This window comes from uncultured Microbacterium sp. (assembly GCF_963524805.1).
GTDB lineage: Bacteria > Actinomycetota > Actinomycetes > Actinomycetales > Microbacteriaceae > Microbacterium.
In genome coordinates this window covers 1-54,394 of sequence record NZ_CAURGG010000007.1, presented here as the reverse complement: position 1 = coordinate 54,394, position 54,394 = coordinate 1, and the positions used below count along the sequence as shown (strand labels likewise).

At 69.5% G+C, this 54,394-nt stretch carries 56 protein-coding genes (1 of these 56 cut by a window edge); 21 read left to right on the top strand and 35 right to left on the bottom strand.

Annotation, left to right across the window (positions count from 1 at the left end; translation table 11 throughout):
- On the bottom strand, positions 1 to 1,124 hold the 5' portion of the coding sequence (locus RWQ91_RS13090) for a glycosyltransferase (RefSeq protein ID WP_314506757.1). It extends 4 nt beyond the left edge of the window; 1,124 of the gene's 1,128 nt are visible here — the first part of the coding sequence; the start codon lies at positions 1,122 to 1,124; its stop codon lies beyond the left edge, outside the window.
- A gap of 277 nt (positions 1,125 to 1,401) precedes the next feature.
- Between RWQ91_RS13090 and RWQ91_RS13085 the strand changes: the two genes are divergently transcribed.
- Positions 1,402 to 2,367: an LLM class F420-dependent oxidoreductase gene (locus RWQ91_RS13085; protein ID WP_314506755.1), complete on the top strand. Its 966-nt coding sequence runs from the start codon at positions 1,402 to 1,404 to the stop codon at positions 2,365 to 2,367.
- On the opposite strand, the gene RWQ91_RS13080 is transcribed toward RWQ91_RS13085, so the two are convergent.
- Positions 2,364 to 2,699: a hypothetical protein gene (locus RWQ91_RS13080; RefSeq protein WP_314506753.1), complete on the bottom strand. Its 336-nt coding sequence runs from the start codon at positions 2,697 to 2,699 to the stop codon at positions 2,364 to 2,366. The two genes, RWQ91_RS13085 and RWQ91_RS13080, sit on opposite strands and share 4 nt — an antisense overlap.
- Positions 2,700 to 2,856: 157 nt before the next feature.
- Between RWQ91_RS13080 and RWQ91_RS13075 the strand changes: the two genes are divergently transcribed.
- Positions 2,857 to 3,303 (top strand): helix-turn-helix domain-containing protein, encoded by a 447-nt coding sequence (locus tag RWQ91_RS13075; RefSeq protein WP_314506751.1) that lies wholly within the window; start codon positions 2,857 to 2,859, stop codon positions 3,301 to 3,303.
- 22 nt (positions 3,304 to 3,325) lie between these two features.
- Here RWQ91_RS13075 and RWQ91_RS13070 read toward each other — a convergent pair whose 3' ends face one another.
- Positions 3,326 to 3,655, bottom strand: coding sequence for a hypothetical protein (locus tag RWQ91_RS13070; RefSeq protein WP_314506749.1), 330 nt, complete (start codon positions 3,653 to 3,655; stop codon positions 3,326 to 3,328).
- Positions 3,656 to 3,850: 195 nt separating this feature from the next.
- On the opposite strand from RWQ91_RS13070, the gene RWQ91_RS13065 reads away from it, so the two are divergent.
- Genes RWQ91_RS13065 through RWQ91_RS13055 form a run of 3 tightly spaced genes read left to right on the top strand, consistent with a single transcriptional unit; the run spans position 3,851 to position 5,875 of the window.
- Complete coding sequence (locus RWQ91_RS13065) at positions 3,851 to 4,306, top strand: SRPBCC family protein (RefSeq protein ID WP_314506747.1); 456 nt, start codon at positions 3,851 to 3,853, stop codon at positions 4,304 to 4,306.
- A gap of 17 nt (positions 4,307 to 4,323) precedes the next feature.
- On the top strand, positions 4,324 to 5,049 hold the full coding sequence (locus RWQ91_RS13060; RefSeq protein WP_314506745.1) for a histidine phosphatase family protein: 726 nt from the start codon (positions 4,324 to 4,326) through the stop codon (positions 5,047 to 5,049).
- Positions 5,033 to 5,875, top strand: coding sequence for an ADP/ATP-dependent (S)-NAD(P)H-hydrate dehydratase (locus RWQ91_RS13055; RefSeq protein ID WP_314506743.1), 843 nt, complete (start codon positions 5,033 to 5,035; stop codon positions 5,873 to 5,875). The genes RWQ91_RS13060 and RWQ91_RS13055 overlap by 17 nt, the downstream gene beginning before the upstream one ends.
- A gap of 3 nt (positions 5,876 to 5,878) precedes the next feature.
- Here the strand turns inward: RWQ91_RS13055 and RWQ91_RS13050 are convergent, their stop codons facing one another.
- Positions 5,879 to 7,540: an alpha-amylase family protein gene (locus tag RWQ91_RS13050; protein ID WP_314506740.1), complete on the bottom strand. Its 1,662-nt coding sequence runs from the start codon at positions 7,538 to 7,540 to the stop codon at positions 5,879 to 5,881.
- A gap of 13 nt (positions 7,541 to 7,553) precedes the next feature.
- Positions 7,554 to 8,519 carry a TIGR03885 family FMN-dependent LLM class oxidoreductase gene (locus tag RWQ91_RS13045; RefSeq protein ID WP_314506736.1) on the bottom strand — a complete coding sequence of 322 codons (966 nt, stop codon included), beginning with the start codon at positions 8,517 to 8,519 and terminating at the stop codon, positions 7,554 to 7,556.
- 140 nt (positions 8,520 to 8,659) lie between these two features.
- Here RWQ91_RS13045 and RWQ91_RS13040 point away from each other — a divergent pair, with 140 nt between their 5' ends.
- Entirely contained in the window at positions 8,660 to 9,184 is a 525-nt protein-coding gene (locus RWQ91_RS13040) for a GNAT family N-acetyltransferase (protein ID WP_314506734.1), read from the top strand.
- 22 nt (positions 9,185 to 9,206) lie between these two features.
- Here RWQ91_RS13040 and RWQ91_RS13035 read toward each other — a convergent pair whose 3' ends face one another.
- Entirely contained in the window at positions 9,207 to 9,542 is a 336-nt protein-coding gene (locus RWQ91_RS13035; RefSeq protein ID WP_314506731.1) for a hypothetical protein, read from the bottom strand.
- Positions 9,543 to 9,733: 191 nt separating this feature from the next.
- Between RWQ91_RS13035 and RWQ91_RS13030 the strand changes: the two genes are divergently transcribed.
- Both RWQ91_RS13030 and RWQ91_RS13025 read left to right on the top strand, forming a co-directional pair.
- Entirely contained in the window at positions 9,734 to 10,675 is a 942-nt protein-coding gene (locus tag RWQ91_RS13030; protein ID WP_314506727.1) for a diacylglycerol kinase family protein, read from the top strand.
- 136 nt (positions 10,676 to 10,811) lie between these two features.
- Complete coding sequence (locus tag RWQ91_RS13025; RefSeq protein WP_314506725.1) at positions 10,812 to 11,798, top strand: NADP-dependent oxidoreductase; 987 nt, start codon at positions 10,812 to 10,814, stop codon at positions 11,796 to 11,798.
- 94 nt (positions 11,799 to 11,892) lie between these two features.
- Here RWQ91_RS13025 and RWQ91_RS13020 read toward each other — a convergent pair whose 3' ends face one another.
- Positions 11,893 to 12,777: an SDR family oxidoreductase gene (locus RWQ91_RS13020; RefSeq protein WP_314506722.1), complete on the bottom strand. Its 885-nt coding sequence runs from the start codon at positions 12,775 to 12,777 to the stop codon at positions 11,893 to 11,895.
- 108 nt (positions 12,778 to 12,885) lie between these two features.
- Entirely contained in the window at positions 12,886 to 13,308 is a 423-nt protein-coding gene (locus tag RWQ91_RS13015) for a nitroreductase family deazaflavin-dependent oxidoreductase (RefSeq protein ID WP_314506721.1), read from the bottom strand.
- A 123-nt stretch (positions 13,309 to 13,431) separates the two neighbouring features.
- Between RWQ91_RS13015 and RWQ91_RS13010 the strand changes: the two genes are divergently transcribed.
- A complete protein-coding gene (locus RWQ91_RS13010; protein ID WP_314506720.1) occupies positions 13,432 to 14,124 on the top strand; it encodes a phosphatase PAP2 family protein in 693 nt (230 codons plus the stop codon).
- Here the strand turns inward: RWQ91_RS13010 and RWQ91_RS13005 are convergent.
- The 7 genes from RWQ91_RS13005 to paaA are packed head-to-tail and all read right to left on the bottom strand — an operon-like array spanning position 14,121 to position 19,418.
- Positions 14,121 to 14,903, bottom strand: a complete 783-nt coding sequence (locus tag RWQ91_RS13005; RefSeq protein WP_314506719.1) for an LLM class flavin-dependent oxidoreductase — start codon at positions 14,901 to 14,903, stop codon at positions 14,121 to 14,123. The genes RWQ91_RS13010 and RWQ91_RS13005 overlap by 4 nt on opposite strands.
- Before the next feature lie 28 nt (positions 14,904 to 14,931).
- Complete coding sequence (locus RWQ91_RS13000; protein WP_314506718.1) at positions 14,932 to 15,705, bottom strand: enoyl-CoA hydratase/isomerase family protein; 774 nt, start codon at positions 15,703 to 15,705, stop codon at positions 14,932 to 14,934.
- Positions 15,706 to 15,717: 12 nt separating this feature from the next.
- Complete coding sequence (paaE, locus tag RWQ91_RS12995) at positions 15,718 to 16,818, bottom strand: 1,2-phenylacetyl-CoA epoxidase subunit PaaE (protein ID WP_314506716.1); 1,101 nt, start codon at positions 16,816 to 16,818, stop codon at positions 15,718 to 15,720.
- The gene (gene paaD / locus RWQ91_RS12990; protein ID WP_314506714.1) at positions 16,818 to 17,324 is read right to left on the bottom strand and encodes a 1,2-phenylacetyl-CoA epoxidase subunit PaaD; all 507 of its coding nucleotides are present in this window, start codon (positions 17,322 to 17,324) and stop codon (positions 16,818 to 16,820) included. Before paaD ends, paaE begins: the two co-directional genes overlap by 1 nt.
- Entirely contained in the window at positions 17,318 to 18,139 is an 822-nt protein-coding gene (gene paaC / locus RWQ91_RS12985) for a 1,2-phenylacetyl-CoA epoxidase subunit PaaC (RefSeq protein ID WP_314506711.1), read from the bottom strand. Before paaC ends, paaD begins: the two co-directional genes overlap by 7 nt.
- Positions 18,136 to 18,459: a 1,2-phenylacetyl-CoA epoxidase subunit PaaB gene (paaB, locus tag RWQ91_RS12980; protein ID WP_314507029.1), complete on the bottom strand. Its 324-nt coding sequence runs from the start codon at positions 18,457 to 18,459 to the stop codon at positions 18,136 to 18,138. Before paaB ends, paaC begins: the two co-directional genes overlap by 4 nt.
- The gene (paaA, locus tag RWQ91_RS12975; protein WP_314506709.1) at positions 18,459 to 19,418 is read right to left on the bottom strand and encodes a 1,2-phenylacetyl-CoA epoxidase subunit PaaA; all 960 of its coding nucleotides are present in this window, start codon (positions 19,416 to 19,418) and stop codon (positions 18,459 to 18,461) included. Before paaA ends, paaB begins: the two co-directional genes overlap by 1 nt.
- 50 nt (positions 19,419 to 19,468) lie before the next feature.
- Between paaA and paaI the strand changes: the two genes are divergently transcribed.
- Positions 19,469 to 19,876: a hydroxyphenylacetyl-CoA thioesterase PaaI gene (gene paaI / locus RWQ91_RS12970; protein ID WP_314506707.1), complete on the top strand. Its 408-nt coding sequence runs from the start codon at positions 19,469 to 19,471 to the stop codon at positions 19,874 to 19,876.
- Positions 19,877 to 20,128: 252 nt separating this feature from the next.
- Here the strand turns inward: paaI and paaZ are convergent, their stop codons facing one another.
- Genes paaZ through RWQ91_RS12955 form a run of 3 tightly spaced genes read right to left on the bottom strand, consistent with a single transcriptional unit; the run spans position 20,129 to position 23,789 of the window.
- Positions 20,129 to 22,195 (bottom strand): phenylacetic acid degradation bifunctional protein PaaZ, encoded by a 2,067-nt coding sequence (gene paaZ, locus RWQ91_RS12965; RefSeq protein WP_314506705.1) that lies wholly within the window; start codon positions 22,193 to 22,195, stop codon positions 20,129 to 20,131.
- Complete coding sequence (locus RWQ91_RS12960) at positions 22,192 to 23,049, bottom strand: 3-hydroxyacyl-CoA dehydrogenase family protein (protein ID WP_314506701.1); 858 nt, start codon at positions 23,047 to 23,049, stop codon at positions 22,192 to 22,194. Before RWQ91_RS12960 ends, paaZ begins: the two co-directional genes overlap by 4 nt.
- Positions 23,046 to 23,789, bottom strand: coding sequence for an enoyl-CoA hydratase/isomerase family protein (locus RWQ91_RS12955; RefSeq protein ID WP_314506698.1), 744 nt, complete (start codon positions 23,787 to 23,789; stop codon positions 23,046 to 23,048). Before RWQ91_RS12955 ends, RWQ91_RS12960 begins: the two co-directional genes overlap by 4 nt.
- A 124-nt stretch (positions 23,790 to 23,913) precedes the next feature.
- Here RWQ91_RS12955 and RWQ91_RS12950 point away from each other — a divergent pair, with 124 nt between their 5' ends.
- The 5 genes from RWQ91_RS12950 to RWQ91_RS12930 all read left to right on the top strand — a co-directional run bounded on the left by RWQ91_RS12950 (position 23,914) and on the right by RWQ91_RS12930 (position 30,024).
- A complete protein-coding gene (locus tag RWQ91_RS12950) occupies positions 23,914 to 24,531 on the top strand; it encodes a TetR/AcrR family transcriptional regulator (protein WP_314506695.1) in 618 nt (205 codons plus the stop codon).
- 235 nt (positions 24,532 to 24,766) lie between these two features.
- Positions 24,767 to 26,938 carry a GAF domain-containing protein gene (locus RWQ91_RS12945; protein WP_314506692.1) on the top strand — a complete coding sequence of 724 codons (2,172 nt, stop codon included), beginning with the start codon at positions 24,767 to 24,769 and terminating at the stop codon, positions 26,936 to 26,938.
- On the top strand, positions 26,938 to 27,327 hold the full coding sequence (locus RWQ91_RS12940) for a response regulator (protein ID WP_314506689.1): 390 nt from the start codon (positions 26,938 to 26,940) through the stop codon (positions 27,325 to 27,327). Before RWQ91_RS12945 ends, RWQ91_RS12940 begins: the two co-directional genes overlap by 1 nt.
- Complete coding sequence (locus tag RWQ91_RS12935) at positions 27,317 to 28,453, top strand: response regulator (protein ID WP_314506687.1); 1,137 nt, start codon at positions 27,317 to 27,319, stop codon at positions 28,451 to 28,453. Before RWQ91_RS12940 ends, RWQ91_RS12935 begins: the two co-directional genes overlap by 11 nt.
- Positions 28,450 to 30,024 carry a peptide ligase PGM1-related protein gene (locus RWQ91_RS12930; protein WP_314506685.1) on the top strand — a complete coding sequence of 525 codons (1,575 nt, stop codon included), beginning with the start codon at positions 28,450 to 28,452 and terminating at the stop codon, positions 30,022 to 30,024. The genes RWQ91_RS12935 and RWQ91_RS12930 overlap by 4 nt, the downstream gene beginning before the upstream one ends.
- A gap of 76 nt (positions 30,025 to 30,100) precedes the next feature.
- Here the strand turns inward: RWQ91_RS12930 and RWQ91_RS12925 are convergent, their stop codons facing one another.
- From RWQ91_RS12925 to coaBC, 3 genes are all read right to left on the bottom strand, one after another.
- Positions 30,101 to 31,261 (bottom strand): cystathionine gamma-synthase, encoded by a 1,161-nt coding sequence (locus RWQ91_RS12925; protein WP_314506683.1) that lies wholly within the window; start codon positions 31,259 to 31,261, stop codon positions 30,101 to 30,103.
- Positions 31,258 to 32,265 (bottom strand): pyridoxal-phosphate dependent enzyme, encoded by a 1,008-nt coding sequence (locus RWQ91_RS12920; RefSeq protein ID WP_314506680.1) that lies wholly within the window; start codon positions 32,263 to 32,265, stop codon positions 31,258 to 31,260. Before RWQ91_RS12920 ends, RWQ91_RS12925 begins: the two co-directional genes overlap by 4 nt.
- Before the next feature lie 147 nt (positions 32,266 to 32,412).
- Positions 32,413 to 33,621, bottom strand: coding sequence for a bifunctional phosphopantothenoylcysteine decarboxylase/phosphopantothenate--cysteine ligase CoaBC (gene coaBC / locus RWQ91_RS12915; RefSeq protein WP_314506677.1), 1,209 nt, complete (start codon positions 33,619 to 33,621; stop codon positions 32,413 to 32,415).
- A gap of 65 nt (positions 33,622 to 33,686) precedes the next feature.
- On the opposite strand from coaBC, the gene RWQ91_RS12910 reads away from it, so the two are divergent.
- Both RWQ91_RS12910 and RWQ91_RS12905 read left to right on the top strand, forming a co-directional pair.
- The gene (locus RWQ91_RS12910) at positions 33,687 to 34,412 is read left to right on the top strand and encodes an NRDE family protein (RefSeq protein ID WP_314506674.1); all 726 of its coding nucleotides are present in this window, start codon (positions 33,687 to 33,689) and stop codon (positions 34,410 to 34,412) included.
- 76 nt (positions 34,413 to 34,488) lie between these two features.
- Positions 34,489 to 34,656, top strand: coding sequence for a hypothetical protein (locus RWQ91_RS12905; RefSeq protein ID WP_314506671.1), 168 nt, complete (start codon positions 34,489 to 34,491; stop codon positions 34,654 to 34,656).
- Positions 34,657 to 34,729: 73 nt separating this feature from the next.
- Here the strand turns inward: RWQ91_RS12905 and RWQ91_RS12900 are convergent, their stop codons facing one another.
- From RWQ91_RS12900 to RWQ91_RS12885, 4 genes are all read right to left on the bottom strand, one after another.
- On the bottom strand, positions 34,730 to 35,209 hold the full coding sequence (locus RWQ91_RS12900; protein ID WP_314506669.1) for a DUF4383 domain-containing protein: 480 nt from the start codon (positions 35,207 to 35,209) through the stop codon (positions 34,730 to 34,732).
- Positions 35,210 to 35,282: 73 nt separating this feature from the next.
- Positions 35,283 to 36,158 carry a manganese catalase family protein gene (locus tag RWQ91_RS12895; protein ID WP_314506666.1) on the bottom strand — a complete coding sequence of 292 codons (876 nt, stop codon included), beginning with the start codon at positions 36,156 to 36,158 and terminating at the stop codon, positions 35,283 to 35,285.
- Positions 36,159 to 37,949, bottom strand: a complete 1,791-nt coding sequence (gene ctaD, locus RWQ91_RS12890) for a cytochrome c oxidase subunit I (protein WP_314506663.1) — start codon at positions 37,947 to 37,949, stop codon at positions 36,159 to 36,161.
- 129 nt (positions 37,950 to 38,078) lie between these two features.
- Positions 38,079 to 39,224, bottom strand: coding sequence for a zinc-dependent alcohol dehydrogenase (locus RWQ91_RS12885; RefSeq protein WP_314506660.1), 1,146 nt, complete (start codon positions 39,222 to 39,224; stop codon positions 38,079 to 38,081).
- A 206-nt stretch (positions 39,225 to 39,430) separates the two neighbouring features.
- Between RWQ91_RS12885 and RWQ91_RS12880 the strand changes: the two genes are divergently transcribed.
- A complete protein-coding gene (locus RWQ91_RS12880) occupies positions 39,431 to 40,189 on the top strand; it encodes an MBL fold metallo-hydrolase (RefSeq protein ID WP_314506658.1) in 759 nt (252 codons plus the stop codon).
- Positions 40,190 to 40,195: 6 nt separating this feature from the next.
- Here the strand turns inward: RWQ91_RS12880 and RWQ91_RS12875 are convergent, their stop codons facing one another.
- From RWQ91_RS12875 to RWQ91_RS12860, 4 genes are all read right to left on the bottom strand, one after another.
- On the bottom strand, positions 40,196 to 40,435 hold the full coding sequence (locus RWQ91_RS12875) for a hypothetical protein (protein WP_314506655.1): 240 nt from the start codon (positions 40,433 to 40,435) through the stop codon (positions 40,196 to 40,198).
- Positions 40,436 to 40,595: 160 nt separating this feature from the next.
- Positions 40,596 to 41,954 carry a class I SAM-dependent methyltransferase gene (locus tag RWQ91_RS12870; protein ID WP_314506653.1) on the bottom strand — a complete coding sequence of 453 codons (1,359 nt, stop codon included), beginning with the start codon at positions 41,952 to 41,954 and terminating at the stop codon, positions 40,596 to 40,598.
- Positions 41,951 to 43,330, bottom strand: a complete 1,380-nt coding sequence (locus RWQ91_RS12865) for an FAD-binding oxidoreductase (protein WP_314506650.1) — start codon at positions 43,328 to 43,330, stop codon at positions 41,951 to 41,953. The genes RWQ91_RS12870 and RWQ91_RS12865 overlap by 4 nt, the downstream gene beginning before the upstream one ends.
- A 64-nt stretch (positions 43,331 to 43,394) precedes the next feature.
- Complete coding sequence (locus RWQ91_RS12860; RefSeq protein WP_314506648.1) at positions 43,395 to 44,096, bottom strand: DUF899 family protein; 702 nt, start codon at positions 44,094 to 44,096, stop codon at positions 43,395 to 43,397.
- Positions 44,097 to 44,203: 107 nt separating this feature from the next.
- On the opposite strand from RWQ91_RS12860, the gene RWQ91_RS12855 reads away from it, so the two are divergent.
- Entirely contained in the window at positions 44,204 to 44,605 is a 402-nt protein-coding gene (locus tag RWQ91_RS12855) for a VOC family protein (RefSeq protein ID WP_314506646.1), read from the top strand.
- Positions 44,606 to 44,628: 23 nt separating this feature from the next.
- Here the strand turns inward: RWQ91_RS12855 and RWQ91_RS12850 are convergent, their stop codons facing one another.
- From RWQ91_RS12850 to nhaA, 6 genes are all read right to left on the bottom strand, one after another.
- Positions 44,629 to 45,012, bottom strand: coding sequence for a Rid family detoxifying hydrolase (locus RWQ91_RS12850; protein WP_314506644.1), 384 nt, complete (start codon positions 45,010 to 45,012; stop codon positions 44,629 to 44,631).
- Between the two features lie 46 nt (positions 45,013 to 45,058).
- On the bottom strand, positions 45,059 to 45,340 hold the full coding sequence (locus RWQ91_RS12845; protein WP_314506642.1) for a GlsB/YeaQ/YmgE family stress response membrane protein: 282 nt from the start codon (positions 45,338 to 45,340) through the stop codon (positions 45,059 to 45,061).
- Between the two features lie 139 nt (positions 45,341 to 45,479).
- On the bottom strand, positions 45,480 to 46,802 hold the full coding sequence (locus tag RWQ91_RS12840; RefSeq protein ID WP_314506639.1) for an LLM class flavin-dependent oxidoreductase: 1,323 nt from the start codon (positions 46,800 to 46,802) through the stop codon (positions 45,480 to 45,482).
- Positions 46,799 to 48,124 (bottom strand): aminotransferase class I/II-fold pyridoxal phosphate-dependent enzyme, encoded by a 1,326-nt coding sequence (locus RWQ91_RS12835; protein ID WP_314506638.1) that lies wholly within the window; start codon positions 48,122 to 48,124, stop codon positions 46,799 to 46,801. Before RWQ91_RS12835 ends, RWQ91_RS12840 begins: the two co-directional genes overlap by 4 nt.
- Before the next feature lie 169 nt (positions 48,125 to 48,293).
- Complete coding sequence (locus RWQ91_RS12830; protein WP_314506635.1) at positions 48,294 to 49,922, bottom strand: FAD-dependent oxidoreductase; 1,629 nt, start codon at positions 49,920 to 49,922, stop codon at positions 48,294 to 48,296.
- Between the two features lie 30 nt (positions 49,923 to 49,952).
- Positions 49,953 to 51,845 (bottom strand): Na+/H+ antiporter NhaA, encoded by a 1,893-nt coding sequence (nhaA, locus tag RWQ91_RS12825; RefSeq protein ID WP_314506632.1) that lies wholly within the window; start codon positions 51,843 to 51,845, stop codon positions 49,953 to 49,955.
- Between the two features lie 128 nt (positions 51,846 to 51,973).
- Here nhaA and RWQ91_RS12820 point away from each other — a divergent pair, with 128 nt between their 5' ends.
- Positions 51,974 to 53,347, top strand: a complete 1,374-nt coding sequence (locus RWQ91_RS12820) for a threonine/serine exporter family protein (RefSeq protein ID WP_314506629.1) — start codon at positions 51,974 to 51,976, stop codon at positions 53,345 to 53,347.
- A 95-nt stretch (positions 53,348 to 53,442) separates the two neighbouring features.
- Positions 53,443 to 54,394, top strand: a 952-nt coding sequence (locus RWQ91_RS12815) for a serine/threonine-protein kinase (RefSeq protein WP_314506626.1), incomplete at its 3' end; no start/stop codon positions are given.

The window sequence follows — 54,394 nt, the reverse complement described above, 5'->3', positions numbered from 1 at the left end:
GCGGCGCGTTCCGCGAGAAGGCTGCCCAGAAGCCGGACGTAGGAACGCCCCACCGTCGACCACGAGGTCAGTTCGGCGGCGGCCGTTCCGCCCGCCGTCCCGCGCGTCTCACCCCGGAGCAGCGCCGAGACGGCAGCGGCCATCGCGACCGGATCGCGGTGCGGGACCACGAGGCCGGCCCCATCGGAGAGCAGCTCGATCGCGTGCGGGAAGCCTGTCGAGACGACGGGGATGCGCGCGGCGACCGCTTCGGCCAGAACGCCCGATGTCGCCTGATCCGATGACTCGTACGGAAGCACGACGACATCGGCGTCGCCGATCAGCTCGTCGAGCGCCGCGGGGGAGAGGTAGTGATCGACGAAGTGCACCTGGTCGCTCAGGCCCAGGTCGCCGACCAGTGCGATCAGCGAATCACGGTATGCCTCGCCCTGCTCGGCGACGAGCTTGGGATGGGTCTGTCCGGCGATCACGTAATCGACGAGCGTTCCGGATGCCGCGAGTTCGGCCACCGACCGGATGGACCACTCGAGTCCCTTGCCCGGGGAGATCAGCCCCCAAGTCAGCAGGCGGGGTCGAGCGCCCTCCGGCGCGGTCCGCACGCTGGGGATCGGCGTGCGTGCGCCGTGGGGGATCACGCGTATCCGCCGCGCGTCCAGGGTGACGGTGCTCAGCAGCGTCTCGCGTGCGTGCTGCGTCATGACGATCACGAAGCTGGCATGGCTGCACACCGACTGAAGGACCGCGCGCTGATGGGGGCTGGGGTTCGGCAGAACGGTGTGGAGCACGATGATCGCCGGCACGGTCAACTGCTCGAGCAGCGAGATGACCTCGGCGCCGTCCTGCCCGCCGAAGATGCCGTACTCGTGCTGGATCACCGCCGCGCCCGACCGGTTCAGCATCGCCGCCGCCTCGCGGATGGACTGCGGGTCGCCGTTGACCAGGTGCCCGGCCACCCGGTCGTCCCGCTCTGCCGCTGCAGCTGCCGACTCGTCCGGAGTGAGGATCCGCACCACCGACGGCGTCACATCGGCGGCGTCCGCGACGGCGTCGCTCAGTGACGCCGTGAAGGTGGCGAGTCCGCAGCGCGTCGGCGGGAAGGTGGAGAGGAATCCGATGGATGTCACGGTGTGCTCCGAGTCTTCGTCTCGGCACTTTTGGTGTCGAAGGGGGATGGTGACCTGGGTGATCCCGGGCGCTCTTCGGCCCACGGGATCGGGCTCACCGTAGGCCCAAGATCTCCGTGAAAACGGGGGGCTTGACATCACCTGCGGGCTATGGCACTTCTCGGCTGCGGCCGCCAAGGGTCGGTCGGGGCCTCGCCGCTGTCAACCCCCTCGGACCGAACCGCCGCCCCTCGTAGCCTGACCGCCAGGACGACAACGCACGGGCGAGGAGCAGAGCATGGCGCGATTCGGGTACACGCTGATGACCGAGCAGAGCGGACCCAAAGAGCTCGTTCGCTACGCACAACGGGCGGAGGAGGTCGGCTTCGACTTCGAGGTCTCGAGCGATCACTTCACGCCCTGGCTCACCACTCAGGGGCATGCACCGCACGCGTGGACCATGCTGGGCGCCGTGGCCCAGGCCACCTCGTCGGTCGAGATCATGACGTACGTGACGTGCCCCACCATGCGCTATCACCCGGCCGTTGTCGCGCAGATGTCGGCGACACTCCAGATCCTCTCGGAGGGGCGGTTCATCCTGGGGCTCGGCTCGGGTGAGAACCTCAACGAGCACGTCATCGGCGAAGGCTGGCCGGCGGTGCAGGTGCGGCAGGCGATGCTGCAGGAGGCGATCCACATCATCCGCGAGCTGCACACCGGCGAGTTGATCACCTGGGAAGGTCAGTACTTCCGCGTGGATTCGGCGCGGATCTGGGATGTCCCCGATGACGGCGTGCCGCTGGCCGTCGCGGTGTCGGGCGACAGCTCGATCGAGCGGTTCGGCGACCTCGCCGATCACCTGATCGCGGTCGAGCCGCAGCCCGACCTCATCAGCAGCTGGGACGAGACGCACGGCGCCGGTTCCCGCAAGATCGGTCAGATCCCCATCAGCTGGGATCCCGATGAGCAGGCCGCGATCGATCGTGCCCACGACCAGTTCCGCTGGTTCGGCGGCGGATGGGCCGTCAACTCCGACCTTCCGACACCGGCGGGTTTCGCGGCGGCGAGCCAGTTCGTGCGCCCCGACGATGTGGCAGGTTCGATCCCCTGCGGACCGGACCTCGACAAGATCGCGGCCGGGGTCAAGGAGTACCTCGACGCCGGGTTCACCGACATCGCGCTCGTGCAGGTCGGCGACGAGGGTCAGTCGCGCTTCCTGGACGAGGCGGCCGCGCCGCTGCTGGCAACGCTGCGCGCTCTTTAGGCAGCAGCAACCAGGTCGGAGACCGCGAGTGCCGGCTCGGCCAGCATGTCGAGCTCGATCGTCAGACCCTGCGACGAGTTGGATGCTTGAGCGAAGCTCACCAGCAGGGCGGGGTCGAGCGAATCGGACTCCGAGTGGAACACGAAGCGCAGCGGGATCGAGGGCTGCAGCCAGATCGTCGAGCGGCCGCCCGGAATGTCTTCGGTGTGCCGCCACGAGAGCGTGAAGCTCTCACTTCGTCGCAGTTTGGTCGCCACGACGACCTTGAGGTGGGCGAGCAGGCGATCCGGGATCTCGATCGGATCGGCACTTCCATAGAACAGGTAACCCATCAGAACAACTTCTCTCGATCGAAATGGATGCCGACCCCCATCGACGTCCTCACTCTAGCAGTTAGTACGGAAATTTAGATAAATTCCCGAACATTAAGAATCTCTAACAGTCTGCTACGGTGTCAGCAGAGACACGCGAGCGGGGAGGATGAGGACGATGGCATCACTTTCCCCGTCGAGCCGTTCACCTCTCAGCGGCGCACTGCACCGGTACGTCGAAGCGCGCGGCGCCGCCCTGACCTCCGCCAGACATCAGCTCGGCGTGAATGAGCTCGACGCCCGCGCACTTCTGCACATCGATGCGCACGCCGGTACGCGTCCCGGAGACCTTCGCGAGTACCTCGGCATCACCTCCGCCGGCGTCACGACGCTCATCGACCGACTGGTCGAACGCGGTGCGGTGCGTCGCGACATCGATGCGGATGATCGGCGCGTCAGCCGACTGACGACCACCGCAGACCTGCACACCGAGCCGTGGTCGGTGCTGACGCGATTCGACGATGCGTTCGCGGCGGCGGTCGCCGCCGCGAAGATTCCGGACGCGGAGCGACTGGCCGACGTCCTCGACGGCTTCACGTCGACGGCCGCGCTCGCGGTCTCCTGACGACTCCGGGCCGGCCGCGCGGTCAGTCGGGCCGCTGCTGGAGCATGTAGTCGCGCGACTTGGTCTGCAGGAAGGACCCGAGCGCGGACACGATGGTCAACTCGTACGCGAGGCTCAGCACCGTGGCGGGATTCATGGTGGCGGGTGCCTCCCGAGCCTCCATCGTCACGTGCCACTCCAGGGCCGACATCTCCGGCTGCAGATAGGCCAGCGTGGGCGCGTTGGTCAGCTGGAAGACGACCAGGCCGGTGTCGGCTCCGTCGTCACCGTCCTGCGGAATGACCTTCGCTGCACCTGCGGTCGGGTAGCCGAGCTCTTCGAACTCGTCCAGCCATGACTGCAGCGTACTCATGCTTCGAAACGGCATCACGGCCTCCCACCGGCATCGGAGCGGACCATCCCGCTGATGTAGCAATTATGGGGTAAGCCGGGTGCTTTGCGGCGGGTTCGGAATCAGGCCCGGATCGTGAGGCTGTCAAGCCCCCCCTCTTGCCGGGTTGCTTCGGGCTGAATGGAGAGACATCCGATCCAGAGCAAGGAGCATCCCATGGTGCAGATCATCGAGACCATCGACGTCGACGTGCCCGTGCGCACGGCCTACGACCAGTGGACCCAGTTCGAGAGCTTCCCGAAATTCCTCGACGAGGTCGAGTCGATCACCCAGCTGGATGACACCCACACGCACTGGAAGGTGAAGGTCGGGCCGGCCGAGCGCGAATTCGATGCCACGATCACCGAGCAGCACCCTGACGAGCGGGTGGCCTGGAACAGCACCGGGGGCGAGACCGAGCACGCTGGAGTGGTGACCTTCCACAAGCTCTCCGACACGAACACGCGAGTGACGGTGCAGATCGACTGGGAGCCCGAAGGTCTCGTCGAGAAGGTCGGCAGCCTGGTGGGCGCCGGCTCGCACGCGGTGAAGAAGGACCTGAAGAACTTCAAGGAGTTCATCGAGTCCCGGGGTGCCGAAACCGGCGCCTGGCGCGGCGACGTCCCGGCCTGATCCGAGGCGGCACCGTCATGACGGTGAGGGAGCTGTGGCTTTCGCGGCACGGAGAGAGTGTCGCGAACGCCGCAGCCACCCGTGCCGATCTCGAGGGGCTCGATCGCATCGAGATCGACATCCGGGACGCCGACGTCCCCCTGTCGGCGACGGGGCGGGATCAGGCCGCCGCGCTCGGCACGTGGATGACGGCGAATCGCGGCGCGGTGGATGTCTTCTGGGTCTCACCGTATCGGCGCGCCCGCGAAACCCTGGGGGTGGCGCTCGGCGAGGGCGGGCCGGCCGCTCGCATCGCCGTCGATGAGCGCCTGCGAGACCGCGAGCTCGGCATCCTCGATCTGCTCACCATCAGAGGCGTCGAGCGATTCCACCCCGAGGAAGCCGACCGGCGGAGGCATCTGGGAAAGTTCTACCACCGCCCACCCGGCGGTGAATCATGGGCGGACGTCGCACTGCGACTGCGCTCGTTCCTCTCCGACGCACTGGAAGGACCGGGCACGAGCGCGATGGTCGTCGCTCACGACGCGGTCGTGATGCTCTTCCTCTACCTGCTGCTCCCCCTCGAAGAGGCCGAGCTGCTGGACTTCGCCGCGTCGCACACGGTGCTCAACGCATCGGTCACCCATCTCGTCCGCGGCCCGGCCGGCTGGGAGCTGAGGGCGTTCTCCTCCGTCGACCATCTGGAGTCCCAGGGCGCCCCCGTGACCGTGCACCCCGGGAGTCGTGATGTCGAACCAGAGTGAGAAGATCACCCCCGAGCTCCTGCGCGGCTGGGGCCTGCCCGAGCCGGGGGATTCGAAGAAGTCGCGCGGACGCGTGATGGTCGTCGGCGGGTCGACCCGCTCCCCGGGTGGCGTGCTGCTGGCCGGCGAAGCGGCGCTGCGGGTCGGTGCCGGACGACTGGGCCTGGTCGTTCCGTTGCCCACTCAATTGCCCATGGGCGTGGCGATCCCGGAGGCGGCGGTCTTCGCCCTGCCCGAGCGCGCGACCGATCCTTTCACCGACCCGGTGCGGCATGAGCTCGAATCCGCGGATGCCGTCCTCGTCGGGCCCGGATTCGACGACGCCGACGAAACGCGCGCGACGGTGCTCGCGGTCGCCGAGGTCGGCATCCGCTGCCTCGTCCTGGATGCCTACGCGCTCGGGATCCTGCCGGACATCGACCGCGGTCTGCTCCCGGAGGCGCTGATCCTGAACCCGAACGAAGAGGAGGCCGCGATCCTGCTCGAGCGCGACCCGTCCGACGATCGCGCCGCCGACGTCGCGGAGATCGCGGCTCGCTTCGACGCGGTCGTCAACTGCTACGGGACGGTCGCGGCGCCAGACGGCGTGCTGGGCGAGGTGCCGGGCGGCGGAGCGGGGCTGGCGACCTCCGGCAGCGGCGATGTGCTGGCCGGAGCGATCGCCGGCTTCGCCGCGCGCGGCGTCGAACCGCCTCGGGCGGCGGCCTGGGGAAGCTGGTCGCACGCGCGCGCGGGCGACCGCCTCACCGAGCGCTCGGGGCTGGGGTTCCTCGCCCGCGAGCTCGTGGTCGAACTCGCCGCAGCGCTCGACGAAGTCGCGGGCTGACCGTCACCCGATGCGCGTGTCACCAGGCGGCGACACCCGCAGCCAGCGGTACCCGTAGGGATCCAGCTCGGTCTCCACACGGCCGTTCGCCCCGACGTCGATCCGCTCCGAACCGTGCAGGTCGAGCAGGGCGGTGCCGTCCTCGACAGGTCCGAGCTCGACGCGCAGGCGCACGGGCACGTCGGTGAAATTGTGCAGGGCGATCATCCGCCCGACGTCTGCTCTGACCTCGTGCGCCAGCACCCCCACCCCGTCGTGGTCGAGGATCGAGAGGGTGCCCCAGCCGATCTCGGGCGAGACGCGGTACCGGCTGATCAGGTGTCGGACGAACTGGAGCAGCGAGTCGTCGTCGTTGCGCTGCCGCTGCACGTTCACGTGCACCGGCGCGTAGCCGTCCGTCGGGAGCGGCGCCACCAGCCGGCTCGCGGCCGCGTGCGAGAACCCGCCGTTCTTGCCGTCGGTCCACTGCATGGGCGTCCGCACCGATCCCCGACCCGGCACCTTCGGGTTCTCGCCCATGCCGATCTCCTCGCCGTAGAACAGCACGGGCGTGCCCGGCAGCGAGAAGAGCAGGCTGTAGACCATGCGGATGCGGCGCGGATCCCCCGCGAGCATGGGCGGCAGTCGGCGCGTGATCCCGCGTCCGTACACGCGCTGCGACTCATCGGGGGCGAAGGCCGTGAAGACTTCTTCGCGCTCGGCATCCGTCAGCTTGTCCAGGGTCAGCTCGTCGTGGTTGCGCACGAAATTGGCCCACCCGACCTCGGGCGCAAGCGGCGGCCGCGACCTCAGCGCGGCCGTCAGTGGGGAGGGGTCCTGGCGGGCGAGCGACAGGTAGAGCGCCTGCATCCCGATGAAGTCGAACTGCAGATCCAGCTCCCCGCCGTCGGGACCGCCGAAGAAGGAGAGCTGCTGCGAGTAGGGCAGGTTGACCTCGCCGAGCATCGCGGCGTGGCCCGACCTGCGCTGGAGGAAGCGCTTCAGATCCCGCAGAAGCTCGTGGGGGTCGCCCATGTCGGCACCCTCCGGAATCTCGAGGAAGAAGGGGACGGCGTCGAGCCGGAACCCCGAGACGCCCAGCGCCAGCCAGAAGCCGACAGTCTTGGCGATCTCGTCGCGCACCTGCGGGTTGGCGACGTTCAGATCGGGCTGGTGGCGGTAGAAGACGTGCTGGAAGTACTGCTCGGTGCGCTCGTCGTACTCCCACACGCCGGCCTCCTCGCCCGGGAAGACGGTCGGCTGCTCCTTGGCGGGCGGCTCGTCGCGCCAGACGTAGAAGTCACGGTGCGGCGAGGTGCGGCTGCGCCGGGCGGAGACGAACCACGGATGCTTGTCGGAGGTGTGGTTGACGACCAGGTCGACGATCACGCGCATGCCGCGGTCCTGCGCGGTGCGGATCACCTCCACGAAGTCGCCGTGATTGCCCAGGCGCGGATCGATGCCGTAGAAGTCGCTGATGTCGTAGCCGTCGTCGCGGTCCGGGGTGGGATAGAACGGCATGAGCCACAGGCACGTGATCCCGAGGTCGGCCAGGTAGTCGATACGGCGGGCGAGGCCCGCGAAGTCGCCCACGCCGTCGTCGTTCGCGTCCATGTACGTCTCGACGTCGAGGCAGTAGATCACGGCGCTCTTCCACCACAGATCGCTCGTGTCGGTGATCTTCACCGGGCACCCGCTCTCACAGTGCCCTCCGCAGCGCGGGCAGCAGATCCCGCTCGGCGCGCGCGAGGAAAGCCGACTGGTCGGTGCCGATGCCGTGCAGGTAGACCCGGTCGAAACCCAGCGCGACCAGAGCTGCGATCCGGTCGGCCAGCTCCTGCGCGTCGTGCGAGATGAGCGCGCCGGAGCGCAGCTGCTCGTCGCTCGGGTCGCCCGCCAGGGCGTCGAAGTCCTCGGGCTGCTCGACATCCCACAGTGAGACCCCGCTGATGGCGGAGTGCCGCCACTGGTCGCGAGCGACCGCGACGGCTGCCGCATCCGTGTCCTCCAGCGAGACGTGCACCTGAAGCACCCTCGGACCCGCGCCTCCGGCTGCCGTGTACGCCCTCGCGACGCGCTCGAGCACCTCGACCGGCTGGGCGACGGTCGCGAGGCCCTCGGCCCAGCCTGCTGCCCATGCCGCGGTCTGCGGGGTCACCGCGGCGCCGAGAAGCGGCGGGGACGCGTCCGGGCGGCTCCACAGCCGCGCGCGGTGCACCTCGATCTCCCCGCGGTGCGTGACCTCTTCGCCGGCCAGCAGCGAACGGATCACGGAGACCGACTCGCGCAGCCGTGCGTTGCGGCGGTCCTTGGGGATCCACGGGTCGCCGGTGACGTGCTCATTGACCGCCTCCCCGCTGCCGAGCGCCGCCCAGAACCGCCCCGGGAACATCTCCTCGAGAGTCGCGATCGCCTGGGCGGTGACCACCGGGTGGTAGCGCTGCCCCGGCGCCGTCACCACCCCGAGCGAGAAGGACGTCGAGGCCAGCGCGGCGCCGAGCCAGCTCCAGGCATAGCCGGACTCGCCCTGGCGCATCCCCCACGGCGCCAGATGATCCGAGCACATCGCCGCGTCGAAGCCGGCCGATTCGGCCCGGATCACCGCGGCGAGCAGGCTGCTCGGGGGCAGCTGCTCATGGGAAGCGTGATAGCCGACGAGAACCATCCTTCGAGTCTTTCCGCCGGGGTGCCGGCCCGACAAGGCCTTGCGGCATCGCCGCAATGCCCGTATGGACTGCGCAGCCGGGGCTGACGGACCGTGTCAAGCCTGGTGGGGTCGGGCGATTCCGACCGTACGCTCCTGGCATGGCCACCACACCGCTCCCCGCCACCTCCGATGAGCACGACGATCGACGTGCGGCCGATCGCGCCGTGCTCTCGCCCATCTCGCCGTCGGAAGCGGGCGAGGTGCTCACGATCCAGCGCGCGGCGTTCGTCTCGGAGGCGCTGATCTACGGCTCGGTCGACATGCCGCCCCTGACCCAGACCCTCGCCGAGCTCGAGGCCGAGCTGCGCGCCGCGCAGGGCTGGGTGGCACGGGTCGACGGCCGCCTGGTCGGCGCCATCCGGGTGCGGGAGGAGGATGGTCTGCTGCTCGTCGGCCGGATCGCGATCGCTCCCGACCAGCAGGGTGAGGGCATCGGGCAGATGCTGCTCGACGCCGCCGAACGCGCCTCGTCAGCGGAGGAGGCCGAACTGTTCACCGGAAGCCTGAGCGAGGCGAACATCCGGCTGTACGAACGCTGCGGCTACGTCGAGACCGAGCGGGTCGAGACGGGCGACGGCATCCAGGAGATCTACTTCCGAAAGAAGCTGCGCGCAGCCCGCTGACCGATCGAGATCGGTCGTCCGCTCAGGATTGGTCGTGGTCGAACGAGAACGAGTCGCGCGGAACCTGACGGACGGCGGCGACTGAGGGGCGCAGCATCCTGGTCCGCTTTTCGATGTCGTCGATCACGTCCTGATCCCGCCCGCGCTCTTCGACGCCCTCGAGCGGTACGGCCAGCAACTGACTCGCCGGACCGACGAGGAACTCCGCCGTGGTGAGAACCCCCGTATCGGTGACCACGGGCACGTACAGCACGTCGGATTCCTGTGTGGCGGCGAGTGCGCGCGCGTACTGCAGCACCGACTCGGCCACATCGTTCGCCATCACTACCGTTCCCCCGGTGTAGTGCATCGTCATCATGCTCCCATCCTGCTCCTCGGGCCGCCCGGGCGCAGGGGGTTGTGCGATGCGCCGCACCATGCATGCGCGCGACGGCGCCGTGCACGCCTGAGCACGCGGCGTCAATCCCACCTGCTCCCCGGCTGCACGCCCTATCGTCGTGATCAGCGCCGTTCGCGCTGACGTCACCACCCGAGCGAGAAGAGCCCTCGATGACATCGCACATCGCCGTCGTCTGGAACCCGTCCAAGACCGAGAAGGAGACCCTCGAGGCAGGGCTCACCGATGCGATCGGCGAGGGTGCCACGCCCGAGATCACCTGGTGGGAGACCACAGTCGAGGATCCGGGCGTGGGCGCGACCCGGGATGCGCTGGCGGCGGGAGCCGACCTGGTCATCGTCGCCGGCGGCGACGGCACGGTGCGGGCCGCTGCCGAGCACCTGGCGGACGCGTCCTCCGACGCGCAGCTGGGGATCATCCCGCTGGGCACCGGCAATCTGCTCGCCCGCAACCTCGAGGTGCCGCTCGGCGATGTGCCGGCGGCCTTCGTGCGTGCCCTCGACGGCGACGCACGCGCGATCGACGTCGGGTGGGTGGAGGTGGAACTGCCCGCCGGCACGGAGCGTCACGCGTTCGCGGTGATGGTCGGCTTCGGCATCGACGCGCACATGATCGCCGAGACCAATGACGACCTGAAGGACAAGGCAGGGTGGCTGGCGTACGTCGAATCGCTGGGCCGCGCGCTCGCCGCGAGCGAAGTCGTGCCGTTCCACATCACCAAGGACGACGAGCCCGGACGCGAAGAAGAGGGTCACACCCTGCTGATCGCCAATTGCGGCAGCCTGCAGGGCGGGATCACCCTGCTTCCGGATGCTGTTCCGGACGACGGCGAACTGGACTACCTCGTGCTCAGTGCCGAGGGATTCGCGCAATGGGCCGCAACGCTCAAGACGATGATGTGGGACAACGGCTTGAAGCGCCTCATCACGAAGTCGGACGATGTCACGAGTACGGATGCCGTGAACCACGGCCGGGCGAAGTCGATCGCGGTGACGCTTCCGGAGGTGCGCGCCTTCGAGATCGACGGCGAGGAGATCGGCGAGACCAAGTCGTTCACCGTCTCGATCCAGCCCGCGGCGATCCACGTGCGCTGACGCCTCCGGCGCACCAGGTGCCGCCTGCCTGCATCCAGACGAGGCACTTCTGCGGAATGACCTGGTGAGCGCGTGCGATGAGGCAGTACTCCTCGACCGCAGTGCGCCGACTCATCGAGCGAGAGGCGCCGGGATCATGGTGAAGAAGCTGCAGCAGTCGATGGTCGTCGAATACGACCGCACGGGCGACACCGGGGTGTACGAGCTGAGGCGGCACCCGCTGACCGAGCCTGCTCCGGGCGAGGTCGTGGTCGAGGTGATCTGCGCGGGCATCAGCCACATCGACGGGTTCATCCGCGAAGGGCGCGAGACGGATTGGGTCGAGCCGTGGCCGCGTCGGTCGGGCAGCTGCTTCGCCGGCGTCGTCGTCTCGGGCACCCGGGCCTCGCGGTTCCCACCCGGATCCGAGGTGATCGGCCATGTCCGCTCGGGCGCTCACTCCACCTACGTGACGGTTCCCGAAGCCGCTCTGGTCGCCAAGCCCAAGAGCCTCGCATGGGAGGCGGCCGGTGGACTGTTCCTCGCCGGCGCGACGGCGCTGGACACCCTCGACGAGCTGAAGATCGGGCCGAACGACACCGTCGTGATCTCCGCGGCCGCCGGCGCCGTCGGCAGCGTGGAGGCGCAGCTGGCCAGGCATCGCGGCGCCACGGTGATCGGCACGTGCGGCGACCGCAACTTCGACTACCTGCGCCAGCTCGGGATCAAGCCGGTGCGCTACGGCGAGGGCATCGTGGACCGCATCCGCGCGGCGGCGGGCGGGCCCGTGACCGCGCTGATCGACAACTTCGGACAGGACGGGCACGACATCGCGGCCGAACTGGGCGTACCGCAGAGCCGCTACCGTTCCAGCGCCGATCGCCGCCACACCGAGCTTCGGCTGCTACGCGATGATCCGGAATCCGTCACGCGCGGCACAGCGCTGCTCGAGCGCCTGGCGCAGCTCGCCCAGGCGCGGGCGTTCACGCTGCTGATCTCGGGACTGTATCCGCTCGAGGAGATCTCGGATGCCTATCTCGACCTGCAGAAGCTGCACTCCCGCGGGAAGGTGCTGATCGGCACGCACCTGGTGACGACGTTCCGCACCCTGAAGGCGCGCGACGTGCACGAAGCGGCGCTCTGAGCGCCCCGACCGGTCCGCTGACTTGTCGTATATGCACGTCCCGCCCGGCGTGTCGCGCGCATGTACGACACGTCGACGCGGGGGACCGCCCTCGCTAGAGGCCCTTGCCGCCGGTCACCGGCAGAACCGCGCCGGAGACGTACGACGCGTCCTCTGATGCGAGGTAGACGTAGGCTCCGGCGAGCTCCGCCGGCTGCCCCGCACGCCCGAGAGGCGTGTCCTGACCGAACGAGGCGAGCCGCTCGCTGTCCCAGCCGGTCGCGGGAATCAGGGGAGTCCAGATCGGCCCGGGTGCCACCGCGTTCACGCGGATGCCCTTCTCGCCGAGCTCCTGCGCGAGCGCCTTGACGAAAGCGACCTGCGCGGCCTTGGTCATGGCGTAGTCGATCAGGCCGGGCGACGGATCGAAGGCCTGGATCGATGCGGTCACGATGATCGAGGCTCCCGGCTTCAGATGCGGCACCGCTGCGCGGGCCGTCCACACGAGACCGTAGAGGTTGGTCTTGAATACCCGGTCGAACTCGCCGGTCTCCAGCGACTCCAGCCCCTCGCGGTCCTTCTGGTAGGCGGCGTTGAGCACGAGGATGTCGATGCCGCCCAGCTCGGACACGGTGTCGGTGACGATCGAGCCGGCGAACTGCTCGTCGCGCAGGTCGCCGGCGAAAGAGACGCCGCGGCGGCCCGCCGATTCCACCAGTCCGACGGTGGTCTCGGCATCCGGTGCCTCTTCCGGCAGATGAACGATCGCGACATCGGCGCCCTCGCGGGCGAACGCGATCGCGACCGCTCGGCCGATTCCCGAGTCGCCACCGGTGATCAGGGCTCTGCGATCGCGAAGCCGGTCGTGGCCGACGTAGGAGTCCTCGCCGTGGTCGGGGGTGAACTCCGTCTGCTCGGTGAGTCCGGGCTGATCCTGCTCCTGCGCGGGGAAGCCGTCTTCGGGGTGCTTGGATCGCGGGTCGGTCATCGTTTCGCTCATGGTGCGCCTCCGTCGTCGCGAGTCAGGACGAGGCATCTCCTCGTCGTCGGCCAACGTAAGCAGGCGCGCGGCACCGGTCAGCGGGGTTGACCGGCCGGATCGGCCGCGCTAGCGGGGTTCGCAGATGACCACCGGAATCTGCCGCGTGGTCTTGCGCTGATACCCGGCATAGCCGGGATAGGCGCGCGTGATGCGCGGCCACAGCTCCGCGCGCTCGGCCGGCGTGGCGGTGCGTGCGCGCATCGGAACGGTGCGTCCGTCGACGGTCAGCTCGACGTCGGGGTTCGCCACGAGGTTGACGTACCACGAGGGATGCCGGGGGTCACCGCCCTTGGAGGCGACCAGGACGTAGCGCCCGTCCTCGCGCACGGGCGCCGTGAGCATGGCGCTGCGCCGTTCGCCCGAGCTGCGGCCGATCGTGTGCAGCTCGACGACGGGCATCGATCCGAATCGGGAGCCGATGCGACCGCCGGTCACCGCGAGCAGGCCACGATGGAAGCGGTTGATCAGGCGGTGGCCGAAGTCGTTCATCGATCGATCGCATCCATGATCGAAACCCTACGTGGCTGCGCGCTCAGCGGACGCGGTGTCGTAGGGTTGCGCTGGTGAGAGACGCCACCCGCGCGTCGCTCGCTCCAGACAGGAGGTGGCGTGATGACCTCTGACGCCCCGGTTGCCCCGGTCCCCGACGTCGAACCGGTCGAACCCGATTCCCGGCGCATGATCACCCTCGTGGTCGGCATCGCCGCGACCGTCGGTTTCGCGATCCTGCGCTATGTCATCACCCTCGACGACGAGAAGCCGCTGGGGATCGACGTGTGGTGGAACGATCTCATGGTGCAGAGCCGGAACGACTTCTGGCTCGTCATGGCCTGGATCCCGGGGTGGGGCGGTGGCATCCTCGGGATGATCATCACGGCGATCATCATCACCGGACTGTTCCTGCTTCGCCGGCGATGGTGGGATGCCGCGCACTTCGCGATCGCCCTGGTCGTGGTGGTCGGTATCGGGGCTCCCATGTCGTACCTGGTCGCTCGCGTGCGACCGGAGAGCTCGCTCGCCGAGAAGGTCGCGACGTCGTTCCCGTCGGGCCACACCGCGGTGGCCGTGACGGTCGCCATCACCCTCGGCCTCATCTTCCGCCGCTGGTGGGTCTGGCTGCTCGGCGTCGTCTGGGTGGTGTGGATGGTGTGGGCCCGCACCTACCTCAGCGCCCACTGGCTCAGCGACGTCCTGGCCGGGCTGCTCGAGGGCATCGCGGTGGCCACGCTCGTCTGGTACGCGCTCGAAGCGATCCGAGATAGTCGCGCGCGAAAGCACCAGGGCGTGACCCTGCCGTCGCCCTAGCCCAGCAGCGCCGATGCCTGCGCGATGAAGGTGCGATAGTCCGCTGGGTCGTCGCCGGGGGTGATCGCCCGCAGCACCACTTCATCGACGCCGACGCGGTAGCTCTCCAGGCGGTCGGCGGGATGCTCGGTCGCGGCATCCAGGACCGTGTCGTTCCCGTCGATGCCGAGACGGTCGAAGTTCGCCGCGTACGACGGGTACCCCGCATAGCGGGCGGTCTCATCCTGCAGGCGGGGCGACGCGGCGGGGTCGAGTGCGGTGCGCACGTACAGCGCGACATGCGCCGTCGAGCGCACCGTGCGAGCCTCCCCGGCCTGGGCGCGGGCGATGTCGGGCGTCAGCCAGCTGAGCAGCACGCCGTCGGACCGCTCCGCCGCGAGGCGGCGCATCTTCGGCCCGAGCGCTCCGATGAGCACCGTCGCATCCAGCGCCCCACGAAGTGCGGCGGCGGCATCCCGCACCGAATCGAGGACGCCGGTCCGGGCCTGTCCGGATCCGATCCCCAGCACGAGACGGTCCTGCGGCAGCCGCGCCGTCTGCACCTCGGAGGCGATCTGCTGCGGTGACCGACGGTCGATCGGCAGCACACCGGTCGCCAGCACGAGGGTGTTCGTGGTGGCCGCTGCCGCCTGCAGCACGGCAAGGGCATCGGCCCCGGGAGTGTCGTTGACCCAGAGGGCGTGGAAGCCCGCCTGCTCGGCCAGCGGGGCGAGCTGGGCCGCGAGATCCGGGCCGATGGATGCCGCGACGCCGAGTGAGACAGTTCCGCGCTTGCTCATCCTTTGAGCATGCACCACGGTCGGCGGTTCAGCGTCCGCCGGTGAAACGCGGAGCGCGCTTGTGCTGGAAGGCCTCGAAGCCTTCGCGGTAGTCGTCGGTGTCGCAGAGCGCCGCCTGCGCCGCGTTCTCGACGGAGACCGCGTCCCACAGGCCCAGGCGCTCGTCCCGGATGCGGCCGATCAGGGCCTTGCTCGCGAGGAACGCCTGCGTCGCTCCGGCGGCGGCGCGTTCGGCCGCCTCGAGCGTGCGGTCGTACAGCTCATCGGCCGGCATCTCACGGGAGAACAGACCCGACTGCACCGCCTCGGTGCCGCTCATGAGCCGCGCGGTGTAGATGAGGTCGAGGGTCTTGTGCGCGCCGAGCCGCTCGTAGAACAGGGCGTGGCCGCCGGAATCGAGGGTCGCGCCGAGCGCGGCGAACGGCGAGCCGATGCGCGCGGAATCAGCGACGTACACGACGTCGGTCGCGATGAGCAGTCCGAGGCCGACCCCGAGGCACGCGCCGTGCGCCGCCGCGAAAGTCGGCGCGGGAAAGCGCGACATTCGGCGCAGCAGAGGGGTGACCAGGCCGTCGAGGTACCGCATGACGTCATCGTCACGGGGGTCGACCGCGGAGATGTCGCGCCCGGCGCAGAACGCCGGGCCCGCCCCGCTGAGCACGAGCGCGCGAACGCCCGCCGCCTCGGCCTCGTCGTACGCAGCTGCGAGCTCTGCGAGGGCGGCCTCGTCGAGGGCGTTCCGCTTGGCGGGCGCGTTCAGCTCGACGCGGGCCACGCCGGCGTCGATGGTCAGCTCGATCATCGTGTGCTCCGTTCAGACGTCGTAGTCGACGACCACGCGGTCGCTCGTCGGGTGGGACTGGCAGGTCAGCACGTACCCGCGCTCGAGCTCGTCAGGCTCGAGCGCGTAGTTCTCGGTCATGTGGACGCTCCCCTCGACCAGCCGCGCCCGGCACGTGCCGCACACGCCTCCCGCGCAGGCGAAGGGCACGTCGGCGCGCACCCGCAAGGCAGCATCCAGGATCGCCTCGTTCGCCGCCACCGGCGAGTCCACGCGCGAGGACAGCCCGTCGAGCGTGAACTCGATCGCCACCGTCGCGTCCCCCGCCCGGGTGACGATCGGCCGGCCGCGATCGGCGCGCGGGGTGTCCGCGTCGGTGGTGAACAGCTCGAAACGGACGTCGGATGCCGCCACTCCGCGCTTCGCGAGCGCGTCGCGGCACAGGGCGACGAGTTCGAACGGCCCGCAGAGGAACCATTCGGTCACGGTCTGCGGGGGCACGAGCCTGTCGAGGATCGCATCCAGCTTCTCGGCGTCGATGCGGCCCGACAGCAGGGGAGCCGCGCGCTGTTCCCGCGAGAGCACGTGATGGAGGGCGAGACGCGCCGGGTAGCGGTCCTTGAGGTCGGCGAGCTCCTCGAGGAACATGACGTCCTGCGTCGCGCGGTTCGTGTAGACGAGCGTGAACCGCGACGTCGGCGAGGACGCCAGTACGGAGGAGGCCAGCGCCATGAGCGGCGTGATGCCGGAGCCTGCGGCGATGCCGGCGAGGTGCGCGTGTTCCAGGTCGGGCAGGTTCGAGGTGAATGTGCCTTCCGGGCTCATGACATCGATGCGGTCGCCGACGGCGAGATGCTCGTGCGCCCACACCGAGAACAGGCCGCCGAGGTCGCGCTTGATGCCGACGCTGATCGTGCCCGATGTCGGCGGCCGGCAGATCGAGTAGCTGCGACGGACCTGGTGGCCGTCGACCTCGGTGCGCAGCGCGACGTACTGTCCCGGCAGGTAGTCGTACTCGCCCTGCAGCTCGGGCGGCACGGCGAAGGTCACCTCGATGCTGTCGGCGGTGAGCGGGCGGACCGCGGCGACCTCCAGCTCGTGGAAGCGTGCGCGGCGGCGGGTCACCGTCGCCATCAGATCACCTTGAAGTGATCGAAGGGCTCGAGGCAGTCCTCGCACTCGAACAGGGCCTTGCACGAAGTGGACCCGAACCGCGCGATCTCCCGAGTGCGCAGCGACCCGCATCGCGGGCACTTCACGGCCAACTGCAGCCGGACGATGCCGTGCTGCAGGGCGGCCCGGCCGCTCGGCGGCGCGATGCCGTACGCGGTGAGCTTGCGCTTGCCGGCATCCGTCATCCAATCCGTGGTCCAGGCCGGGGCGAGAACCAGCCGGACATCGACGCGGTCGTACCCCGCGGCGGTGAGCGCGAGGATCACGTCGTCGCGCATGACGTCCATCGCCGGGCAGCCGCTGTAGGTCGGCGTGAGCGTGACCGTCGCGCGGTCGTGGTCGACCTCCACGGCACGCAGCACGCCGAGGTCCTCGATCGTGAGCACCGGGACCTCGGGATCGGTGACGGTGGCAGCCACGGCCCACGCGTGCTCGCGCGACCGCTCCTGTATCCGAGGGGTCACCACGTCACCCCCGGATGCTGACGGGCGAGCACCTGCATCTCGGCGAGCACGAAACCCAGGTGCGGGGAGTGGATGCCGCGTCGTCCGCCGCCCGAAGACAGGAAGCCCCGTGGCTCCTCGAGCTCCGCCTCGGCGAAGACGACCGCCATGACCTCGTCGAAGCCGGTGCGCAGGGCGGACGGCCGCGCCGCGATGCCGTCGAGCCGGTCGATGAGCGGTTCGTCCCGGAACAACTCGTCGACGTACGGCCAGACGTCGCCGATGGCGCGCATCATGCGGGATCGCGACTCATCGGTGCCGCCGGCGAGCCGCAGCGTCCACTGGATCGCGTGGTCGCGGTGGTAGTCGACCTCCTTGACGGCCTTGCCGGCGATCGCGGCGAGCGTCTCGTCGCGGGAGTGCTGCAGGACGCGGTACTGCTCGAACATGAAGGTCGCGGCGACGAGCTGCCGCGCGATCGTCTGGGCGAAGTCGCCGTTGGGCTGCTCGACGATCCACGCGGAACGGAATTCGGGCTCATCACGGAAGAACGCCAGGTCGTCCTCCGAGCGTCCGTCCGCGGTCCCGGCGTACCGCAGCAGCGACCGCGCGTGGCCGAGCAGATCGAGCGCGATGTTGCCCAGCGCGACGTCCTCCTCGAGCTCCGGCGCGCGGGCGATCCATCCCGCGAGCTGCTGGGCCAGGATCAGAGCGTCATCGCCCAGCCACAGCGCATACTCCGCGACGTCGGCGGATGCCGGGGCTGCGGCATCCGCCCCGGTGAACTCGTCGGCCAGTGTCAGCTCGTCGACGGTGACCTCCCCGTGCGCCTCGGTCACAGGTGCGGCACCCCCTCCGAGGCGGTGTAGTACACCGCGTGGCGGTAGTTCTTGCCGGCCGGGCTCTCGAAGAACGCACCCTTCGCGTCGGGATCGCTCGTGGTGATCGCCTCGGCCGGCACGACCCAGATCGAGACGCCCTCGCCGCGGCGCGTGTAGAGATCGCGGCCGTTGCGGACGGCCATCTCTGCGTCGGGCGCGTGCAGCGAGCCGACGTGCACGTGACTCAGGCCACGGTTCGCGCGAACGAAGACCTCCCAGAGCGGCCAGGTCTCGGCCGCCTCGTTCGCTGAGCCTGTCGAAGCGCCGGGCGTGGCCATCACGCGACCGCCTTTCGCGTCTTCGCGGCCTGCTTGCGTGCATACTCCGCCGCCGCCTCGCGCACCCAGGCGCCCTCTTCGTGGGCGGCGCGGCGGGCGCGCAGGCGCTCGGCGTTGAGCGGTCCGCGGCCGGCCAGCACCTCGTGGAACTCGGTCCAGTCGATCTCGCTCATGTCGTAGCGCTGCTCGGCGTCGTTCCAGTGCAGGTTCTCGTCGGGGAGAGTGACACCGAGCGCCTCCGCCTGGGGCACGAGCATCGCCACGAACCGCTGGCGGAGGTCGTCGTTCGAGAAGCGCTTGATCTTCCACGCCATCGACTGCGCCGAGTTCGGCGACTGCTCGTCGGGGGGACCGAACATCATCAGGCTCGGCCAGTACCAGCGGTTCACGGCATCCTGAGCCATCTTCTGCTGCGCGGGCGAGCCCTGCATGAGGGCCAGCAGGATCTCGAATCCCTGACGCTGGTGGAACGACTCCTCCTTGCAGATGCGCACCATGGCCCGCCCGTAGGGACCGTACGAGGCGCGGCACAGGGGCACCTGGTTGCAGATCGCGGCGCCGTCCACGAGCCAGCCGATCGCCCCCATGTCGGCCCACGCGGGGGTGGGGTAGTTGAAGATCGACGAGTACCTGGCCCGGCCGTCGATCAGCTGCTGCATCATCTCGTCGCGGGTGATGCCGAGGGTCTGGGCGGCCGAATACAGGTACAGACCGTGTCCGGCCTCGTCCTGCACCTTGGCTATCAGGATCGCCTTGCGCTTGAGGCTGGGCGCCCGGGTGATCCAGTTGCCCTCCGGCTGCATTCCGATGATCTCGGAGTGCGCGTGCTGCGAGATCTGGCGGATGAGCGTCTTGCGGTACGCCTCGGGCATCCAGTCGCGCGGCTCGATGCGCGAGTCGGCGGCGATGATCTCGTCGAAGCGCTCCTGCTCCGAGACCTCGGTGGGGAATGCGGTCATCTTCGACTCCGATGTATTTACAGAACGATCGTTCAGATATTATTGCAGACATGGAGCGCCCCACGAAAGCGATGATGCAGCGCGACCTCGCCTCGGCGGCGCTCGGGATGGTCGTGGAGCACGACGAGCCCGGCCGCGCCGTGGTTTCGATGCTCGTGCGGCCGGACATGACGAACGGTTTCCACATCACGCACGGCGGGCTGGTCTTCGCGCTCGCCGACACCGCGTTCGCGATCGCATGCAACGAGGACGAGCGGATCACCGTCGCCCAGGGCGCCGACATCACGTTCCTGAGCTCGACGACGGCCGGGCAGACGCTCACTGCGACCGCCATCCGCCGCGCCCGGGCCGGTCGCTCGGGCCTGTACGACGTGACCGTCACCGACGAGACGGGAGCGGTCGTGGCCGAGGTGCGCGGCCGTTCCCTCACGACCGACCGGACGCTGCCGCCCCGCTGATCGCGGGTCCTGCGGACAGCCCGGCCGGCCGCGCACCGGTCTGTCGCTCTGCGCGTGCCGAATTCAGGCTGGGTGCGGGAAGAGGCGGGACCGGCCGGCGGGATTCCGGGGTTCCGAAGCCGGGAGCGGTGCGCCCAGCCTGAATTCGGCACCAGGCCCTGAGTTCGGCATCAGGCCCTGAGTTCGGCATCGGGCCCCGAGTTCGGCATCACGCGCCGAGGAGCAGTGCCGATCGACGCCGCAGAAGCGGGCTCAGACCGCGGCGAGCTGCTTCTCGACGAGCGTCAGCACGTCGTACTGCGCCACGATCTCGTCGTTCTGGTTGCGGATGACCGCATCCCACCGCACCTCGCCGTACTCGTCGGTCTCGCGCGGCGTGATCTGCTTCGCCGTCAGCTCCACGCGGATCTCGTCGCCCGGTGAGACCGGGGTGACGAACCGCAGGTTCTCCAGCCCGTAGTTGGCCAGCACGGGTCCCGGGGCGGGGTCGACGAACAGCCCCGCAGCCCAGGAGACGAGCAGATAGCCGTGTGCGACCCGGCCCGGGAAGAAGGGATTGGCGGATGCCGCGGCCTCGTCCATGTGCGCGTAGAAGGTGTCGCCGGTGAAGTGGGCGAACGTCTCGATGTCGGCCAGGGTGACTTCCCGCGAGGCCGAGACGATCTGGTCGCCGATCCGCAGTTCGTTGAGGGACTTGCGGAATGGATGCTCGCCGCCCGGCTGCGACGCCGCGCCGGCGTGCCACACACCGGTCAGCGCGGTGAGCATGTCGGGCGAGCCCTGGATGGCCGTGCGCTGCATGTGGTGCAGCACCGCGCGGATGCCGCCGAGCTCCTCGCCGCCGCCCGCGCGACCCGGACCGCCGTGCACGAGGTTCGGCAGCGGTGATCCGTGCCCGGTCGAGGAGCGCGCGTCGTCGCGGTCGAGTAGCAGCACGCGGCCGTTGAAGGCCGAGATCCGCCCGATCAGCTCGATCGCGATCGCGGGATCGTGGGTGGCGACGCTCGTGACCAGTGAGCCGCCACCGCGCGCGACCAGGTCGGCAGCCTCGGCGGTGGAGCCGTATGCGAGCACCGAGGCCACCGGGCCGAACGCTTCGACCTCGTGCAGCGCATCGGACGCGGCATCCCGGAACCGCAGCAGGAGCGGCGCGACGAAGGCGCCGTCCGAGGCACCGATCGAGCCGTCGGCGCGGGTCACCTGCGGCGGTGCGGTGGAGCCGATGACGATCTCGCCGCCCGCCGCCTCGAGCTTCGCAACCTGCCGCAGCACCTCGTCGCGCTGCGCGGTCGAGGCGAGCGGACCCATGGTCACGCCCTCCGCACGCGGATCGCCGAGGACCACGCGTTCGTCGATGCGCGCACGCACTGCCTCGACAAGGGCGTCGACGGATGCCGTCGGTACGAGCGCCCGCCGGATCGCGGTGCACTTCTGCCCGGCTTTGGATGTCATCTCGGTCACGAGCTGCCGGACGAACGCGTCGAACTCGGGAGTGCCTTCGGTCGCATCGGCGCCGAGGATCGAGGCGTTGATCGAATCGGTCTCGCTGGTGAAGCGCACGCCGCCGGTCTGGACGCTGTCGTGTGCGCGCAGCTTCTCAGCGGTCGACGCGCTCCCGGTGAACCCGACCAGGTCGCCCAGACGCAGGTGGTCGAACAGGGTGGGCACGCTTCCGCTGACCAGCTGCAGCGAGCCGTCGGGCAGCAGCCCGGACTCGACGAGGATGCGCACGTACGCCTCCGTGAGGTACCCCGTCGGCGTCGCGGGCTTGACGAGCGTCGGCATGCCGGCCAGGAATGCCGGGGCGAACTTCTCGAGCGAACCCCACACCGGGAAGTTGAAGGCGTTGATCTGAACCGCCACTCCGGGAAGGCGCGTGTAGATATGCCGTCCGAGGAATGAGCCGTCCTTCGACAGGGGCTCGACCGGCCCGTCAACATACACCTGCGCGTTCGGCATCTCACGACGGCCCTTGCCCGAGTAGGAGAACAGCACGCCGATGCCACCGTCGATGTCGACCCACGAGTCGGCCTTGGTCGCCCCGGTGCGCGCCGAGATCGCGTAGAGCTCCTCCTTGCGCTCGGTCAGCGCGAGCGCGAACTCCTTGAGCAGCACCGCCCGCTGGTGGAAGGTGAGAGCACCGAGGCTGCGCTGCCCCGCCGTGCGCGCGTATTCCAGAGCGCCGGCCAGGTCGAGCCCCTGGGTGCTCACGCGCGTGATGAGCTCTCCGGTCGCGGCGTCGCGCACGTCGGATGCCGCGGCGGGGGCATCCGGACTCCACCACTGCCCGCGGACGAAGCTCGGCAGGATCTCGGTCATCGGTCGTTCTCCCATTCGTAGAACCCGCGGCCGGTCTTGCGGCCGAGGTTGCCTTCGGCCACCAGACGGCGCAGGAGGGCGGGCGGTTCGAAGCGTGCGCCGAGCCGCTCGTGCAGTTCCTCGGCGATGGCGAGGCGGACGTCGAGTCCGACCAGGTCGGTCGTGCGCAGGGGGCCGACCGGATGCCGGTACCCGAGCATCATGGCCGTGTCGATGTCCTCTGCGCTCGCGACGCCGTCCTCGAGCATCCTGATGGCCTCCAGACCGAGCGCGAGTCCCAGGCGGCTGGACGCGAAGCCCGGCGAGTCGCGCACCACGATCGCGGTCTTGCCGATCGCGTCGACCCAGCCGCGAGCAGCCGCGACCGCCTCCGGCGCGGTCGCGGCGCCGACCACGATCTCCACGAGGGTCGAGGCGGGCACCGGGTTGAAGAAGTGCAGCCCGAGGAACAGCTGCGATCGCTCGAGGCCCTCGGCCAGATCGTCGATCGAGAGCGAGGAGGTGTTGGTCGCGAGAACGGCCGTGGGGGGCATCGCCCGCTCGGCGCGGGTCAGCGCCTCCGTCTTCAGGACCCGGTCCTCGGGGACCGCCTCGATGACGAGCTCGCAGTCCACGAACGCCGCGGCATCCGTCGCGGTCGAGAACGCCGCCTCGATCTCAGCGAGGGAGCGAGCGGCGTCCCCGCGGTCGAGGGACCGCTCGATGCTCGTGCGGACGCGCTCGGCGGCGGCATCCGCGGCATCTTCGTCGCGCTCCACGATCACCACCTCCGCTCCCGCGAGCAGGAATGCGTGTGCGATGCCCGCGCCCATGCGCCCGCCGCCGACCACGCCGACCGTGCGCGGCGGCGTCATCGTTCCGCTCGCTTCTCGAGGAAGGCGGTCATCAGGCGCTGCTTCTCGGGGCGCTCGAACAGCTCGGCCTGCAGCTCGCCGTCGATGGCGGGATGCCGCTCCCGCGGTGCCCGCAGGGCGCGCTTGGTGTACTGCGTCGCGAGCGGGTCGTTCGTCGCGATGCGGTCGGCGATCGCGTGTGCCGCGGCCAGCAGGTCGGCGGCGGGGTGCACGCTCGAGACCAGCCCGATCGCGGCAGCCTCATCCGCGTGGACCACCCGGCCGGTCAGCAGCAGCTCGGCGGCGCGGGCGTGGCCGACGATCTCGGGCAGGCGCCACGTCGCGCCGGCCGCGGCGAGGATACCCAGGCCTGTTTCGGGGTTGCCGATCCGCAGCGTCGTGGAGCCGATGCGGATGTCGGCGGCGTACGCCAGCTCGGCCCCGCCGCCCAGCGCATACCCGTCGATCGCGGCGATCACCGGCATGGGCAGCTCGCCGACGCGGACGAATGCCGTCGCGTTGATGCCGCGGAGGGCGTCCTCGGCCCGCCGGTCGCACAGCTGCGCGATGTCGGCGCCCGCGGCGAACGTGCCGCCCGCCCCCGTGAGGATGAGGGTGCGCGGCTGCGCCTCCAGCTCCGCGCACAGCTCGTGCAGGCAGTCGATGGTGGCCTGGTCGATCGCGTTGTGCTTGGAGGGCCGGTCGAGCGTCGCGACGACGCGGTCGGGCAGGCGCTCGACGAGGAGTGGGGCGTCACTCATGCGCTGCTCTCCTGACCGCGATGTGCAGAACGGCGCTCGAATTACCAACCGAGCGTTCAGGAAATCAGTATGCCAAGCGGATGCGGGTTCCGGCAAACCGCCGTGGCGGTGTCAGACTGAGGGGATGACCGAGCCTGTGGCGCATGCGGAGCTCGCGCCCGCACGCCGGGGACGGCCGGGCTACGACCCGCAGCAGATCCTCGCGGCGGCTGTCGAGCTCTTCATCGCGCACGGGTACGACGCGACGTCGGTCGCGGCGGTGGCTGAGCGGCTGGGCCTTACGAAGTCCGCGCTGTACCACCACTACGACTCGAAAGAGCATCTGCTGCGCGTCGCCCTGGACGAAGCGCTGGGCGGGTTGGAGGGCGTGCTCGATGAGCGGGGCGCGCGGAAGGGTGCCGCCGGCGCGCGCCTGGAATACGTCCTGCGGGGAGCCGTGCGGGTGCTCGTGGAGCGACTGCCCTACGTCACGCTGCTGTTGCGGGTGCGCGGCAACAGCGACGTCGAGCGCGCGGCGCTGGAACGGCGGCGGGCGTTCGACCACCGGATCACGGGTCTCGTGCGCGACGCTCAGGGCGAGGGCACGGTCCGCGCGGACGTCGACCCCTCGGTCGCCACGCGACTGGTGTTCGGAATGGTCAACTCGATCGTCGAGTGGTATCGACCGACCGGACCCGAGGGGGCCGCCGAGCTGGCCGACGACGTGCTGCGGATCGCGCTGGACGGCCTGAGAACCCGCTGACCGAGGGGCCGGGCTGGGACGCGAGCTCCAGCGGCGCTGCCGCAGGAGCTCTTGCGCGGCGAAATTCGCGCGAGGACAATGAGGCCCGGGTCGCCGGATGGGGGTGCGGAGCCCGGCACCCGGCGAAGGTCTCTTGAGAGGAGGCCAACATCAGCGGTCGGGTCGGTCACGTCGACCTAGAGGACTATGAGAGCCTCCAGCGGACTACACCGACGCCACCGACCAGTTCGCCGCGATGAACGAGGTGCTGATCGCGCTGGGGCGATCCTCGTCCGACCCGGATGCGGTGCTCGACACGATCGTCGAGAGCGCGCGCCGGCTGTGCCGGTGCCAAGCGGCCGCCATCATGCTGATCGACGGCGATCACTTCGCGCTGGCGTCCGCAGTCGGCTTCTCGGACGAGTACGTGCAGCACGTCGCCGCCCATCCGTTCCAACTGGACCGCGCCTCCCTGGTCGGACGCGTCACGGCCGACCGCACTATCCAGCAGATTCCAGATGTCCTGGCCGATCCGGAATACGGCCGCCAGGACGTCCAGCGCATCGTGCGGTTCCGCACCTCGATGAGCGCGCCGATGCTCCTGGACGACGAGGTGGTGGGAACGATCTCCCTTGTCCGCACGGAGGTCGATCCATTCGACGAGCGTGGCATCGCCCTCCTGGAGGCGTTCGCCGCGCAGGCGGCCGTCGTGGTGCGCAACGTGCACCTCGTGCGCGAACTCGAGGAGCGCGGTCAGGAGCTGGGGCGCAAGGTCGAGCAGCTCGAGGCGCTCAGTGAGGTCGGGGGCCTGGTCAGCTCCAGCCTCGTCCTGGACGAAGTGCTCTCGAACATCATCATGAACGCCGTGCGCTTCTCGGGTTGCGACGGCGGGTCGATCATGGAGTACGTCGAGGACGAGCGCTGCTTCTCGGTGCGCAGCGCATACGCGAGCAGTGCCGAGCTGCTGACGAAGCTGCGCACGATCCGCGTCGAACTCGAGACCACCCTGGTCGGCCGATCGGCGCTCGAAGGACACCCGATCGCGGTGGCGGACCTCGGGGCGGTCGAACTCGACCCGCACCTGCGGCTGCTGTACGACGACGGCTGGCGGTCGATGATCGCGGTGCCGGTGCTGCGCGGCGAGCGGATCATCGGGGCTCTCGTGGTGCGCCGGAAGACGACGGGTGAGTTTCCGGCCGAAACCGTGGAATTCCTCGAGACGTTCGCGGGGCAATCCGCGCTCGCCGTGTGGAACGCACAGTTGTTCCGAGAGCTCGAGACCAAGTCCGCCGAACTCCAGGTGGCCAGCCAGCACAAGTCCGAGTTCTTGGCGAGCATGTCCCACGAGCTGCGAACGCCGCTGAACGCCGTGATCGGGTTCTCCGAGGTGCTGCTGGAGCGCATGTTCGGCGAGCTGAACGATCGTCAGGATGAATATCTGCACGACATCCTGAGCTCGGGCCGCCACCTGCTGCAGCTTCTGAACGACATCCTCGATCTGTCGAAGGTCGAGGCAGGGCGCATGGAACTGGAACGGTCGACCTTCCCGTTGCGGGGCGCCCTCGAGTACGCGATCTCGATGGTCCGGGAGCGCGCGTCCGCGCACGGCATCGCCGTGAGTCTCGATGTCGACGTCGATCTGGACACACTCGACTCCGACGAATTGCGGTTCAAGCAGGTGCTGCTCAACCTGCTGAGCAATGCGGTCAAGTTCACGCCGGACGGCGGTCACGTGCGGGTCTCGGCCGAGCGCAAGGGGAGCGAGATCGCGGTCGCCGTCACGGACGACGGCGTCGGCATCCGGCCCGAGGATCGCGAGCGGATCTTCGAGTCTTTCCAGCAGGGCCGGCGCGGTGCGCAGAGCGAGGAGGGCACCGGTCTGGGACTGACACTCTGCCGACGGATCGTCGCGCTGCTCGGCGGCACGATGTGGCTCGAGACGGAACTGGGGGCGGGCAGCACATTCGGCTTCACCGTGCCGATCGACGGTGCGGACGACCCGACGCGCGGTGCGCCGAGCGCGGATGCCGATCTTCCCGTGGTTGTCGTCGTCGATGATGACCGCGCCTCGCTCGACCTGATGACCGCCTACCTCGACGGACTCGGTGTGAGGCTCGCGCTGGCACGCAACGGCCTCGAGGGGCTCGAGCTGATCCGCACGCTGAGCCCCGCAGCAGTGGTCCTCGACATCCGACTTCCCGGTCTGGACGGCTGGCAGATCCTGGAACGCGTGCGTGCCGAGGACGCGACGCGCGATGTTCCCGTCGTCATCGTGTCGATCCTCGACGAGAAGCATCGCGGCATGGCGCTCGGGGCGGCGGACTATCTGATCAAGCCGGTCGCTCGAGAGGCTCTCATCGCTGCTCTTCGGCGCACCGGTGCCGTGCCGGTAGAGCGCGCGCCGGCTCGGTCGAAGGGAGCGGTGTGATGGCCTCCGCGCGCATACTGATCGTCGAGGACAATCCGATCAATCTGAAGCTCGTCCGTGACGTGCTCACCATCTCGGGCTACGAGGTCGTCGCCGCGCCGTCGGGCGAAGAGGGAGTCACGCTCGCGCAGAGCTGCGCGCCGGATCTGGTCCTCATGGACATCCAGCTGCCCGGGATCGACGGATACGAGGCCCTGCGGATGATCCGGCAGAGCCCGCACCTGGACTCCGTGCCGGTGGTCGCGGTCACTGCATTCGCCATGCCCGAAGATCGTGAACGCGCCTCGGGCGCGGGTTTCGACGGCTACCTGAGCAAGCCCCTCAGCGTGCGGTCGCTGCCCTCCCAGATTCAGGATTACCTGAGCGTCGGGCGAACCGATGTCCGGTGAACCGGTGACGATCCTCGCGGTCGACGATCTGCCTCAGAATCTGCGGCTGCTGGATGCCGTACTGACCCCACGCGGCTATCGGGTGCTGACGGCGGCCTCAGGCGAGGAGGCGCTCGAGCTGCTGCCCGACTCGGACGTGGACCTGGTGCTCCTGGACATCCTCATGCCGGGAATCGACGGGTACGAGGTGTGCCGTCGCATCCGGACGATGCCGGGGTGGGAGTTCCTGCCCGTCGTGATGATCACCGCGAGCGGCGACCAGGAAAAGGTCCGCGCGATCGAGGCGGGCGCCGACGACTTCGTGAGCAAGCCTCTCAACCAAGGTGAGCTGCTCGCCCGGGTAGCCTCCCTGGCACGGGTGAAGCGCTACCAGGACACGATCGAGCGGCAGTCGCAAGAGCTGGCGCGCTGGAACACCGAGCTCACGGCGCGGGTCGATGCGCAGGTGGCCGAGCTGCAGCGGGTGAATCGACTGCGCAGGTTCCTCTCGCCGCAGCTCGTCGAGGTGATCATCGACTCCGGTAACGAGGCCTTCCTCGCCAGTCACCGACGCGAGATCGTCGTGCTGTTCTGCGATCTTCGCGGCTTCACGCCCTTCGCGGAATCGAGCGAGCCCGAGGAGGTGATGGGGGTGCTGTCCGAATATCACCAGACACTCGGCGAGCTCATCCACCGCTTCGAGGGCACCCTCGAGCGGTTCACCGGCGACGGGCTGATGGTCTTCTTCAACGACCCGCTGCCTGTCCCCGACGCTGCCGAGCGCGCCGTGACCATGGCGATCGCGATGCGCGACAGCGTGGCCGAGCTCGCGGCCGGCTGGAGCCGGCGCGGCTACGACCTCGGCTTCGGGATCGGCATTGCGCAGGGATTCGCGACGCTTGGCCGCATCGGCTTCGAGGGGCGCTTCGACTACGCGGCGATCGGCAGCGTCACGAACCTGGCCGCCCGGCTGTGCGGTGAGGCTGCCTCAGGGCAGGTGCTCGTCGCGCAGCGCGTGTTCTCGGCGACCGAGGGCCTCGCCATCGGCATACAGGTGGGCGATCTCGATCTGCGCGGTTTCAGCCGGCCCGTCCGGGCATTCGATGTGACCGGCATCGATGAATCGAAGGTGAAGCTCATCCCATGACGACACTCGCGACAGCGCCCGTCCAGACCCTTTCGGACCTCGACGACGACGCCCGCATCGCTCGGTTCCAGCGTCTGCAGGATCGGATGCCGTCGGTCTGGGACGCGATGAGGCACGACAGTGACGACGAGTCGGTCGTCGTCATCCCGTCCGTGACGCCCAGCGGAACGACCGTAAGCGGCAGCACCACGCAGGCCTACGAGGAGCGGTTCCTCTTCCTGCTCCTGCTGCTGCGACAGCCGCGGCTGCGCATGATCTACGTCACATCGATGCCGATCGACCCGAGGATCGTCGAGTACTACCTGGCGCTCCTGCCGGGTGTCATTCCGAGCCACGCCCTTGCGCGACTGACCCTGATGTCGGTGGGCGATGCATCGGTGCGCCCGCTCAGCGTGAAGCTGCTCGAGCGTCCGCGGCTGCTCGCCCGCATCGCGGACCACATCCCGAATCGAATGCGCAGCCACCTGATCCCCTACAACACGACCGACCTCGAGCGCGACATCGCCGTGACCCTGGGCATCCCGATGTACGGCGCCGACCCGCGGCTGGCTCCCCTCGGGACCAAGACGGGCTGCCGGCGCCTGTTCGGGGAAGTGGGCGTCGCCTACCCGCTCGGTGTCGAGGACCTGCACAGCATCGAAGACGTCGCGGCGGCGATCGACGGGATGCTCGAGATCCGCCCGACCATGGGCGAGGTCATCGTGAAGCTCAACGACGGCGTGTCGGGCACAGGCAACGCGCTCGTCGAACTCGCCGGGATCGCCGGCCTGTTGGCATCCGAGCGCCGCACGGCGATTCTCGAACGCCTCGACTCCATGCAGTTCGAATCGCCCAGCATCCCGTTCGACTGGTACGTCGGCAAGCTGGCCTCGGATGGAGGCATCGTCGAGGAGAGGATCGTCGGCGAAGACCTCCTGAGTCCGAGCGTGCAGCTGCGCGTGCGGCCCGACGGCAGCGTCGAGCTGCTCTCCACACACGATCAGCTGCTCGGCGGCGCGACCGGCCAGAGCTACCTCGGGTGCACGTTTCCCGCCGACCCGGCGTACTCCCGCCTGATCAGCGAACCCGGAATGGCGATCGGGCAGCGCCTCGCTGGGGAGGGTGTGATCGGACGATTCGCCGTCGACTTCGTCGTCGTGCGGGATGCCGCGGGCCAATGGTCCGCGTACGCGATCGAGTTGAATCTGCGCAAGGGCGGCACGACGCATCCGTTCCTCACACTCCAGTTCCTGACCGATGGAAGCTACGACGCCGAGTCGGGCCGGTTCGTGACGCGCGAGGGCGACGAGAAGCACCTCGTCGCGACCGACCACCTCGAGGCCGACGAGCTGCGGGCCCTGTCGATCGGCGACCTGTTCGACGTGGTCGCCAGGCACGGACTGCACTTCGATCAGTCGAGGCAGGCGGGCATCGTGTTCCACATGATCAGCTGCCTGACCGAGCACGGCCGCGTCGGCATGACCGCGGTCGGCGACACCCCCGCTCAGGCGATGGAGCTCTACGAGGGCGCGCAGCACGTGCTGCTGGATGAAGCCCGCGCCGCGCGCCGCGAGAACCCCCTGCCCGACTGACGCGCTGAGTTGCGGCGAACGGCCGCAATGCAGCACGTCGAAGCGGCCAGATGGCGCAACTCGCACCGACCAGCGGCTAGAGGCCGGCCAGCGCCTGCTCGAGGTCGGTGAGCAGGTCGTCCACGCTCTCGATGCCCACCGACAGCCGCACGAGCTCGTCGGGCACGGCGAGCTCCGTGCCGCGCACCGACGCGTGGGTCATCGCGTCGGGGTAGTTGACGAGCGACTCCACGCCGCCGAGCGATTCGGCGAGGGTGAAGAGCCGGGTCGACTCAGCGAATCTGCGTGCCGCCGGCCCGTCGGACAGCGCGAGCGAGACGATGCCCCCGAACGCGGACATCTGCCGGGCAGCCAGCTCGTGTCCCGGATGCGAGGAGAGGCCCGGGTAGTAGACGCGCGCGACCCGGTCGTGCCCCTCGAGGAACGCGGCGACCGCCGTGGCGTTCTCGCTGTGCCGCTGCATCCGGATGCCGAGCGTCTTGATTCCGCGTGTGGTGAGCCACGCGTCCAAGGGGCCGGAGACGGCGCCCGCGGCGAACTGCAGGAACTTCGCCTGCTCGGCGACCGTGTCGTCGTTCATCACGAGCGCTCCGCCGACGACATCCGAGTGTCCGCCGAGGTATTTGGTCGCGGAGTGCACCACGACGTCGGCGCCGAGGTTCAGCGGCTGCTGCAGGGCGGGGGAGGCGAAGGTGTTGTCGACGACGACGAGTGCGCCGGCATCCCGGCCGAGGCGGGAGAGCCCGGCGATGTCGGTGATGCGCAGCATCGGATTGCTCGGGGTCTCGACCCAGAGGATGCGGGCGGGCTTGGTTTCCAGCTCGGCGGCGACGGCGGGCAGATCGCTCATGTCGACCACGCGCAGCCCGATGCCCCACGGGCCGAGGATGCGGGAGATGAGACGGTAGGTGCCGCCGTATACGTCGTTGCCCAGGAGCACCTCGTCGCCCGGCTTCAGCACCGCGCGCAGCAGCGCGTCCTCGGCGGCGAGCCCGGAGGAGAAGGAGAGCGCATGCCGGCCGCCCTCGAGCGCGGCCAGCTGGGTCTCGAGCGCGGTGCGCGTCGGATTGCCGCTGCGGCCGTATTCGTACCCCTGGCGGAGCCCGCCGATGCCGTCCTGCGCGAAGGTCGTGGAGAAGTGCACGGGCGGGATGACCGCGCCGGTCGTGGGGTCCGGCGTCTGGCCGGCGTGCACAGCCAGACTGTCGAATCCTCGTGCGGCGTCGCGCTCGCTCATGCGTTGCTCCTCGGGGCGGGGATGGTCGTCGGTTCGGCAGTCGGCTGCTCCACCTCGAACCCGCGCTGCCGCATCCATTCGTCGTTGAAGATCTTGCTCACGTAGGCGCGGCCGTGGTCGGGAAGCAGCACCACCACGACGGCGTCCTCGGGCAGGTCGCGCGCGGTGCGCAGGGCACCGACGACCGCCATGCCGCTGGACCCGCCGACGAGCAGTCCCTCTTCGCGGGCCAGGCGACGGGTCATCGCGAACGACTCCGCATCGCCGACCCGCTGGTATTCGTCCACGACGGTGGGATCGAAGGTCTCGGGCCAGAAGTCCTCGCCCACACCCTCGACCGCGTAGCCGTGGATCGGACCGCCCGAGTAGATCGAACCCTCCGGGTCGACGCCGACCACCCGCACGCCGCCCTGCGACAGCTCGCGCAGGTATCGGCCGGTGCCGGTGATCGTGCCGCCGGTGCCGATGCTCGCGACGAAGTGCGTGATCAGGCCGTCGGTGTCGCGCCAGATCTCGGGACCGGTCGTCTCGAAGTGTCCGCGGGGTCCGTTCTGGTTCGCGAACTGGTTCGGCTTGAAAGCGCCGGGGATCTCGCTCGCGATCCGGTCGGAGACGCTGTAGTACGAGCGGGGGTCGTCGGGGTCGACACTCGTCTCGGTGATGACCACCTCGGCGCCGTAGGCGCGCAGCACGTCGACCTTCTCGCCGGCGAACTTGTCGGGCACGACGAAGATCATGCGATAGCCGCGCTGCAGGGCGACCAGGGCGAGGCCGACACCGGTGTTGCCGCTCGTCGGCTCGACGATCGTCCCGCCGGGGCGCAGCAGGCCGTCGCGCTCGGCCGTGTCGATGATGTTCTTCGCGATGCGGTCTTTGGCCGAGCCGCCGGGGTTGAAGTACTCGACCTTGGCGAGCACCGTGGCACGGATGCCGGTGGTGACGCGGTTCAGCCGGACGAGGGGGGTGTTGCCGACGAGGTCGGCCACGCTCTGCGCGTATCGCACGATGGCATCCTGTGGGAAAGGCCGCGCATCGGAAGCGCGGCGGCTGTCGGGGGTCGTCGAAGAGGAGTGCGGGGCACTCAGCGACAACAACGACAGGTCAGCACCCGTCCACGATAGCCGACGCGAATGGATGCCGCGACCCGCGCGTCAGCGCAGGGCGAGCACCGCATCCCAGAGCGCGTCCGCGACGTCCCGCTTGCTGCCGGAGACGGTGGCGACGACCTCGTCGGCGGCGTCGATCAGCATCAGCGTGTTCTGCGGGCTCTCGAAGCCCTTCTCCCACCCGACCTCGTTGACGGCGAGCAGGTCGACGCCCTTCCGGCGGCGCTTGCGGCGGGCGCGCTCGAGCAGGGCCGCGGCATCCGTCTCGGTCTCGGCGGCGAACCCGACGATCGTCTGACCGGGTCGCCGGTCGCGGACGAGAGCGGCCAGGATGTCCTCGGTCTCGACCAGCCGCAGCGTGACCTCGCCGCCGGTCTCCTCTTTGGCGAGTTTGCGGTCGGAGGCCGCGGCCACCCGGTAGTCGGCGACGGCGGCAGCCATCACGATCACGTCGGCAGCGGCGGTGCGCGCACGCACCTCAGCGGCCAGATCGGCCGCGGTGGGTGCGGATGCGACCTCGATGCGCGAGTGGGCCCGCGCCTGGAAGAGCACCTCCGCGTCGGCATGCGCAGCGACGAGCACGACATGCGCGCCCCGCTCGGCGGCCGCGAGCGCCACGGCGACCCCCTGCCGCCCGCTCGAGCGATTGCCGATATAGCGCACCGGGTCGATGGGCTCGCGCGTGCCGCCCGCGGTGACGAGCACTCGCAACCCGGCGAGGTCCTCGCGCGGGGACAGCAGGGTGGTCGCGAACGCGTGGATCCGCTCGGGCTCGCTCATGCGGCCCGGGCCGACGTCGCCTCCGGTCAGGGGCCCGTCCTCGGGGCCGATGATCTGCACGCCGCGGCTGCGCAGCACCTCGACGTTGTGCCGCGTCGCGGGGTGCCGCCACATCTCGGTGTGCATCGCCGGCGCCACGACGACCGGTGCGGTGGTGGCCAGTAGGCTCGTTCCGAGCAGGTCGTCGGCCAGTCCGGCGGCCATCTTCGCGAGGAAGTTCGCCGTGGCGGGAGCGACGATCACCAGATCGGCGGCCTGCCCGAGCGCCACGTGCCGGACTCTCGCCACATCGTCGTGGACAGAGGTGGTGACCGGATGACGGCTGATGGCCTCCCACGTCGGGATGCCGACGAACCGCACCGCGTCGTCGGTCGGGACGACGTGCACCTCATGACCGTCGAGGACGAGCAGCCGCACGAGCTGCACGGTCTTGTAGGCGGCGATCCCGCCCGTCACTCCGACGATGACGTACACGCGCCGATTCTCGCACGCCGCGCGAGCGCCCGCTCCGGCGGCATCCCCCCGGAGAGGACGTCCCCGTGTGCACGGTGATCATCACGGTTCCCGAAGACCGCACGGCTCCGGTGCGGCTGCTCGCCGTCCGCGACGAGGATCCCGGCCGCGCGTGGGATCGCCTCGGCGCATGGTGGCCGGAGGCCTACCCGGGCGTGATCGGCATCCGCGACGCGCGCGCGGGCGGCGCCTGGCTCGCAGCCGCACCGGAGGCTCGCCGGCTCGCGGTGCTGCTCAACCGGCACGACCTTTCGGATCGTCCGGATGATGCGGTGCGCACCCGAGGCGGCGTCGCGCTCGAGTCGGCGGCCGGGCGCTCGCCCGGGCCGCACCCGCCGACGCGCGGCTTCAACCTCGTCGAGGTCACCGCCCACACTGCGCGAGTGGTGTCGTGGGACGGCCTGCAGCGCCGCACCGTCGACCTCTCGCCCGGGACGCACATGGTGGCCCACGACGACGTCGACGACCCGGCCACCGCGCGGATCGTGCGATGGCTGCCCGAGTTCCGCGAGGCGGCATCGTCGGGCGCGCACGACGGCGCCTGGTGGCGTGAGTGGATGCCGATCATCGAGCGCAGCGCCGATCTGCCGGGCGATGACCCGGCGGCGATCATCCGCAGGCAGACCTACGAGGGGGTCCCCTCGTACTCCCTGCTGATGTGCGTGGCGACCGTCGCCGACGACGGGCTGGACGTGCTGGATGCGCCGTTCACGACGCCCGGCGAATGGACGCCGAAGCCGTTGCACCGGTAGCGCGGCTGCGGCTGTCAAGCGCCTACCGCCCGGCATCCGCCGGCGCCAGGATGCGGACAACGGAAGGAAACCGAACATGAGCGACCCCACCCCGCACGAGCGCCACTCCGACGACGCCCGGGCCGATGACGCCCCACCCACCGACGCCGTGAGCGACGAGGTGCGTGAGGATGCCGCCCGGGCCGAGTCCGGCTCGAGCCTGGAACAGCCCGAAGCACCGGATTCGGACGCGGCGCAGCCCTAGGAGCCGCGCCACGCCGAACGACGTCACGCTCCGCCGCGGAGGCGGGAGCGTGACATCGTTGCGTGGCGAACCCTCAGACGCGCCCGGCGCGGCCGGTGGTCGTCGCGCGGTCGCGCCCGACGAGGAAGCCGAGCAGGACCATCGCGATCCCCAGCACGAGGTGCAGCCAGTTGTCGGCGCTGTTGAGCGGCACGAAGTTGCCGCCCATGTCGGAGCCCGCGACGAACAGGCCGTACAGCCAGAGCACGAGATAGATCACGCCGCCCACCAGCAGGTAGAGCCGCGAGGCGCGGGCCGTGGCGGCGGCCGCGAGCCCCGCCACCCCGAACAGCAGGTGGACGATGTTGTGCAGGATCGACACCTGGAAGATGCCGAGCAGCAGGGCCTCGGACTCGTGCCCGGCGAACTGCATGGTGTCCACGTTCGTGGTCAGCCCCGGGATGAAGCCGGCGATGCCGACCAGGGCGAACACGATGCCGAAGGCCAGTGCGGTCTTCTGGATGGCCGTCTCGGCGTACCTGTGCCGCACGGCGGAGCGGGTGGTGTCGTTCATTTCCTTCTCCTTCGGTGAGGAAGCCTGGCGGCTTCGAGGGGGTGCGGGGCGCGCCGGTCACGGCGTCCCGGGCTTACGAGAGCTTGTCGCGGACGACGCCCTCGGCTTTGTCGATCAGGTTGGGCTTCGCGTCTGTGCCGAACAGGCGCGGGTCGGGGGTGGTCGGCGGCGGCATCGGCGCGAAAGTGTCCGGACCGTCGAGGTAGGTGAACTCCCCCTTCCCGTCCGGGGTCGGGCCCGACGCCCACGCGCCGTCTGCGGCGGCGGCCCCGTCGGAGAAGTTGATGTACTTGTAGGCGTGCTCGCGGGCCTCCTGGGAAAGCGGGAAGTTTCCGGGCACCGGCAGGTCCTCCACTCCCTCGTCACGCAGCTCCTGCGCGGCGCGCAGCCACTGGTTCTGGTGCATCGTGTCGCGCGCGAGCAGGAACGAGAGCAGCTCGCGCACGCCCTTGTCATCGGTCATGTTGTAGATGCGCGCGACCTGCAGCCGCCCCTGCATCTCGGCGTTGGCGTTCGCCGTGAAATCGGCGAGGAGGTTTCCGCTGGCCGTGATGTACGAGCCCTGCCAGGGATTGCCGTTGCTGTCGACCGGACGCGCTCCGGCACCCGCGACGATCGCGTGCTGCACGTCCATTCCGCCCATCACCGCCCCCAGAACCGGGTCGGATGCCGCGGCGGCCTCGGACTGCTCGACCGGCGCCTTCTCCAGCAGCTGCGCGATCATCACGGCCAGCATCTCGACGTGGCCGAATTCCTCCGCGCCGATACCGAAGAGCAGGTCGCGGTACTTGCCGGGAATGTGGCTGTTCCATGCCTGGAACCCGTACTGCATCGCCACCGTGATCTCGCCGTACTGGCCGCCGAGCACCTCCTGCATGCGCCTGGCGAAGACGGCATCCGGCTTGTCTGGCGTGGAGCTGAACTGCAGTTCCTGCCGGTGAAAGAACATCTATTTCTCCTTTTCTCGAGGGGACAGGGGGGCGTCGGTCCTGTCGGCGTCGACGATCGCCGTGTCAGGGGCGTCCTTCGCCGGGCCGACGCCGACCGGGATGCCGGCCTCGGGGTGGTTGAGATCGAACGCGGGCCGCTCGCTGCGGATGCGCGGAATCGAGGTGAAGTTGTGCCGCGGCGGGGGGCAGGAGGTCGCCCACTCCAGCGACGCCCCGTATCCCCACGGGTCGTTCACGGTGATCCGCGGCGCCTTGCGCGCCGTGATCCACACGTTGAACAGGAACGGGATCATCGAGGCGCCGAGGATCATGGCGCCGGCGGTCGAGAGCTGATTCATCCAGGTGAACCGATCTTCGTCGGCGTAATCCGCGTAGCGTCGCGGCATGCCCTGCACCCCCAGCCAGTGCTGGATGAGGAAGGTCATGTGGAAGCCGACGAACAGCATCCAGAAGTGGATCATCGCGAGGCGCTCGTCGAGCATCTTGCCGGTGAACTTGGGCCACCAGAAGTAGAAGCCGGCGAACATCGCGAACACGACGGTGCCGAACACGACGTAATGGAAGTGCGCCACGACGAAGTACGTGTCGTGGAGCTGGAAATCCAGCGGCGGCGATGCGAGGATCACGCCGGTCAGGCCGCCGAACACGAAGGTCACCAGGAAGCCGATCGCGAACACGATCGGCGACTCGAACGTGATGGACCCGCGCCACATCGTGCCGATCCAGTTGAAGATCTTCACCCCCGTCGGCACCGCGATCAGCATCGTGGTGAGTGCGAAGAACGGCAGCAGCACGGCGCCGGTCGCGTACATGTGGTGAGCCCACACGGCGACCGAGAGCGCCGCGATCGCGATCGTCGCGTACACGAGCGTGCGGTAGCCGAAGATCGGCTTGCGGCTGAAGACCGGGAAGATCTCCGTGATGATCCCGAAGAACGGCAGCGCGATGATGTAGACCTCGGGGTGCCCGAAGAACCAGAACAGGTGCTGCCACAGCAGCACGCCGCCGTTCTGCGGGTCGTAGATGTGGGCGCCGAGAACGCGGTCCGCGGCCGCAGCCAGGATCGCGGCGGCCAGCACCGGGAACGCGAGGAGGACGAGGATGCTGGTCACCAGCGTGTTCCACGTGAAGATCGGCATCCGCCACATCGTCATGCCGGGGGCACGCAGGGTGATGATCGTGGTGATGAAGTTGACCGCTCCGAGGATCGTGCCGAAGCCGCTCATCCCGAGCCCCAGCATCCACAGATTTCCGCCGACCCCCGGTGTGAACGTGGCGTTCGCCAGGGGCTGGTACGCCGTCCATCCGAAGGCTGCCGCTCCCTGAGGGGTGAGGAATCCGGCGACGGCGATCGTCGAGCCGAACAGGAACAGCCAGAACGCGAAGGCGTTCAGACGCGGGAAGGCCACGTCCGGCGCACCGATCTGCAGCGGCATGATGACGTTCGCGAACCCCGCGAAAAGGGGCGTCGCGAACATCAGCAGCATGATCGTGCCGTGCATCGTGAACAGCTGGTTGTACTGCTCTTTGGTCGGGACGATCTGCATTCCCGGTTCGAACAGCTCTGCGCGGATGATGAGGGCCATCACCCCGCCGAGCATGAAGAACATCACCGACGAGATGAGGTACAGGTAGCCGATCGTCTTGTGGTCGGTGGAGGTGATCCACCGGACGATGATGTTGCCTTTCTGATCGACCCTGGTGCGATGCAGCAGCGCCGCCTGCCGCGGCGGCAGAGTGGTCGGTCGGCCGGGCGGGGCGGGGGTGGAGGGCGCTTCCCGTGTGCTCATGGCCCTGCGATCTCCCGGCTCACCGCGCGCGGGCGCGCATCACGAGCGCCGTGGCGACTCGCACGCACTGCACGGCCACCAGCCCGGCGAGCACCCAGGGCCTGGTGGCTGTGCGCTCCGGTCGTGCGCTCACGCGGCGACCGTGATCACGGGCTTGATGATGTCGTCGAGCTTCGACGAGAAGACGTGGTACGCCTCGGGGATGTCCTCGAGGGGGAAGCGGTGGGTGATCAGGTCCTTCGGGGAGATGTATCCCGCCCGGATGTGCTCGAACAGCCGCGGCCACTGCCGTTTCGCCGGCGCCTGGTTCGTGCGGATGGTCAGACCCTTGTTCATCGCATCACCGAACTTCACGGCGCTGAAGAGCGGTCCGTAGGCGCCCATGACCGACACCGTCCCGCCCTTGCGCACGGAGTCGATCGCCCAGTTGAGCGCGACCGGCGAGCCGCCCTGAAGCTTGAGCTTGGCGGAGGTGACGTGCTGCAGCACATGGCCGTCGGCCTCCGCTCCCACCGCATCGATCACGACGTCGGCCCCGAGTCCGTCGGTCGCCTTCTTGAGGTCGCGGACGATGTCCGGGACGTGCGCGAAGTTGATCGTCTCGGCGATCGCGAAGTCTTCCGCTTTGCGGAGGCGGTAATCGAGGTGGTCGACGACGATCACCCGCCCCGCGCCCATGAGCCAGCACGACCGCGCTGCGGCCAGTCCGACCGGGCCGGCGCCGAAGACGACGGCCGTGTCTCCCGAGGAGATGTCTGCCAGCTGCGCCCCGAAGTAGCCGGTCGAGAAGGCGTCGGTCAGCAGCAGCGCGTCCTCGGGGTGGATGTCGGCGGGGATGACCGACGGGCCGACGTCGGCGAACGGCACCCGCACGCGCTCCGCCTGGCCTCCGTCGTAGCCGCCGGCGGTGTGGGAGTAGCCGAAGATCCCGCCGACCGCGGTGGCGTTCGGATTGACGTTGTGGCAGTTCGTGAACAGTCCGCGTGCGCAGAAGTAGCAGCTGCCGCACGAGATGTGGAACGGCACCATCACGCGGTCGCCCACCGAGAGGCTCTGCACCGACGAGCCCACCTGCTCCACGGTGCCGATGAACTCGTGTCCGAAGGTATGGCCGATCCGGGTGTCCGGGAGCATGCCGTGGTACAGGTGCAGGTCCGACCCGCAGATCGCGGCCAGCTCCACGCGCACGATCGCGTCATTGGGGTGCTCGATGCGCGGATCGGGCTTGTCCTCGACCCGAAGCTTGTAGGGGCCGCGGTAGGTCATTGCTCGCATGTGCGCCTCCTCGAGGGCGGACGAAGTGAGAAGCGAGTGTCACCGTCGTCGCCGCGCTGTGCAGAGGGGGTTGCGCCGGGAGAAGCGGCGTGGCATAAGCGCGAGGGCCGTTGCATGCCTTGCATCCCACGTGGCCTCGCGCAACCCCCTCGGACGGATGCCGACCCGTGGGCACGCTCGGGTGACCAGCGAAGGCGAGGCACGGCATGGGCGCGGACGAACGCGAGAGTGTGACCGAGGTGGCGGCCGGGGTGCTGCGCATCCATCGGGCCGGCGTGAACTGCTACCTGCTCGATTCCGGCGACGGACTGACCCTGATCGACGCGGGTCTTCCGGGGATGTGGCGCACGCTGAGGTCGGCCCTCGGGCGGCTGGGTGCGAGACCCGAGCACCTCTCGGCCGTCCTCCTCACGCACGGACACTTCGATCATGTCGGCCTCTCGCGACGTCTGGAGGACCGGCATGGGGTGGCTTCACGCGTCCACGCCGCCGACCGTGAGCTCGCCCGGCATCCCTATCGCTACCGTCGGGAATCCGCCCGCTGGCGCTACCCGCTGCGGTACCCCCGCGCGGTGCCGCTCTTGGCCCGCATGACCGCCGCCGGTGCGCTGTCGGTGCGCGGGGTCGACGCACGCGAGGTGATACCCGGTGCCGCGCTGGATGTGCCCGGGCGTCCGGTGCCGGTCTTCTCGCCCGGGCACACGGACGGCCATTGCGCGTACTTCCTCCCGGATGCGGGCATCCTCTTCAGCGGCGACGCACTCGTGACGCTCGACCCGTACACCGGGAACCGCGGCCCGCGCATGGTCGCTCGGGCCGCGACGGCCGACGTCTCAGCGAACGTGGTGAGCCTCGGCCGGCTCGCCGCCACCGATGCGCGACTGACGCTTCCCGGCCACGGAACGCCGCACCGGGACGGCATCCGAGAGGCTGTCGCCGAGGCGCATCGCGCCGGCGCGGCCTGAGCGCCGTCAGATCAGGCCGAACATCCGCAGCAGGAGGATTCCCGTCAGTGTCGCCCAGAGTGTGAACATCCCGATGAACCACGAGCCCCACACGCGCAGACGCCGTGCGTCGCGGCTGTAGCGGTCTACGGCCTCCGCCAGTTCGGCGGCCGTCGGTCGCAGGGCGTCGTCGAATGGGGCGGACGGCCCGCGGTCCCGGGTCGGCGTCGGGAGGGGGCGGCCATCGAAAAGGTAAGGGGTGGGCATGCTGTCGGGTCTCCGCTTCACGCGCGGGGCGCGCTCGATCCTGTGGTGGCCGGCCCCAACCGGCTGTGCCGCCATTCTGCGCGCGGCCACCGCCGGGAATCCGGGGATTGACAGAGGGAGAAACGCCGCCTACGCGGTCACGACATCGGCGTTCGACGACTCAGGCAGCCCACCACGGTCGCAGCGGCAGATCGTGGCGGCCGTCCTCATGGGGTTTCACAGCCAGCACGTGATGCAGCTGGATGCCGCCGGTCTCGAAGGCCAGCCGTGATCCGGCCATGTACAGTCCCCAGACCTTTGCGGCAGGCAGGCCGACTTCGGCCACGGCGTCGTCCCAGTGCTCCACCAGGTTCGCGCACCAATCGCGCAGCGTCAGGGCGTAGTGCGGCCGCAGATTCTCTTCGTGCAGCACTTCCAGGCCCGCGTCCTGCGCTTCGGTGATGATCCGCCCCGAGCCGGTCAGCTCCCCGTCGGGGAAGACGTAGCGGTCGATGAAACCGCGCGCCGATGGTTCGGTGCGGTTGTCCGAGCGCGTGATGCAGTGATTGAGCAGCATCCCTCCGGGCCGGAGGCGGGACTGCAGGAAACGGAAGTACGACGCGTAGTTTCGCACGCCGATGTGCTCGAGCAGGCCGATGGATGACACCGCGTCGAAGCTCCCCTCGGCGACGTCACGGTAGTCGCTGAAGCGCACCTCGGCGAGATCGCCCAGTCCTTCGTCCTGGATCGCCTGCCGGGCCCAGTCGGTCTGCTCGCGCGAGAGGGTCACGCCGATGGCCCGAACCCCGCGTCGTGCCGCATAGCGCACCATTCCGCCCCAGCCGCACCCGACATCGAGCAGGCGGTCACCCGGCTGCAGCCGCAGCTTCTCGAAGATCAGGCGGTACTTGTTCTCCTGGGCCTCCTCGAGGCTGGCCTCGCCATGCGGGTAGCACGCGCACGTATAGGTCATGGACGGTCCGAGCACCCACTCGTAGAAGGTGTTCGAGACGTCGTAGTGGTGATGGATCGCCTCGGCGTCGCGGGACTTGCTGTGACGCAGTCCCCCGGCGATGCGCCGCCATCGCGGCGGCACCTCCTGGGGTGGTGGGGCGATCGGCCGCAGGTGCTCGATCCCGATCGAGCGGACGATCCGCGCCATCTGCTTCACGGGCGGGCGATGGAACTCGAGGCTCTCGGCCAGCGCCTTGAGCAGCTCGTAGGGATCACCGGGATGAACGCCGTGGATGTCCAGGTCGCCGGCGACGTAGGCCCGCGCGAGTCCGAGGTCCCCCATCCCCGTGGCGAGGTACGTCGTTCCTCGCGGCGTCTTCAGATCGAGACCGAACGGTGCGTCCACCGGCCCCGCTGTGCTCCCGTCGTAGGCCGTGATGCGCAGGGGAAGCCGGCTGCCGGCGAAGATCTCGAGAACCTCCGCGAGGGTCAGCTTCGCCTCGTCGGGTGCCGGGCGACCGGCATCCGGTGTGTGCGGTTGAGCCGGGTCGGCGGCATCCGATCTCTCGTCCTCGAACGTCGTCATCGCCGTTGCACCGCCTTCGCGTACAGATCGAGCATCCGGGAGTCCGGGTCGTAGCGTCCCTTGATCGCTCGGTACGTCTCGCCGCCGTACAGCTCGTCGAACTCGGCGCGGGAGTAGAACGCGTCGGAGTAGAGCGACTTGTGTCCGTCCAGCTCGCTCACCCGGCGCTCGATCAGGCGGTTCGTCGACCCTTCGGTCGGGCCGATGGGCACGGTCGACCAGAAGCCGACGTTCACGTAGGTACGGTGCGGCGCGATCGGGTACAGCGGCCAGCCGCGGTCGTCCCGCAGACGCAACGGGCAGAGCCAGATCGGCTCGATCGGGACGTGCGCCAGGAACCAGTCCAGGAACTCCACCGTGCGCTCGATGGGGATCTCGACGTCCTGGATCACGCGCTCCCGCGGCGGGCGACCGCGGAGCTTCTCGAGGCGGTCGCCGATGTCGAAGCGCCGCTCGAGCCGCATGAGCTTGGCGTAGGAGTCGCTGCGCAGGTGCCGGCGGGGCCAGACGCGACGGACGAGAGGATGTTGCGCCCCGAACGCCGCGGAACACCAGAACCAGTCGGTGTCCCAGCGCCACAGGTAGTCGGCGATGGTCAGCCGGTCTGTGGTGACGCCCGTCTCGTGGACGATCGAGCGGTAGTAGATCTGCCGGCCCGTGTAGTCGCTCACCGGGCCCGGCTCGGCCGTCTTCGTGCCCAGGCACAGGTAGCTCTCGTCGGCGCCGAAGACCACGCCGTCGAGGTAGTCGACCGCGACGCCGTCGTGACGTCCGGTGGCCACGATGTCGTCCATCTTCGCCACGAGGGCGTGCAGGTCGTGGAAGCGCAGATGCGTGAGCGCGACGAACGGCTGCACGGGCTCGAGTTCGATGCGCAGGCGGACGGCGTACCCCAGCGTCCCGTAGGAATTGGGGAACGCGCGGAACAGGTCGGCGTTCTCCTCCGGCGAGGCCGTGACCAGCTCACCGGCACCGGTGAGGATGTCCATCTCGAGCACCGACTCGTGCGGCAGCCCGGCGCGGAACGAGCTGGATTCGATGCCCAGCCCGGTGACCGCGCCGCCGAGGGTGATCGTCTTCAGCTGCGGCACGACGAGCGGCGCGAGACCGTAGGGGAGGGTGACCGCGACCAGGTCCTCGTACGTGCACATGCCGGCCACATCCGCCGTGCGATGCTCGGCGTCCACCGAGAGGACTCCCGTCAGACCCGACGTGTCCAGGCCGCGGGTGAGCGGTGCCGCTCGGCCGCGGAACAGGTTCGAGGTCCGTTTGGCCAGCCGGACGGTCTCGCCCGGTCCGATCGCCCGATAGCTCTCGACAAGCCGCTCCACGCCGAGGACGTGGGCGGTGCGGGCGTCGGTCGCGGGAGCGGACACGGCTCCAAACTAGTCCGCGCCCGGCGCGGCGCAAAGGGCCTGCGGGTCCCTCACGTCCGCGGGTTCACTCCTCGTGGCCGGGGCCGTACAGCCGGGCGATGTCCTCGGAGCCGCCCCAGCCCTCGTAGGTCGGATTCTGCGGCCAGCCTGCCGGGGAGTCCTGCCACTCCTCCTGGCGCCCGTAGGGCAGCAGGTCGATGAGCGGGAAGGTGTGCGTGAGCTGCTCGGTGCCGCGGCCGTTCGTGTGCCACGTCCGGTAGACCTTGTCGCCGTCGCGCAGGAACACGTTGACGGCGAAGCCGCCCCCGGGAGGAGCGTCGACGTCGGCGCCGAACGGACTGTCGTGCGTCGAGTACCAGTCCATCCGGTTGCCGACCTTCTCGCGGTAGGCCAGCGCCTCGCCGATCTCTCCCTGCGTGACGATCACGAAACGGGCGTCGTAGGGGTCGAGGAAATCCAGCCGGGTGAACTGCGAGGTGAAGCCCGTGCACCCGGGGCACTGCCAGTCCTTTCCCGGCCACCACATGTGGTGATACGTGATCAGCTGCCTGCGTCCTTGGAAGAGGTCGGCGAGTGCCACCGGGCCGTCCGCGCTCTGCAGCACGTAGTCGGGCATCTCCACCATCGGCAGGCGGCGCCGCTGCGCGGCGATGGCGTCCAGTTCGCGCGTCGCGGCCTTCTCGCGGATGCGCAGCTCATCCAGCTGCCGGCGCCAGTGATGAGCGTCGGTGACGGGGGGAAGCGCAGCTGTCGTCGTCGAATCCATCGTGAACCTTTCGCCGGGATCCTGCCGTGCGGGAATCAGCATGTGAACGTCGTCCACATGCTATGTTCACAGAGTACACATCCGTTCACCCGAGTCAAGGGCACCCGATGAGAATGAAACTCGAGCTCGTCCCCCTCCCTGTCGCCGACATCGAGCGGTCGCTGCGCTTCTACACCGAGCAGGTGGGATTCACCCTCGACGTCGACGTCGACGTCGCGCCGGCGGACGGCGTCCGATTCGTCCAGCTCACGCCCGAGGGCTCGTCGTGCTCCCTTTCGCTCAGTCATGGAGTGCCGATGCTCGAAAAGGCGCCGCCCGGTTCTGCCCGCGGCATCCACCTCGTCGTCGAGGACATCGAGGCCGCGCGTGAGGAGCTGATCGCGCGCGGGATCGAGGTGTCCGAGATCGTCCACGTCGGCGGCGGTGTGCGGTACGCCGACTTCGCCGACCCCGACGGCAACAGCTTCTTGCTGCAGAAGATGTCCTGGCGGACCGGCTCGGCCTTTTAGGCGGTGCCCTCGCGCACCGGGCGCTAGGAGGCGACGACCTCGATCTCGACGCGAGCGCCGAGCGGCAGGCCGGCCACGGCAACGGTGGTGCGAGCGGGGTACGGCGGCTGGAACACCTCGGCGTAGACCTCGTTCATCGCGGCGAAGTCCTGCATCGAGGTGAGGTACACGTTGACCTTGACCACGTCGGCCAGATCGCGACCGCAGGAGGACAGCACGAGCGCGAGGTTCGCGAGCACCCGCTCGGTCTGAGCCGTCACGTCTCCCTCGACGAGCCGACCGGTTTCGGGATCGATCGGCGTCTGGCCGGAAAGGTAGAGCGGAGAGCCGTGGGCTCCGGAAGCGGCATGGGAGTAGGGACCGACCGCACGCGGAGCGGCGGGGGCGTGGATGGTGTGGCGGGGCATGCCGCGATTATGCCGCGTTCGGCATCGCCGCGGCATGCCCGGACGGTCAGCGCGTGCGCGTGGCGCCGCGGCGCGTGACCAGCACGTAGATGCCCAGCACGATGATGGCGCCGATGATCGAGCCGATGATGCCGGCCGGCTGCAGGAAGCCGCCGTTGGGGTCGCTTCCGAAGATCAGGAAGCCGAGGAAGCCGCCGACGAACGAGCCGACGATTCCGAGCACGATCGTCAGCAGGATCCCCATGCTCTGCTTGCCGGGGATGACCGCGCGGGCGATGAGACCGGCGATGAGGCCGATGATGATGAGACCGATGATTGTCCAGAGCATGATTTCTCCTTCGGGTTGTGGGCGCCGACAGGGGGGCAGCGCACCTTGTGAGACGCCGATCAGGCTATTGCCTGGTCAGCTTGCGGTCGGTGCTCTTCCCTCCAGGGCCGCGGCGCTGTAACATCCGCGGCTTCCGGGGTCAGAATGCGGAGAGATTCGCCTGCAGACCGCCGGGAACGAAGTCGCTGCGCAGGATGCCGCGGCGTCGCAGGATCGGAACCAGCTCGTCCAGGGCCCGATGCAGCGTGACCGGATGCAGGTCGCCCGAGAAGATCAGTCCGTCGTTGTCCGCGTCGTCGCCGAGCGCCTGGATGAGATCCGCGAGCTCTTCAGCCGTGCCGACCGTGCCGCTGATGCCGTCGCCGATGCGGCCGAGCCGCGCTTTGCCGGCGAGGATCTGGCGGAAGGGCACGTCGGCGAACGAGTCGAATCGGCCGCGCAGTCCCTTGATCGTCCCCTGTGAGACGTGCTCGCCGAAGATCGCCGGGTCCAGCGGTCGATCCAGGTCGAGTACGGTCAGGTCGGTTTCGAGGTCGCTCGACCACTGCTCGGCGACCGCGACAAGAGCCCCGTCGTCAGGGTCGGCGGATGCCGCCACCATCCGATCCGCCTCCTCCGCGGACGCCGCCACGATCGGCTTGAACACGAACATGGTCTTGATCGACGCGGGATCGCGCCCGTGGGCCACCGCATCCGCGCGGACGCGCTCGCGGTAGGCGCGCACCGACTCGACGTCGAGATTGGACAGCGCGAGCTGGATCTGCGAATTCTCTCCGGCGAAGCGGATGCCGCGGGGCGAGCCCCCGGGCGAGGCGATGACCGGCTCGGAGGGCAGAGGCTCCGCGTTGAGCGGTCCGTCGAACGACCAGTACTGGCCGCGGTGCTCCACCGCGCGGATCTTCGAGCCATCTGCGTAGACCTGCGAGTCGGGGTCGGCGATGAGCGCTCCGTCGTCCCAGCTGCGCCAGAGCAGCCGCAGGGCGTCGAGCCATTCCTGGGCACGGTCGTACGCGCGGTCGTGCGGCAGCCGATCCTGGCCGAAGTGGTGCGCGGACCCGACGTCGGTCACGACGTTCAGTCCCACCCGCCCGGCGGACAGGTGCTGCAGCGAGGCGAACTGACGTGCGGCGGTGTAGGGGTGCCACCCCGCGGGGTTGGCGGTCGGGATCACGCCCAGGTGCTCGGTCGCGGCGAACAGGTAGGGTGCCAGCGTCCACGGATCGTGTTTCGGCCCGCCGTACGCCTTGCGCACGCGCAGATCCAGCGTCTCGGGACTGATTCCCACCGAGAGCGCGTCCTCGATCAGGACGAAGTCGAATCCCGCCTGCTCGAGGGCGCGGGCGCCCTCCTGGTACAGGCCGGGCCTGCGCCAGTCGTAGTTCCACTCCCAGTACGGGCGCGCCCAGCCGTGCGGACCGAAGCCGCGCGAGAGGAACCACCCGAAATGCTGCGGCCGGCTCATGCGATGCCCGCCCGCTCGAGCAGTTCGGCCGCCTGCACCGCTGCGAGGGCGCGGTCGAGGTCTGCGATCAGATCATCGGCGTCTTCGAGGCCGATCGATACGCGCAGCAGTCCCTGGCCGATGCCCGCCGCCGTCCGCTCCTGCTCCGACCGGTTCACGTGCGTCGTGGACGCCGGGTGCAGCACGAGGGAGCGGACATCCCCCAAGTGCGTCATCCGGGTGAACAGCTGCACCGCGTTCATGAACGTCCGTGCGGCGTCCCTGCCACCGTGAAGCGTGAAGGCGAAGACCGAGCCCTGCCCCCGCGGCAGGTATCGGCCGGCGAGGTCGTGGTGAGGGCTGGAGGCCAGTCCGCTGTAATCCACGCTCTCCACGGCGGGGTGCGCCTCGAGCCACTCGGCGATGCGCAGCGCCGATTCGCAGTGCCGCTGCACCCGCAGCGACAGCGTCTCGATGCCCTGCAGGATGAAGAACGCGTTGAAGGGAGACGGCGACGGGCCTTGACGCAGGGCGATCACCGACCGTGCATAGTCCAGGAACGCGGCGCGGCCCGAGCGTTCGGCGAAGGTGCGCCCATCCGCGCCGGCGGTGCGCGCCAGGTGGGGGTATCGGGCGCCGGCGCCCGACCAGTCGATGCGTCCGGCATCCACGATCACCCCGCCGAGCACCGTTCCGTGACCGGCGAGGAATTTGCTGGCCGAGTGCACGACGACATCGGCCCCGTGCTCGATCGGCCGCAGAAGATACGGCGTCGCGAGGGTGTTGTCGATGATGATCGGGATGCCGTGGCGATGGGCGACAGCCGCGACGGCGCGGATGTCGAGCACGTCGTTCTTGGGATTCGGGATCGACTCCGCGAACAGGGCGCGGGTCTCGGGTCGGATCGCCGCCTCCCACGCCGCGGGATCGTTCGCGTCGGTCACGAACGAGGTCGTGATCCCCAGGCGTCCGAGGTTGTCCCGGAACAGCTCGCGGGAGCCCTCGTAGATGCTGTTCGCCGAGACGAGGTGATCGCCTGCCCCCCCCAGCGCGAGGACGGCGGTCGAGACGGCCGCCTGACCGCTGCCGACCAGCAGTGCGCCGATGCCGCCTTCGAGGTCGGCGATCCGCCGTTCGACCGCCGTGTTGGTCGGGTTGCCGACCCGCGTGTAGCTGTACCCGTCGTCGGACTGCACGAAGCGTTCGCTCGCCTGCTCGAAGTCGTCGAAGACGAACCCGGCGGTCAGGTAGATCGGCGTTGCCCGGGGACGATGGGAGTCATCCAGCTCTGCGCCGGCGTGGATCTGGCGCGTGGCGAAACCCAGGCTGCCGCTTTCTGTCATGCACGGAGACTATGGGCCAGCATCTGCGCCCCCCGCATCGCCCGTTACGCACCGAAACATGCGCCGGCTCCCCGCCGAACCCATGCGTCTCGCGCGAACCCATCCTTCCGGTGCCCCTCGAGCCCATGGGTTCGCGTGGAACCCAGGGGTTCGAGGCGACCGGATGCCGTCAGCCCGCGAGTGCGCGATGCACGGACGCGACGGCGCTGGACCCCTCGCCGACGGCCGCCGCGACCCGCTTCATCGATCCGCGACGCACGTCGCCCGCCGCGAACACGCGGGGGAGCGATGTCTCGAACGGCAGCGGCTCGCGCCCGAGGCGCTGCCACTGCGCGAGCGACTGCGCGGCGATGTCGGTGCCTGTGCGCAGGAACCCGTCGACGTCGCGGTCCAGCGCCGGCAGCCACGTGGTGGCCGGATCCGCGCCGATGAAGCAGAACAGCCCCCGGGCGTCGACCGTGCCGACGGTGTCGATGCGGACCTGCTCGAGCGCGTCGCCGCCGTCCAGACCCACGACGCGGGATCCCGTGTGCACCTCCACCCGGGGCTCCTCCAGCAGCCGGTCGACGAGATAGGACGACATCCGCGCGCCGAGGTCGCCGCCGCGCACGACCAGGCGCACGGGGCACCCGTTCGCGGCGAGGTAGAGCGACGCCTGGCCGGCCGAATTGGCTCCGCCGACCACGACGACGGGCGCGTTCATCACCTGCCGCAGCTCGAGCTGCGTGGCCGCGTAGTAGATGCCCGCGCGCTCGAAGTCGCTCCAGCGGTCCAGCTCCAGCCGGCGGTACGCCGCTCCGGCGGTGACGATCGCCGTGCGGGCGCGGATGATGCGCCCATCGGTGAGCGTCACATCCAGCAGGTCCCCGGCGGGCTCGAGCTTCACGGCTTCGCACGGGGCGTACACCCGCACACCGAACTTGAGGGCCTGAAGGGATGCCTGACCGATCAGGTCGCCGCCGCTGACGCCGAACGGGAAGCCGAGGAAGTTCTCGATGCGGGAGGTCGCCGCCGCCTGACCGCCCGGCGCGACCGCATCCAGCAGCACGGTGCTCAGCCCCTCGGACGCGCCGTAGATCGCCGCCGCCAGTCCGGCCGGGCCGCCCCCGACGACCACGAGGTCGACGATCTCGTCGCCGTTGGCCTGATAGCTCAGCCCCAGTCGTTCGGCCACCATGCCCGGGGTCGCGCGCAGCATCGGCTCCCCCTGGATGAACGCGACCGGAAGGTCCTCGACGGTGAGGTCGTGCCCGCGCAGCGACCCCAGCTCGCCGGCCGGCAACTCCACGGCTGCGTGCACGAGGTCCAGCCGCTCGGCGAAGCGGCGCAGGGCCAGGAAGTCGGCCGAGGAGCTCGTGCCGACCAGCTTGAGCGTCAAGGCGGCCGGGCCCTTGCGCAGGGACTCCCGGCGCGCCCAGAGCGCGTGCAGGATGATGTCGCACAGCTCGTCGTCCTCGGTCATGAGCTTGCGCAGCTGCGCCCGCGACACGCGCAGCACCCTCCCCGGACCGGTCACGCGCGCGGAGAGGAACGCGCCCTGGCCGTTGAGCAGGCCGAGCTCACCCACGAAGGAACGCGGACCCATCGTGGCGATCACGGCCTCCTCGATCCACCAGAGCGAGTCGCGGACGATCTGCACCTCGCCCGATTCGACCAGGATCAGGTCGTAGTCGCGATCGCCGGAGCGGAAGACGTACTCACCCGCGGTCACCTCGTGCTCGGTGCCGAAGGTGCACAGTCGCTCCCACTGGGCGTCGGTGAGCTCCGGCCGCTGTACAGGGTCCTGTTCGCTGCCCATCGTGGGGGTTCCTCCGGGGGAGTCGGCGTGTCAGAGAGTGGGCATCGACGCGGTTGCGCTGCCCTGTTCGGGTCGCGCGAGCGCGCGGATGAGTGACTGCGCATCGTACGGGCCGGTGTGCCGGCGCCCGTTGATGAAGAGCGTCGGCACCGAGGTGATGCCCATGGCCTCGGCATCCAACATGTCGTCGCGGACCCGCCCGGTGACCTCGGGCGAGGTGAGGTCGCGCTCGAACCGCTCGACGTCCAGGTCCAGGTCGCGGGCGAGGCGGATGATGTCGGACGGACGCTGATTCTCCTGGTCGGCGAACAGGCCGCGCTCGAATTCGAAGAACTTGCCCTGCAGGGAGGCCGCCTCCGCAGCTTCGGCTCCGGCCAGGGCGTTGGGGTGGTACGCCGTGAGCGGCGCATGCCGCCACACGTAGCGCAGGTCGTCGCCGAGTTCGTTCTTGACCTCCTGGATCGACCCGGAGGCCTTCAGGCAGAAGCCGCACTGGAAGTCGCCGTACTCCACGATCGTGTACGGCGCGTCGGGGCTGCCGAACACGTGGTCCCGCCTGTCATCGACCGGACGCGCGAGCGTCTGGCCCGCGTCGTCGTCGGGCCGGACGGCGTCGGAGATGCGGAAGACGAGCGTCGAGATGAGGAACGCGATGACGGATGCCGCCAGGACGCCCACTCGCGCCTGGTTCTGGGCGTCAGGGTCGTCGATGGCGAGATCGACGATGAACAGCGAGATCGTGAAGCCGATGCCGCACAGGGCTGCTCCTCCCGCGATGCGATCGAGGGTGAGGCCGGGGCCGAACTCGCCGACGCGGAGGACCTTCAGCACCGCCGCGGATCCGAAGACCCCGATGAACTTGCCGGCGACGAGGCCGACGATGATGCCCCAGGTCAGCGCCGAGGTCATCGCCCCGGCCAGGATCTCGGGGTTGATCACCACGCCGGCGTTCGCGAGGGCGAACAGGGGCAGGATCACGTAGGCGACGTACGGAGCGTAGGCCGACTGCAGCCGCTCGTTGATCGAGATCGACTCGCGCAGGCTGTTGGCCGCGGCGCGGGCGTATTCGGTGTTCGGCGATTGACGGAAGGTGCGGGCGAGGTCCAGGGCGTGCTCGACGTCGCGGCGATCCGGCCGGTAGACCGGCACGAGCAGCGCGATCGCGACCCCGGCCAGGGTCGGGTGCACGCCCGAGGCGAGGAAGGCCAGCCACACGATGACGGCGAGGGTCGCATACACGGGCCCGCGTCCACCGCGCAGGTAGCGGGTGAAGTAGACGCCGACCAGGCCCGCCGCCGCGATCAGGAGCGGCATCGGCGTGAAGTTCTCGGTGTAGACCAGGGCGATGATGCTGAGCGCGCCGATGTCGTCGACAACCGCGAGCGCCAGGAGGAACACCCGGAGTCGTCCCGGTATGCGCGGCCCGATCAGAGCGAGGGCGCCGACGAGGAACGCCGTGTCGGTCGAGATCACCACTCCCCACGCGCCTTCGTGCCCCGACCCCGCGGCGATCATGACGAACAGCAGCGCCGGGATCACCAGCCCGGCTACCGCGGCCACGACCGGCACGAGGGCACGCGACCAGCTGGTGAGCTCCCCGATCGCGAACTCACGGCGAACCTCGAGTCCGACGGTGAAGAAGAAGATCGACATCAGGGCGTCGTTCACCAGGGCATGCAGCGTGAAATCCAACTGCAGATCGCCCACGCCGACCGTGAGGTGGGTGTCCCAGAACGTCTCATACGAGCCGATGGAGACATTCGCCCAGATGATGGCCGCCATCGTGGCCAGCAGCAGGATCAGCGCTCCGATGCGGTTCTGCCCGAGCGCGCGGATCTTCTCCGCGATCGAGCGGCGGCTGCGCGACTGCGCAGCGGACTGCTCGGGGTCGGGAGAGCGCTGGATGATCGTCAGTTCAGCCATCAGTGAGCATTGTCCTCGGCTCGCATGAGAGCGACAAGTCGTGCCGGGCGGCTCTCATTCCCGTGCGACCCGCTTCCGCTCACAGCGCAACGCCGCGCGTGGGAGGATCAGACGTTCCTCCAGCAGACATGGACAACCTCGTGATCCCGACGTTTGCCGCGATCGCCGCGCTCCTCGCAGCGGCGGTCATCCTCCTCAGCATGCGCGGGCGCGCCGTGCGCGACATCTCCGAGAGCGCGCGGTCCGCGCTGATCACCGGGGCCCTGCCGGTCGCCGAGAGCGACAAGCCGGACGCCGCCGCTGCCCTGGCCGCGGCGGAGGCTGTCGGCAGTGCCATGATCCAGGCCGGGTATTCGGTGGAGACGGTCCAGGATGTCCTCGGCGACATCGCCCGGGTGAATGGACTGCCCGAGAGCGAGGTGCTGGTCTTCCCCAATGCCCTCCTGGTCTCGGCACGCGGTCAGGGTCAGCATCGGACGGGCGCGGTGGCCAGCGGCAGCGGACAGTTGCTCTTCTCCCAGATCGACGAGGTGCAGCGGACGGTGGACGCGGCGCGCACCGGCCTGCTCGATCCGGTCTCGACGGTGGAGAGGATCGACCGGATCCGTGCGATGGTGCCCAATCACGGGCCGGTCGCCCGCGTGATCGGCTACGCCTTCCTCAGCGGCGCGCTCTCGGTGCTGCTCGGCGCATCGTGGACAGGCGTGTCGCTCGCGGCCGGGCTCGGCGTGATCACCGGCGCGGCGCTGCTGGTCAGCGAGCGGGTGCCGCGACGATACAGCGCGCTCATCACGGTGGGGATCGCCTTCTGCGTCGCACTGGTCGTCTTCCTCCTCCTGCGGGGCGGCTTCGGCTCCGGCATCCTCGCCGCGCTCCTCGCGCCGCTGGTGGTGCTGCTGCCCGGAGCGCTGCTGACCACCGCCGTCCTCGAGCTGTCGACCGGCCAGATGATCTCCGGCGCGGGGCGCCTGGCGGCAGGGGCGATGCAGCTCGTGCTCCTGGGGGCGGGCATCGTGACCGCCGGCGCCCTGGTGGGCGTCCCCGACTTCGACTTCAGCGAGAATCCGGAGCTGCTCGGTCCCATAGCGCCCTGGATCGCCGTCGCCGTCTACGGCGTCGCGATCTCGGTGCACCGGTGCGCACCGCGCCGATCGCTGCCGTGGATCCTGCTCGTGCTCTACGTCGCCTATTCGGCGCAGGTTCTCGGCGACCTGGCCGTCGGCGGCGTGCTCTCGGCATTCGTCGGCGCCCTGGTGGTCACCCCGGTCACGGCGCTGGTGGCACGCCAGCCGTCCGGCCCTGCCGCCCTGGTGAGCTTCACTCCGGCCTTCTGGCTGCTCGTGCCCGGAGCCCTGGGCCTGCTGGGGGTCGCGGATGTTCTCGGCGGCGACTCCACGGCCGCGGCATCCCTCGTCGCCACGCTCTCGACGATGGTCGCGATCGCCCTCGGCGTGCTGGCGGGCTCGGCCCTGTCGAATCGGATGCAGCGCCCCGCGCTCTGACAGCCGCTCCTTTCACACCGACCGCGATCGCGCAAGCCCCTGAGGCGGCGCGCGCGGCGGCGTAGCGTTTTTCGAACTCTCTAGGAGCGGGTTCAATGAGCACTCCCTCGACACTCGTCTCAGGCCGCTACCGACTGGTCAAGATGCTCGGCGCGGGCGGCATGGGCGTCGTCTGGCATGCCTGGGACGAGAGACTGCAGCGGCCGGTGGCCCTGAAGATGCTCAGAACGCAGCCCGAGCTGACCGACGAGGAGCGCCAGCGCGCGACGGACCGCGCTCTGCGCGAGGCGCGCATCACCGCGGGTCTTCATCACCCGCACGCGGTGACCGTGTTCGACGTGGTCGAGCAGGACGGGCAGCCGTGCATCGTGATGCAGCTGATCGAATCCACGCCGCTGTCGGTCCTGCTCGCCGAACACGGCACGCTCAGCCCGGCCGAGACCGCGCGGATCGGTGCGGAGGTCGGCTCGGCGCTCGCCGCTGCGCACAAGCTCAAGATCGTGCACCGGGACGTCAAGCCGGGCAACATCCTGATCACCGAGGACGCGTCGGCGCTGATCAGCGACTTCGGCATCTCGCACGCCTTGGGCGACACGACGATCACCGCGACCGGCATGATCCACGGGACACCCGCGTATCTGGCCCCCGAGGTCGCCCGGGGCCTGGCGACCAGTTTCGCTTCGGACGTGTTCTCCCTCGGCGCCACGCTGTACGCGATGCTCGAGGGCGCGCCGCCGTTCGGGTCGGACAAGAACGCCATCGCGCTGTTGCACCGGGTCGCCCGCGGCGGGTATCCGGCACCGAAGCACGCGGGGCCCCTCGCGCCGCTGCTGGCCGACATGCTCGACGCCGATCCGAAGCGCCGGCCCACCATGGCAGCCGCCACCGCCGCCCTGACCTCGATCCGCGACGAGCTGCGTGCGGCATCCACCGCGGCGGCGGCTCGGGTGGTGATCCCCGCGACCACGCGGGTGCTGCCCGAAGAGCCGCCCGCCGCCCTGGCGGCGGCGGCGACCGTGGCGGAGCCGCCTCTCACGGTGCCGGCCC

Coding starts and splice junctions, on each gene's coding strand:
- RWQ91_RS12845 (WP_314506642.1), bottom strand. CDS start 45,340: ATGCTCTGGACAATCATCGGTCTCATCATCATCGGCCTCATCGCCGGT.
- nhaA (WP_314506632.1), bottom strand. CDS start 51,845: ATGGCTGAACTGACGATCATCCAGCGCTCTCCCGACCCCGAGCAGTCC.
- RWQ91_RS13045 (WP_314506736.1), bottom strand. CDS start 8,519: ATGGTTCTCGTCGGCTATCACGCTTCCCATGAGCAGCTGCCCCCGAGC.
- RWQ91_RS12895 (WP_314506666.1), bottom strand. CDS start 36,158: ATGTTCTTTCACCGGCAGGAACTGCAGTTCAGCTCCACGCCAGACAAG.
- RWQ91_RS12945 (WP_314506692.1), top strand. CDS start 24,767: ATGAACGAGGTGCTGATCGCGCTGGGGCGATCCTCGTCCGACCCGGAT.
- RWQ91_RS12905 (WP_314506671.1), top strand. CDS start 34,489: ATGAGCGACCCCACCCCGCACGAGCGCCACTCCGACGACGCCCGGGCC.
- RWQ91_RS13075 (WP_314506751.1), top strand. CDS start 2,857: ATGGCATCACTTTCCCCGTCGAGCCGTTCACCTCTCAGCGGCGCACTG.
- paaZ (WP_314506705.1), bottom strand. CDS start 22,195: ATGACCGAGATCCTGCCGAGCTTCGTCCGCGGGCAGTGGTGGAGTCCG.
- paaA (WP_314506709.1), bottom strand. CDS start 19,418: ATGACCGCATTCCCCACCGAGGTCTCGGAGCAGGAGCGCTTCGACGAG.
- RWQ91_RS12870 (WP_314506653.1), bottom strand. CDS start 41,954: ATGACGACGTTCGAGGACGAGAGATCGGATGCCGCCGACCCGGCTCAA.
- RWQ91_RS12820 (WP_314506629.1), top strand. CDS start 51,974: ATGGACAACCTCGTGATCCCGACGTTTGCCGCGATCGCCGCGCTCCTC.
- RWQ91_RS12900 (WP_314506669.1), bottom strand. CDS start 35,209: ATGAACGACACCACCCGCTCCGCCGTGCGGCACAGGTACGCCGAGACG.
- RWQ91_RS13080 (WP_314506753.1), bottom strand. CDS start 2,699: ATGGGTTACCTGTTCTATGGAAGTGCCGATCCGATCGAGATCCCGGAT.
- RWQ91_RS13035 (WP_314506731.1), bottom strand. CDS start 9,542: ATGATGACGATGCACTACACCGGGGGAACGGTAGTGATGGCGAACGAT.
- RWQ91_RS13025 (WP_314506725.1), top strand. CDS start 10,812: ATGGTGAAGAAGCTGCAGCAGTCGATGGTCGTCGAATACGACCGCACG.
- RWQ91_RS12875 (WP_314506655.1), bottom strand. CDS start 40,435: ATGCCCACCCCTTACCTTTTCGATGGCCGCCCCCTCCCGACGCCGACC.
- RWQ91_RS12835 (WP_314506638.1), bottom strand. CDS start 48,124: ATGACAGAAAGCGGCAGCCTGGGTTTCGCCACGCGCCAGATCCACGCC.
- paaI (WP_314506707.1), top strand. CDS start 19,469: ATGGAGCGCCCCACGAAAGCGATGATGCAGCGCGACCTCGCCTCGGCG.
- RWQ91_RS12830 (WP_314506635.1), bottom strand. CDS start 49,922: ATGGGCAGCGAACAGGACCCTGTACAGCGGCCGGAGCTCACCGACGCC.
- RWQ91_RS12860 (WP_314506648.1), bottom strand. CDS start 44,096: ATGGATTCGACGACGACAGCTGCGCTTCCCCCCGTCACCGACGCTCAT.
- ctaD (WP_314506663.1), bottom strand. CDS start 37,949: ATGAGCACACGGGAAGCGCCCTCCACCCCCGCCCCGCCCGGCCGACCG.
- RWQ91_RS12850 (WP_314506644.1), bottom strand. CDS start 45,012: ATGCCCCGCCACACCATCCACGCCCCCGCCGCTCCGCGTGCGGTCGGT.
- RWQ91_RS13010 (WP_314506720.1), top strand. CDS start 13,432: ATGACCTCTGACGCCCCGGTTGCCCCGGTCCCCGACGTCGAACCGGTC.
- paaE (WP_314506716.1), bottom strand. CDS start 16,818: ATGGCGACGGTGACCCGCCGCCGCGCACGCTTCCACGAGCTGGAGGTC.
- RWQ91_RS13030 (WP_314506727.1), top strand. CDS start 9,734: ATGACATCGCACATCGCCGTCGTCTGGAACCCGTCCAAGACCGAGAAG.
- RWQ91_RS12880 (WP_314506658.1), top strand. CDS start 39,431: ATGGGCGCGGACGAACGCGAGAGTGTGACCGAGGTGGCGGCCGGGGTG.
- RWQ91_RS12885 (WP_314506660.1), bottom strand. CDS start 39,224: ATGCGAGCAATGACCTACCGCGGCCCCTACAAGCTTCGGGTCGAGGAC.
- RWQ91_RS13060 (WP_314506745.1), top strand. CDS start 4,324: ATGACGGTGAGGGAGCTGTGGCTTTCGCGGCACGGAGAGAGTGTCGCG.
- RWQ91_RS13000 (WP_314506718.1), bottom strand. CDS start 15,705: ATGATCGAGCTGACCATCGACGCCGGCGTGGCCCGCGTCGAGCTGAAC.
- RWQ91_RS12955 (WP_314506698.1), bottom strand. CDS start 23,789: ATGAGTGACGCCCCACTCCTCGTCGAGCGCCTGCCCGACCGCGTCGTC.
- RWQ91_RS12935 (WP_314506687.1), top strand. CDS start 27,317: ATGTCCGGTGAACCGGTGACGATCCTCGCGGTCGACGATCTGCCTCAG.
- RWQ91_RS13065 (WP_314506747.1), top strand. CDS start 3,851: ATGGTGCAGATCATCGAGACCATCGACGTCGACGTGCCCGTGCGCACG.
- RWQ91_RS13015 (WP_314506721.1), bottom strand. CDS start 13,308: ATGAACGACTTCGGCCACCGCCTGATCAACCGCTTCCATCGTGGCCTG.
- RWQ91_RS12930 (WP_314506685.1), top strand. CDS start 28,450: ATGACGACACTCGCGACAGCGCCCGTCCAGACCCTTTCGGACCTCGAC.
- RWQ91_RS12840 (WP_314506639.1), bottom strand. CDS start 46,802: ATGAGCCGGCCGCAGCATTTCGGGTGGTTCCTCTCGCGCGGCTTCGGT.
- RWQ91_RS13020 (WP_314506722.1), bottom strand. CDS start 12,777: ATGAGCGAAACGATGACCGACCCGCGATCCAAGCACCCCGAAGACGGC.
- paaB (WP_314507029.1), bottom strand. CDS start 18,459: ATGGCCACGCCCGGCGCTTCGACAGGCTCAGCGAACGAGGCGGCCGAG.
- RWQ91_RS12925 (WP_314506683.1), bottom strand. CDS start 31,261: ATGAGCGAGCGCGACGCCGCACGAGGATTCGACAGTCTGGCTGTGCAC.
- RWQ91_RS13040 (WP_314506734.1), top strand. CDS start 8,660: ATGGCCACCACACCGCTCCCCGCCACCTCCGATGAGCACGACGATCGA.
- RWQ91_RS13055 (WP_314506743.1), top strand. CDS start 5,033: ATGTCGAACCAGAGTGAGAAGATCACCCCCGAGCTCCTGCGCGGCTGG.
- RWQ91_RS13070 (WP_314506749.1), bottom strand. CDS start 3,655: ATGAGTACGCTGCAGTCATGGCTGGACGAGTTCGAAGAGCTCGGCTAC.
- RWQ91_RS12950 (WP_314506695.1), top strand. CDS start 23,914: ATGACCGAGCCTGTGGCGCATGCGGAGCTCGCGCCCGCACGCCGGGGA.
- RWQ91_RS13085 (WP_314506755.1), top strand. CDS start 1,402: ATGGCGCGATTCGGGTACACGCTGATGACCGAGCAGAGCGGACCCAAA.
- RWQ91_RS13005 (WP_314506719.1), bottom strand. CDS start 14,903: ATGAGCAAGCGCGGAACTGTCTCACTCGGCGTCGCGGCATCCATCGGC.
- RWQ91_RS12940 (WP_314506689.1), top strand. CDS start 26,938: ATGGCCTCCGCGCGCATACTGATCGTCGAGGACAATCCGATCAATCTG.
- RWQ91_RS12855 (WP_314506646.1), top strand. CDS start 44,204: ATGAGAATGAAACTCGAGCTCGTCCCCCTCCCTGTCGCCGACATCGAG.
- RWQ91_RS12960 (WP_314506701.1), bottom strand. CDS start 23,049: ATGACGCCGCCGCGCACGGTCGGCGTGGTCGGCGGCGGGCGCATGGGC.